Below are 57,671 nucleotides of genomic sequence, written 5' to 3' on the forward strand. Positions count from 1 at the left end.
TCAGCCGCTACTGCAATAGCACAGGCTGAACATGAATTAAGTAAGCCTTGGTTAATTATCTCAGAGGTAAGACTCTTGCGTAAATCTACCATAGGGAGAATATCTTCAGCCATTTGCTCTTTTAATTTAATTGGGCAAGTTATATGGCTGTACTGGGGCGATTTGTCACCGTGATGCAGACAAAATTGGTGATCACGATGATCATGGATATCAGGTTGTATGGTTCTTTTATGCAAGGCTTCCATGTCTTTTTTAACTTTATAAACAATAACAATGACTAAAGATACAATATTTGTTTTGTTAGGTCGATAAAAGTGTACAAACTTTGTCCTTTATACAAAAGATATTAAAGGAAGCGAAAAATAATTTTAGTTGTTAATATATCGTTTAATTAAATTTAATAAGACTTGTCTCTTTCATGCTTTCAACTATCTACTTGATCAATATGCCGTATTCTTCAATTACTCGGCCTTCTCTAGCACTGGGGCTTATTGAAAATTATATTAATAAATATGGTCACCAAGTAGAAACAATATATGGCAATGTTGAATTCTCGACAAAAATTGGCCTTGAACTTTATGATCAAATAGACAACTCTTTTTTTGAACATCTCATTGGCGAATGGACATTTTCTCGTGGTGCTTTTCCGGACAAAAAACGTGATGACGACGGTTTCTTTGGGCTATTCACTGATTTGACCGACATCATAAAACAGCAACTTTTATCCACTAGAAATAAAGCGGAACAATATATTGCTGAATTAGCTGATCGCATCCTAGCAGACTCACCGAAAGTCGTAGCCTGTACTTCTACCTTCCAACAAAATTGTGCCTCTTTGGCGTTACTACGCATGATCAAAGAAAAAAATAGCAATGTAGTAACAATGCTGGGAGGGGCAAATTGTGAAAGTATTATGGGGCAAACCATCAGTGAGTCTTTTCCGTGGGTTGATTACGTTTTTTCAGGTGAGTGTGACGACGTTATCGGTAAGTTCATTGATAAGCTGATGCGTAATGAATTTATTGGCACGCATAACTTACCGCATGGTTTTATTTGCCAAAAAAATAATGACTTATTGCTCTCACAAAACAAGGTGTCAACCAAGCCACCACGTGGTTATATTGAAGATATGGCTCAGGTAGGTATCCCCATTTACGACAGCTATTTTAGTACGTTAAATCATTTAGATTTAACGGCAAGTATTCATCCGGGGTTGTTAGCTGAAACCTCGAGAGGATGCTGGTGGGGAGCCAAAAAGCATTGCACCTTTTGTGGCTTAAACGGTGTTAGCATGACGCATCGCTCAAAGTCTTCGTCAGCAGTATTAGCTGAATTTGAGGAGCTTCATCAAAAATACAACATTAATAAATTAGAAATTGTTGATAATATTTTACCGATGGAATACATGAAAACAGTGCTACCTGCATTAAGTAAGGAACAAAAATATAATATTTTTTATGAAACAAAGTCTAACCTGAAAAAAGAGCATGTCGCTCAACTAGCTGATGCTGGGGTAAAATGGATACAACCTGGCTTTGAAAGTTTACACGACGATTTTTTAAAGCTCGTTGCTAAAGGTGCTACAGGTATTCAAAATGTTTCTGCACTTAAATGGAGCTTAAATTTTGGTGTGAGGGTCTCATGGAATTTGTTATGTGGAGCGCCAAATGAAAAAGACCATTGGTATGATGAAATGGCAAAAATACTGCCGCTTATTATGCACTTACAACCACCTTATCATGAACTGATTAAAATACGCTATCCGCGCTTTAGCCCTTATTTTAAAGACCCTAAAAAGTACGGCCTAACGCTTGAACCATTACAAAGTTATCAGTATATTTATCCTTTAACAGAGAATGAACTTGCTAATATCGCCTATTTTTTTGATGAGAAATCAACAAAAAATCAAGCTGTTTTTAGTTTAACTGTTGGTAATGTTCACAATGTAGCGGGTCATAAGTTACTACAAGAGCAAGTTACGCTATGGTCACAGCAGTGGAGTGGTAGCTCAGTACCCTTACTTTATATGAGCGACCAAGGCGAAAATATTGTTGTTATTGACACCCGTAAAGTGGCTACTAACGTTACCCATCAATTATCAGGTTTAACAGCATGTATTTACAGATTATGTGAAGAGCCAGTGTCAAAAAGTCGTTTGATCAGTAAGTTAGCCGAGTTAGCACTCCCTAATGATGACATCAACGTGAATAAAGCATTAGCAATACTGATAAAAAATAAATTGTTGCTATCATTAAGTCACTGTTATTTAGCACTTGCATTAAAAGGGAAAACGCCAAAATTACCCGATGTAAAAGATTATCCTTCAGGATATTTGAATTTAGATAAAGCAGCAAAGGCGGTTGCCATCGTGTGAGTGGATATAAAAAACAGTTACCAAATTATGTGAAAAATAATCAGATAAATACTTTTCTTACCACAAAGAATAATAACGAACCTTGATATTAAGTACTCGTTTTTTGTTGAACGGGTGCTACCCGACAAACATCTTCCATCACTAAAGCGACATAGCGATAAGTCTGAAAAGCACTTAGTTCCATCAATTTATATTGCTCTTGCGTTAATGGTAAAGCGTTTATCGTATCGATAATATCTTGCTTATGATGTGAATCAACTTTGGCATGATGCATTAAACTGTTAAAGCCTGCTGCCGGTAGACCTGAAGTTTCAATTAATGTTTCAACATATTCTACGGTAGGGTGGTTCACCTCTAAACAGGCCAAGTATCCCATAAAGGCAATCGGGTCAGCATGGCGGATCCAGTAATATTGTGAACCAATTAAGGCGGCTAAATTGGTTGAAGGTATTTTATTGATAACAGACTCTCTGGGCACCCCAAGTACTTCTAAGTCTTCTAAGCACCACTCGTCGTGATTAAGCTCTTCAGGAATATGTTGTTCCATGTAAGCAATAAGGGGTTTTGATATAGGGTCTTCAGGTCGTAATTTAGCGCAACGAATAACTTCTTTCATCAACTCTGTAGATGTCGTTGATATTTTATAATTTACGATGGCTTGTTCTATACAAACATCAGGGTAACAAGCAAGTTGAGTAAAAGTACTATTTACAGCCCCTGCTCGCATTTTCATTAACAAAAGGTTTGTATTTAAACGTTGATAATGCGTTAACGTATTCTTTTTTTCCATTAAACAATAACGCCAACAGGCTTATCATTGCCTTTGTTCGCACTTTTATGAATAGACTCTAATTGTGCAACTTCTTCTTTTGATAAACTATCGATGGCTTTTAGATGTTCATCACTTAGCTCTGCTTTGTTCACTACTCCAGCGTCATGTAGATGATCTGCGTTACTTTTATTATTAGACATATTTTTATCCTTAGATTAGAGGTATTATTTACCTTACTTTATACCAGTACATTGAAATAAAGCTGCAATAGCATAGTAATTAATTGAATTTCTTGTCAAGTGATAATTTTAATTATAACTTGTTGATGTCAAACTTTATATTTAAGCTACATACCAGCTTACTTGAATCATTATTTATAAAAAGAAGAAACAAATGCGCTGCTTAATTCAATTACTTTCCCTCATCCTATTATGTGCTACGTCGCTACACAGCTATGCAGAAAACTCGAAGTATAGTTTTGATCACTTCTCTCGCGACCAAGGGTTATCACAAGCATCAGTGCAAGCTCTTTATCACGATAAACAAGGCTTTATTTGGGCTGGTACTACTGATGGTCTTAATCGCTTTGATGGTTATCAATTTAAAGTGTACCGCAGCAATAGCGATAAACTTGATAGTTTATCTAATAATAATGTTTTATCGATTACCCAAGACAGCAATGAAAATTTATGGTTTGGAACAGTAAACGGTTTAAATAGGTTTAATAAAAGTACCGAGTTATTTACTACGTTTCTACATGACAACAAACAAAATAATAGTTTGAGTAACAATATTGTTCAAACATTAACTGCCGATAAGTTTGGTAGCGTATGGGTAGGCACCAAAAATGGATTAAATAAATTTAATGGCGAAAGTTTTGTTCTATTCTCCCACCAGAGTGAAGAAAATAATGCCTTACGTAACAATATTCAAGCTATTCTCGAAGATAGCAACAATGATTTATGGCTGGGTACTCAAGGTGGACTTAGTTTTTTTGATGTGAAAGCTAAGACGCTGAACGCTGTGAAAGTAGAGTTGAAAGAGCAAAGTATCACCAGCCTTTTCGAATATGACGATAATACATTATGGTTGGGCACTGAAAATGGTTTGTATTTATACCACAAGAAAAGTGGTTTGCTTAGTGATCACAACACATTAATTAATGAACTTGCTAGTAGCCATATTACCTCATTTTTATTACCGAATAATAAAGACTTATGGATAACGACTAGGAATAAGGGGCTTTATCGCTATAACCTCATCAGCAAAAGTATTGAGCACCTGCAATCAGACAAGAAAAACCCTGATAGCTTAATCGACAATGATATCAGAGCCATTATTAATGATAATGCAAATAACCTATGGATAGGTACATATATCAATGGTATTGATAAATATGACGTATCTAGAGAACAATTTAACCATACAGTACAAGATGTTACAAAAAATAATAACTTACAAGGTGGTGCTTTTTTTCACTTTTTGGAACACTCTACCGATAAATTATTAATTTCAACCTATCAATCAGGGTTAAATGAATATGACAAAACGACAGGCGAATATCATCAATATTTACATGATCCGACCAATAATAATAGCATAGGATCGAATACGGTTACTTGGTTAATCAATGATGAAAAACAAGGTGTTTGGGTGGGTACCGTTGGTGGTGGTTTAAATCTTTTTGATGTTAAAACAAAAGTTTTTACGCGCTTTATGCATAATCCTGATGATCCAAACAGTATTAGCCATAATAAAATACTACCTATTTTTCAAGAGAATGAGCATACTTTATGGATAGGTACTTGGGGGGGCGGTCTCAATAAATTTGATACGCGCACTAAAAAGTTTACTCGCTTTATGCACGATCCTAACAATATAAATTCTTTGTCAGGAAATAATATATGGGCGATACATAAAGACGATAAAGGCTTTCTTTGGCTCGGCACCATGTTTAGTGGCTTGAATAAGTTTGATCCTAAAACGAATACTTTTACGCACTTTAAGCACGACCCCAAAAATGACAATAGCCTTAGTAATCAATTTGTTGATGCAATTCATCAAACGAGTGACGGTATTTTATGGTTGGGGACTTCAAATGGTTTAAATAAATTTGACCCATTAACAGAAAAGTTCACCCATTATAAAGAAAAACATGGTCTTGCCAGTTCTACTATTTATGGCATCTTAGAAGATGAACAAGGTCACTTATGGTTGAGTACGACTAATGGCTTGTCACACTTTAATCCAGAAACAGAAAATTTTAAAAACTATGATGTTACCGATGGACTTCAATCAAAGGAGTTTGCCACACTTTCATATTATAAAAGCAAATCGGGTGAGTTTTTTTTTGGTGGTGTTAATGGTTATAACCATTTTTATCCACAAGATATTAAAGACGACACCAGATTACCCAACATTGTCCTAACCAATTTTTTGGTACATAACGAAACGGTTAAAGTGGGCTCATATGAAGAAAGTGGCAATAAAACTGAACAGCCATTTATGCTTGATGCCGTCATCAATGAATTAACACAACTAACGTTAACTCACCTTGAAAAACTGATCACTTTTGAATTTTCAGCTCTCCACTTTTCTGAGCCAATGAGTAATAAATATGCTTACACACTTGAAGGCTTTGATGAAAAATGGGTTTATACCGATGCAAAAAATCGCCGAGCCACTTACACCAATTTACCCGCAGGCGATTATGTCTTTCGGGTAAAAGCCAGTAATGGTGACGGCTACTGGAACGAACAAGGGAAGTCATTAAACGTTACGGTATTACCAGCGCCATGGCTTTCTTGGTGGGCGTTTACTTTTTATTTTATGGTCGGTATTGGCGCGCTAATCTCTTATATATATCGTTTGAATTACCAACGTTTAAAAGAGCAAGCCATTAATTTACGTTTAACCCGTGTTGATAAATTAAAAGATGAATTTTTAGCTAATACTTCCCATGAATTACGTACTCCTTTAAACGGTATTATTGGTTTAGCCGAGTCATTAATTGACGGTGTTGCTGGGCAGTTGCCGGAAAAAGCGAATCATGACCTATCCATGGTGGTGGCGAGTGGTCGACGGTTATCAAACTTAGTGAATGATATCTTAGATTTTTCAAAATTAAAAAATCATGGTTTACAAATACAGACCTCTGCAATTGATATTAACAGTATGGTTGATGTGGTCTTTACTTTATCTCGAGCCACATTAAAAACAAAAGACATTGAACTAATTAATAATATTGCTAAAGATTTCCCTGCGGTCAAAGCTGATGAGGACCGTTTGCAGCAAATTCTTTTTAATTTAGTTGGCAATGCCATTAAGTTTACCCCATCAGGTACAGTGACTATTTCTGCGCAATTAGTGGGCAATAGCCGTACTGATGAACAGCAATTTGTTTGTATTGATATCAGTGATACTGGGATTGGGATTGCAACAGAAAATTTGGCGACTATTTTTAAATCATTTGAACAAGTTACGGGTAACGAGACGCGTGCCGCAAGTGGCACAGGTTTAGGCTTAGCGGTTTCTAAACAGCTTGTTGAGTTACATGGCGGTACTATAACGGTAAGCTCGACACAGAATAAAGGCAGCATATTTAGCTTCACGCTTCCGATTTACGATATAAGTGATAGTGAATTAAGTGAACTTATCGCCGTGGGGGATGTAAACCATGAGCAAACTAAGCAACAGTTATCACGATTACAGGCCCTAGATGACACTATTGACTACTTTCCTGTTGATATTTTATCACCGAAAAATAGTACGACCAATAAGGAGAATAATGATTTTCGAGTATTAATCGTTGATGACGATCCGATTAACCGTCAAGTCTTAAATAACTATTTATTGCCACTGGATTATCAGCTTTTTCAAGCCCAAGGTGGTGAGCAAGCTTTAGCGCTTATTGAACAAGCGAGTGAAGGCTTGTTGGCGGGGGAACGCCCATTTGATTTAATTTTACTTGATATCATGATGCCAAAAATTTCAGGTTATGAAGTCTGTCGAAAACTTCGAGAAAAATATTCAGTTAATGAGTTACCGGTGATCTTTTTAACGGCTAAAAATCAAGTCGTTGACTTAGTTGAAAGTTTTTCTGCTGGCGGTAATGATTATTTAACTAAACCTATCTCAAAATACGAACTATTATCGCGTGTTGAAACGCATTTAACCTTGCTAGATATTAACCGCAGTTTAGAGACGAAAGTCGCTGAGCGTACCGTTGAACTCGAATATGCGATGCAAGCAAAAGGTGAGTTTTTAGCTAAAATGAGTCATGAAATTCGCACACCGATGAATGCTATTATCGGTTTAGGTTATTTAACGCTGAAAACGGATTTAAATCCCCATCAAAAAGACTTAATTAGCAAAACCCAAGACGCTTCTCAAGCGCTTTTAGGGCTAATTAACGATATTCTAGATTTCTCCAAAATTGAAGCCGGTAAAATGTCAGTAGAGTCGGTAACAATGAATATGGGTGGCTTAATTAAGAAAACCAATAATATTTGTGCGTTGCGTGCTCATGCTAAAGATTTAGAGCTTATTGTTAAAGTACATAGTGATGTGCCAAAACATATCAAGTCTGATCCGGTTCGCCTGCAGCAAATTTTAGTTAACTTAGTGAGTAATGCTATTAAGTTTACCGAACAAGGACATATCCTTATTGAGGTCGGTCTGGCTAAACAGTCATTAATGGCTGATGATAGTAATCAGCTTACGCTTGAATTTAGTGTGAGTGATACGGGTATAGGTCTCGAACAATCAACAATGAATAACCTCTTTCAGTCGTTCACCCAAGCAGACAGTTCAATTACACGAAAATTTGGTGGCACAGGTTTAGGCTTATCCATTTGTAAAGAGTTAAGTGGTTTGATGGGTGGTGAGATTTGGGTTGAGAGTACGTTAGGAAAAGGCAGTAAATTTAGCTTTAATATTGTCTGTGAAAAAAGCGATTTACCGGGCAATGAGCTGATAAATATTGACGCTATTAAAGGACTTAATATTTTAGTGGTGGATGATAATGAGCTTTGCTTGAATGTTATTACTGAGTTGTTACAAGAGTTTCATTGTGAAATTACCGCCGTAGCCAGCGCAGAAACAGCATTAGCATTGTTAGCAACGGCAAAAAGTAATCATAAATCTTATGACTTGGTTATTACTGATTGGCGTATGCCCAAAATGGACGGTATTGCTTTTGCTAAAGCGATACAAGATGATAAAAATCAATATAACGTTCGAGCAGTGTTAATGGTGACGGCATTTGATAAAAGTGATGCCATGCCGTTAGCACATTCATCGGGTATTGATGGCTTCTTAGAGAAACCTGTTAATGCCAGCTTGCTATTAGAGGCGATGATGGACGTATTGAAAATCTCCCCTGATGAAGACTTTTACAGCATAAAAAATGCAAGTTTAATGGACTTTTCAACAACTGACATATTATTAGTTGAAGATAATGAGTTAAACCAACAGGTTGTTTTAGGGTTTTTAGAAGATACCCAAGCGAATGTTGATGTTGCAGAAAATGGCCTTGTCGCCTTAGAGAAATTAGCCAATAAAAGTTATGACTTAGTTTTGATGGACATTCAAATGCCTGAAATGGATGGGGTAACGGCCACACAAGAAATTAGAAAACAAGCCCAATTTAAAAAGCTGCCTATTATTGCTATGACAGCTCACGCGATGCCAGATGAGCTCAATAAATGTTTGGCAGCCGGTATGAATGAATATTTCACTAAACCGATTGACCCTAACGCGTTATTTAGTTTAATGGCAAAATACTTAAGTGATAAAATTAATGCCGTGGTAAACAAATCTGTCGATATTAAAGAGCAAAATATTGATATTACTGAGTTGATTTCGGATAACCCCGAAAAAACATTAATGGATCGCATTGCACAACTGAGTTGCTTAAACAGTGCGAAAGCCTTGCAGGCGATGGGTGGCAGACAGCATATTTATCAAAAACTCGTTATCGACTTTCATAAAAGTACCCTAAAAATTCCTCAAAAAATAGAGCAAGCTTACCAAGATAAAGACGTTGAAAGTTTATATCGCATGGTTCATTCTTTGAAATCTAATGCCGCTTACATTGGTGCCTTCTGTTTAGCTGAGTTATCAGCAGAGCTAGAAGGAAAAATAAAAGAGCAACCTGAGAACTGTTTATCACTCATGAGACAACTGATAACAGAACACCAGAAGATATTATCAGCCTTAGCGACCTTGACTAATAGCAATACAGATTTATTAAGTGATGAGCCTAAAAAGGCCATTAACAAAGAGTTACTACTCGTACTGTTAAATTCTATTGTCGACTTACTTAAAAAAGAAGATGCAGAAGTCGAAGACTTATTACCACAGTTACTCGAATATACCCGAGGAAGTGATCTCGTTGAACTTGTTGATAATATTGTCGAATTAGTTGAAGATATCGAATACGCTAGCGCATTAAACCGTATCGAAGCATTAAGGAATAAACTTGTCTATTAGTCGACTCAAGGGCAAGTGAGTATTAGTGGGTCAAGTTTGGCTTGATTATTATCTGTTTTAAAAGAAAAAGTTGATAGCGGAAAATGAAAACTTTAGAGCAAATCATTTTAATTGTTGATGACGATAAAGCAAACCGTAAAATGCTAAAAGAGTTGTTGCAGGAACAAGCAAAAATTATTTTTGCGAAAAATGGTAAACAAGCCAGAGAACTTGCTAGAAAACATCTTCCTGATCTTATCTTATTAGATGTGATTATGCCTGATATTTCTGGTTTTGAGGTCATCGATTCTTTGAAAAATGATCCTAAGACAATCAATATATCGGTCATTTTTATCACAGGTTTAGCTAATGATGATGATGAAGAGCGTGGTTTTAATTTAGGCGGCTGTGATTATATTTATAAGCCCTTTAAACCCAACATTGTTATTGCTCGCGTGATGATGCATTTAGAATTAATTCGTCAACGTAAAATGTTAGATGAAATTGCTCATATTGACGCCTTAACAGGGGTTAATAACCGGCGTAAGATGGATCTTGTTTTAAAAGATGAAGTTGCAGCAAATAAATATGAGCATACCAATTTACTCGTGGCAATTCTCGATATAGATTACTTTAAACAATATAATGATGGCTACGGTCATGGCGCTGGCGATGTTGCTTTAAGGCAAGTTGGACAGGCGCTTCGTGAAATCTGTGTAAGACCACGAGACTTTATCGCACGCTATGGTGGTGAAGAATTTGTGCTCATCTTACCTGATTGTGATAAAGCGGGCGCTGAAATTATGCTCAGTAATATTGCTCAAGCGATCAAAGATAAAAAAATCAAACATCAATATTCTAGTGTGTCGCCACAATTAACAGTCAGTGTTGGTGCTGTGGTGGTTAAGTCGTCTCAGTCTGTTGTTGTCGCTAATGTTATGAAAAAAGCGGACAGTTTACTCTATCAGGCGAAAAACAATGGCCGTAATCAATACTGTCTTGCTGAGCTGAACGAACTAGGCAAATTGTTTATCAACAGCGCCGGATGTTAGTTAATTTTTAGCCAAGTGATAAAACACCCATGGCGTTATAATTTAATCACTGTCTTGCTGAGCTGAGCTGAACGAGCTAGGCAAATTATTTATCAACAGCGCCAAATTTTTGTTAACTTTTGGCGCAAGAGATAAAAAACATTTGGCATTATCATTTAATCACTGGCTAATCTTTTGCCTTTTCAGAAATAGTGACAGATACTTCTATTAACTGTTTCTTTCGTATTAATTTAAAAGGTAATACGGTGCCAGGTTGAGTTTCAGCCACAATATCTTGTGCTTGTATAAATGAACTAATGGCGACATTATTAATCTGGTAAACGATATCACCCGGTTGTAAGCCAGCTCTAAAGGCAGGGCTGTTCTTTTCAACGCCAGCAATAGTAAAACCTTTAAAGTTGTTTGGTAGCGAGTTGATACTTACGCCTAAGTAGCCACGTATGACCCGACCATTAGCAATTATTTTTCTCATCACTTTATGGGCGAGTGAATAAGGAACGGCGAAAAATATTCCCTGAATATTCCTTTCTGTATCAATGAACTTTCTTGAATTAATACCTACCAGCTCGCCATTAGTATTGATAAGCGCGCCGCCGGAATTACCATCATTAATGGCCGCGTCCATCTGTAATAATTCTAAATAATTAATGACACTTAAACCGCTACGACCTGTGGCACTTATCACGCCTTGAGTCACTGTTTGTCCTAAATTTAGTGGATTACCTATCGCTAAAACCACATCACCAGCAAGTGATTGTAAATCAGCTCTTTGTGGAATAACCGGTAGGTTCGCTGTGTCTACTTTAAGGACGGCTAAATCAGTATAAGTATCATAACCAATAAGTTCTGCAGGAAAACGTTGGCCATTTTGCAGATCAACATTAATTAAATCAGCATTTTGTACGACGTGAAAATTAGTTAATATATATCCGTTAGAATCCATAATAACCCCTGAACCTAAGCGGGTAGATCTTCTCGCTTTTGCACCATAGACAGGGCTAGTGCTTATATCTTCTGAATAGATGTTAACAACAGCAGGACTGGCGGTACTTACTGCTTTTGCATAAGATAATGGTTGTTGTTGTGGTTGATTGTTTTGTAGTACTTGCAAAGTGTTGTTGCGTAACTCTGGCACTAATAGAAGTAAAGTGACAGCTAACATCACGCCATAACTGGCTGGACGAACAATGTATTTTATTAGGTTTATTATGTTCAAAATTAATTTTTATGATGAGTGTTTAATATCGCTAGCATAGCATAGGTCTGCTTTAATCTTATAGTTTGAAAAATAAAAAAGGCTCATAAAGAGCCTTTAGATAAGTCCATTATCACCCTTGCGGTGTTAGCGGATCATTAAAAATAATGTGCTATTACCCCTGACAATATTGAGCGCAAAAACCCCTTTGTTATCATTTAAGTAACTGCGTAATTCACCTATAGACTTTATACGCGTGCGGTTTATTCCGCTGATCACGTCACCTCTTTGTAAACCAATAGCGGCGGCGGGACTTTCTTCTTCGACTGACTTAATATCAATACCTTGATCATTCGTACTATTTTCAAGTTCAGCGCCATCTAACATTCTGTGAATGCTTGCGGCCTCTACTTTTGCTGTTTCTTGTTTTTTAAGCGTAACGTCATAAGTCTTTTCTGAGCCGTCTTTTTTGATGACCGTTAATTCAACAGACTTGCCTGCGCCAATCGAGCCAATCTTTCCTCGAATGGCGGCAAACGTTTTCACCACTTTTCCGTTCACTTTGGTAATAACATCACCGGACTCAATACCGGCATCGGCAGCAGCAGAATCAGCAACGACTTGCTCGATAAAGCCACCTTGGCTCGACTCGAGTTCTAGTGCCTTGGCGATTTCACCATTGACACTTCGGCCTAACACGCCAAGTACACCGCGGCGAACTTCGCCAAACTCAATCAATTGTCTAACAATGTTATCGACCATATTACTGGGTATGGCAAAGCCAATACCCACATTGCCACCATTAGGGCCTAATATCGCCGTATTAATGCCAACAAGTTTACCGTGTAAGTTAATGAGTGCGCCACCTGAATTACCGCTGTTAATAGCAGCATCAGTTTGAATAAAGTCTTCGTAATTCTGCGCGTTTAATCCGCTACGTCCTAAAGCACTTATAATACCTGAAGTGACGGTTTGACCTAAACCAAAAGGGCTACCAATGGCAACAGCAAAGTCTCCAACTCGTATATCATCTGAGTCAGCTAATTTTACTTCAATTAAATCTTCAGCGTCTATTTGTAGTAAAGCGATATCACTACTGGCATCGGAGCCAATTCTCTTGGCGGTGATTTGACGACCGTCTTTTAACGTTATTTGAATTTCATCAGCTTCATTGATGACATGATTATTAGTAACTATGTAGCCTTGTGCAGCATCAATAATGACCCCTGAGCCTAAACCTCGAAATTCACGTTTTCTTGCTTGGTTTTGTTGAGGATTACCAAAGAAAAACTTTAAAGCATCTGGTACTTTAGATTTATCTTCGTGGGTACCGGTAACCGAAATTAGCACGACACCCGGAGTAACCTTCTCTAGCATCGGCGCTAAACTTGGCAACTGTTGACCACTAACGGAAAAAGGTAAATTGGCTTGGACGGGCAAACTTGCCACGGCAATAGAGCCGGAAAGAAGAATACTTGTTGCTAAAACAGACAGTTTTTTCATAAAAGAGACAACCTTCTTATAAACATAAATGATTAATGTAATTTTATACTTAACTAAAGACCTATGCTGTGTGCGTTAGTTCCAAAGAACATTAGCCTACATTTGTAACACTTTGTTTCTTGTCGGCAAAAAGTCCACTCGCTTGACCTGAGTAGTCAAGTGGTGGTTCTGTGCTTGTTTCTTCACTCTTACGTTCGGCTCGGCTGTGACGTAATGATACGGTTTGTGCAAGTTGTTCTTGTGTTTCTTTTGAGAAAAAAGGCATGCCATCAACGTCTGAAGGTGTTGCTTGTTTTAATAACTGCGTACTTTTTTCCATTTGCAACATGGCTGTTTGGCAAGTGCTATTCATTTTGTCCAAAAGTATTGTTGAATCATCTAAATGTTCTGCAACATCGAGTTTATATTGCGCTAAAGCGGCTTCACTATTACTAACGCGTTCACTAAGTTTCTGGTTGTCTTGGACTGATGCAGATAAAAAACGACTAGCAACAAAACCTATTGCCGCACCAACTAATAAAAGAAAAATTGCTAAAACTATATCCATAGTGTCAAACCCTCGTTATATTCAATAAAATTAGTAAAAATATAGGAACTTATTTTGTATAATAGCGCTTCTGTTCGCGCTTACCTAATGAATATGATTGCGAATTTGTTAATTTCAAGAAAATATTTCATTAGTCCTGTAAAGACTTTGTGAAACAAAATATAAGTGGCCAATAAATGATCAAGCTTTCACCTCTAGATAAGTATAATGAAGATTTAACTCGTGATGATTTTTTACATGACGATGCGCAGGAAAATGCGGTAAAAAACTTACAGCGTCTCTATGAAGATCTTCAAAATAAACCCTTACCCGTTGAAGGATTTAAGAAGGTGCTTAATCGCTGGAAGCGCATTGTTGCCTCATCTGAAACCAAAACCATACAAGGACTTTATTTTTGGGGTGGCGTTGGTCGAGGGAAAACTTATTTAGTTGATACATTTTATGATTGTTTGCCTTTTGAAAATAAAATGCGTGTTCACTTTCATCGCTTTATGCACCGTGTTCATCAAGAATTAAAAACATTAACCGGGCAAGCTGACCCATTGAAAATAATTGCCAAACGTTTTGCTGATGAAACCTGTATTATTTGTTTTGATGAATTTTTTGTTTCCGACATTACCGATGCAATGATCCTTGGCGCTTTGTTTGAAGAATTATTTGCACATAATGTTACTTTAGTGGCAACGTCAAATATTATACCTGACGGTCTGTACCGAAATGGTTTGCAACGCGAACGTTTTTTACCAGCTATTAAACTCATCAATAAACATTGTGATGTGGTAAATGTCGATAGCGGTATTGATTACCGTTTGCGAACCCTAGAGCAAGCCGAGATTTACCATGCTCCACTTGATGCAGAGGCAAGTGAAAACCTGGCGCAATATTTTATTCAATTGTCGGTCAAACCAGGTAAGAAAGATGTTGACGTTAAAATAAATAATCGCTCATTATCGGCGATTGAAGAGTCAGACGGTATTGTGCACTTTGACTTTTCGGTGTTGTGTGAATCCGCACGTAGTCAAACTGACTATATGGAGATAAGTCGTTTGTATCACACGGTATTATTAGCAAATGTTAAACAAATGAGTGTCGATCGTGAAGATGCGGCCCGTCGATTTATTGCCTTGGTTGATGAATTTTATGAACGTAATGTAAAATTAATTATTTCTGCTGAAGTCGAAATGGAAAATTTATACAGCCACGGCGGTTTGGAATTTGAGTTCAAACGTTGTTTAAGTCGTTTACAAGAAATGCAGTCACATGATTATTTAGCAAGTAAGCACTTACCTTAGTGAGATAGTAAAACTTACTTAAAGATAATTATAAAAATGCCGATTTAACGATCGGCATTTTTTTATGCCAACTTTAGCGTTATTACGCTAACTAGCTATATGTTGTGTTGTTTATTGATCTTGATCGCAATATGTAGTGCTTTGGCTTTTGTCATTTATTTTTATAGGTAATATACACCAAAAATAAAATGATAAAGGAATGCTGATGACAAACGCTTTTTCACCAGGCTTAGCGACAAGTATTAAATTACAAGCCGCTTCAGTTGATATTTGGGATAAAAAATACCGCTTAAAAGACAAACATGGCCACCCGCAAGAGAATACTATTTCAGAAACATTTCATCGAGTTGCCTTAGCGCTCGCGGATATAGAAAATAAAGATAAGAAAAAGTGGTACGAGAAATTTGTTTGGGCGATGGAATGTGGCGCCTATCCTGCGGGACGAATAATATCAAATGCAGGTGCCAAAAAATTTAAGCCCGCCACATCAACAATAAACTGCACGGTTTCAGGCACTATCGACGATTCAATGACGGGTATATTAACTGCGGTGCACCAAGCAGGCCTAACGTTAAAGGCGGGGTGTGGTATTGGTTATGAATTCTCAACTTTAAGACCTAGTGGTGCCTTTGTTGCTGGCGCCGGTGCCACAACTTCAGGTCCACTGTCGTTCATGGATATCTTCGATAAAATGTGTTTTACCATTAGTTCTGCCGGCGGGCGGCGTGGTGCGCAAATGGGGGTTTTTGATATCTCTCACCCTGATGTTAAACGTTTTATTTTAGCGAAGCGCGAGGATGGTCGGTTACGGCAATTTAATTTATCACTACTGATCAGTGATGAATTTATTGCTGCTGTAAAAAATCAACAAGACTGGTTACTCAATTTTCCTATTTCTCACCAAGAGTTACTTGCCGATGATATCGCTATCACCGATCGGGATAAAATACTCTTCAAAGAGAATTATTTTGATAACGCTTATATTAAAAAACATAATTATGTATTGAATCATGAAGGTAAAATCGCCTGTAAAATTTATAGCACGATACCAGCTGTTAGGCTGTGGGATATGATAATGAGCAATACATTTGACTATGCTGAACCAGGTTTTTTACTCATTGACCATGCTAACGAAATGAATAACAACTGGTTTTGTGAAAAACTACGTGCAAGTAATCCCTGCGGCGAACAAATATTACCGCCCAACGGTGCTTGTCTGCTGGGTTCAGTAAATTTAGTTAAATTTGTTGAGCAACCTTTCACTTCTAGTGCGAAATTTAATTGGGATAAATACCGCGAAGTTATTAAAGTTTTTACCCGCATGCTCGACAACGTAGTAGAAATTAATGGCTTACCACTGCCTGAACAACAGCAAGAAATTCAAAGTAAGCGCCGTCATGGTATGGGGTACTTAGGATTAGGCTCAGCTCTGACATTATTAAAAATACCTTATAATAGTCCTGAAGCCCTGGCTTTTACTGACAAAGTATCAAAATTTTTAGCGATAACGGGGTGGCAAGAAGCGTTAAATTTAGCAAAAGAAAAAGGTCCTGCGCCGATACTTGCACAAACGTTCGTGGTAACTCAGCAAATGCTAGTAAAACGCCCCGAAATGATAAAAGACGGCATAAAAGTGGCGGATAAAATAAAAGGTTCAGTTCTGCACGCAAAATACAGTCGTTATATGCAGCGTATCGCTGAAGAAAATCCTGAACTTGTCGAAGCGTTAGCTGAGGTTGGCGCCCGTTTTACACATCATTCTTCAATAGCACCCACAGGCACTTTAGCGCTCAGTCTAGGTAATAATGTATCTAATGGTATTGAACCGAGCTTTGCACATGAATATCACCGCAATATTATTCGTCAAGGTAAGAAATCAAAAGAATCCGTCGCTGTTTCAAGTTATGAACTGCTGGCATATCGTCATTTTATCAATAAAGATGCTTTGGCATATAGCGAAGATGACAATAAAAAGCTGCCTAACTATTTTGTATCTGCCGATGCCATCGCTCCTAAAGAACATGTTGATATTCAGTCTGCGGCACAATACTGGATAGACTCGTCTATTTCAAAAACAATTAATGTTCCAACTGATATCGATTATGAAAACTTCAAAGATATCTATTTGTATGCATACGACCAGGGCTTGAAAGGCTGTACGACTTTTCGTTTTAACCCAGAAGTCCATCAAGGCGTATTAGTAAAAGACGAAGAACTCGCTAATGTAACGTATCAGTTTACCTTAGCCGATGGCACTGAGATTTTAGCGAAAGGTAATGAAGAGGTGGTTTACGACGGCGAAACGCATACGGCTGCAAATCTTCATGACGCTTTAAAAGAAGGTTACTACGGTAAGCTCTAAAAGCCCTGGCAAAAAATAACGAGGAAACTAATAATGAGAGAAATTAATCAAGCGATCACTGCGGTTAAGGTGTTAGTTGCTGATCAGCTGCCTGTTAAAGAAAAAATAAAAGGCATCGCGGATAAACTCACCGAAAGTACAAAACGTCCTGAAATGTTAATTGGTTCTACTTATAAAATAAAACCGCCAGTATCAGACCATGCTCTTTATATTACTATTAATGATATTTTGCTCAATCAAGAAAGTGACCAAGAAACTCGCCGTCCTTTCGAAATTTTTGTCAATTCAAAAAATATGGAGTTTTATTCTTGGGTAGTGGCGCTAACACGGGTTATTTCAGCGGTATTTCGCAAGGGAGGTGACTGCACCTTTTTAGTCGAAGAGCTAAAAGCAGTATTTGACCCCAAAGGTGGCTATTACCAAAGAGGCACAGGTATATTTATGCCATCGGTGGTCGCTGATATTGGCCATGTTATTGAAACACATTTAAAGGCATTAGATATGTTGCCAAAAAGTGAAAGAGATAACCACCAACAAGCCTACATTGAGGAAAAGCGCCAAACAATAAAAGCTAAAGAGGGAAGTGAGCTATTAGCTTTTCCAACCACAGCAAGCCAATGTGTAAAATGTTATCAAAAGTCGGTAATCTCATTAGACAATTGCGCTACTTGCTTAAATTGCGGCGATTCAAAATGTGGTTAGTTACTAGCTAGCGATTGTATTCGTGATAAAAGTTTAAAAAAAGTGCAATTGATTGTGATTTATAGGTGATCTTAGTAGATAACTTCTGTATAATCCGCGCTCCCTGCGTTACAAATGCCTACTGTTTTTGACTTTTGTGAAAAGTAGTGGCGATGGACTCGATACTCGAAGGGGTAGAGCGTGGTCTTTTTAACCGGTGATGCTAATTCTTAGCATTCATCATTTAAAGTAACATAATAAATATTGGGTTTTTTAATGAAAACTTTTGTAGCAAAACCAGAAAGCGTACAACGCGAATGGTTCTTAGTGGACGCCGAAGATAAGACTTTAGGACGTATCGCTACTGAAATTGCAACCCGTTTACGCGGCAAGCATAAAGCAGAATATACTCCTCACGTAGATACTGGCGATTACATCGTTGTTATTAACGCTGAGAAAGTGAAAGTAACTGGTAATAAAGCGAAAGGTAAAATTTACTACTCGCATACAGAATTCCCAGGCGGTCTTAAGCAAATTAGTTTTGAAAAACTAATTGAAAAAGCTCCAGAGCGTGTTTTAGAATTCGCAGTTAAAGGTATGTTACCTAAAGGTCCTTTAGGTCGTGAAATGTTCCGTAAGCTTAAAGTTTACGCGGGCACTGAACATAAGCATACTGCACAACAACCACAACTTTTGGAGCTTTAAGCAATGGCTGATAATCAATATTACGGTACTGGTCGTCGCAAGAGCTCAACTGCTCGTGTGTTCATGAAAGCTGGTAACGGTGCAATTACAATTAACAAGCGTGACATTTCTGTATACTTTGGTCGTGAAACGGCTCGTATGGTTGTTCGTCAACCATTAGAATTAGTTGAAATGTTAGAAAAGTTTGACTTTAACATCACTGTTGTTGGTGGTGGTATTTCTGGTCAAGCTGGCGCAATTCGTCACGGTATTACTCGTGCATTAATGGAGTTCGATGAAACTTTACGTGGTTCTCTACGTGTAGCTGGTTTCGTAACTCGTGATGCTCGTAAAGTTGAACGTAAGAAAGTTGGTTTACACAAGGCTCGTAAAAAGCCACAATTTTCAAAACGTTAATATTTACCTTATACGTTTTCAAAAAACCGACTTTATGTCGGTTTTTTTATATCTGTCATTTAGAAAAATGAGCATCCGCAGTAAGGTAACTTCGTGGGCTGTTTATTATAAAAGCGACCTTAGGCGATAATAAATAATACAGTGCGAGTTCCAATAAAATGGTAAACTTTAAAGTATCAGTAATAAAAATAATATGCGGGAAAATAGTCGTATTATTGAGCTGTTTACTGAGCACTTTTTCGATGGTTAGCAATTACACTCAACTATATAAGCATTAAAATAATTTATCGGATAGCGAAAGAGAAACTATTCTTTTCTGCGCTTTTTTTGAATAATAATCTTTCGTATTTAGCTGTGTGTTTAAAGTGACAAAGTCAGTGAAATTAAGATATATAACTGATGTTTCGCTTATTTTTACTTGTAAAAAAGTGCTTATTTCTTTATTATCAGAAAAATTTTTTGTCGCAAGTTTGGGCAAACAATTGGAAAGTATTTCCTCTCGCAACTCACTGTAGCTGTGAGAATAATAATTCGAATTTGTTTGAAACAATGTTATTTGGAGATTTTGAATGAGCAATGCGCCCGTGAATAACGGCCGTCGACGCTTTTTAACTGCTGCTACTTCGGTAGTAGGTGGTGTTGGTGTTGTCGGTTTGGCTGTGCCTTTCATTGGTTCTTGGAACCCTAGTGCTAGAGCGAAAGCTGCAGGTGCTCCGGTTGAAGTCAATGTTAGTAAAATAGAACCAGGTCAATTAATCCGCGCTGAATGGCGAGGAAAACCTGTGTATGTGGTCCGTAGAACTGAAGAAATATTATCAACTTTAGCGGCGCATGACGATCAATTGAAAGACCCAGGTTCAGAAGAGCCTCAACAACCTACTTATGCAGCCAATGCATATCGTTCAATAAAGCCTGAGTTTATGGTTGCTTTAGGCGTGTGTACTCACTTAGGTTGTGCTCCTACTCACCACCAAGGCGATTTTGAAGAGTTTGTTGAAGGTGTAAAAGACGGTTTCTTTTGTCCTTGTCACGGTTCTAAATTCGATATGGCTGGTCGTGTTTTTCAAAGCGTTCCTGCACCAACAAACTTGGTGGTTCCTGAGCATTCATTCCCAACAGCAGACACCTTATTAATTGGTGTTAGCGCAGGAGAAGCATAATGTTAGCTAATTTAATGGCGTGGATTGACAAACGTTTACCGTTAACCGACGCGGTAAACAAGCATGCTGGTCAATACCCTGCACCTAAAAACTTTAATTTTTGGTATGTCTTTGGTGTTTTAGCGAGTGTCGTACTCGTCAATCAATTGTTAACGGGTGTTTGGTTAACAATGAGTTATGAGCCATCAGGTGAAGGTGCATTCGCTTCTGTAGAATACATCATGCGTGATGTTGATTACGGCTGGTTACTTCGCTATATGCATTCTACAGGCGCGTCAGCGTTCTTTGTTGTTGTTTATATGCATATGTTCCGTGGCATGATGTACGGTTCATACCAAAAGCCTCGTGAGTTACTTTGGATCTTCGGTATGTTGATCTTTTTAGTGCTTATGGCTGAAGCTTTCATGGGTTACTTATTACCTTGGGGTAATATGTCTTATTGGGGCGCGCAGGTTATTATTTCTCTGTTTGGTGCTATTCCAATTATAGGTGATGACTTAACACTCTGGATACGTGGTGACTACGTTATATCAGGTGCTACCTTAAACCGTTTCTTTGCTTTACACGTTATTGCAATGCCACTGGTTTTAGTTGTATTAGTTTTCTTACATATTCTTGCACTTCATGAAGTGGGTTCGAACAACCCTGAAGGCACAGATATTAAAAAACCTAAAGGTAGTGTGCCATTAGAAGAGCACAGTAAATTTACTTTCCATGAGCAATATACTAAAAAATACGATATCGTCGATGCGATCCCGTTCCACCCTTATTACACGGTTAAAGATTTAGTGGCGATCGTTATCTTCTTAATCATTTTCTCTTGGGTAATGTTTTTCAACCCTGAAGGCGGTGGCTACTTTATGGAAGCGCCGAATTTTGAACCTGCAAATGGTTTGAAAACACCAGAGCATATTGCACCGGTTTGGTATTTTGGTCCTTTCTATACCATCTTACGTGTTATCCCTGATAAGTTATTAGGGGCAGTTGGTATGTTTTCTGCGATCATTGTCTTATTCTTATTACCTTGGTTTGACCGTGGTACAGTGAAATCTATTAAATTCCGTTGTACTGCTCATACGGTTAACTTAGCGCAATTTGTTATTTGTTTTATTGCTTTGGGTATTTTAGGTACATTGCCATCAACACCGGTCTATAACTTAATTGGTACTATCGCTACGTTTGGTTATTTTGGTTTCTTTCTTGCCTTATGGGTATACAGTAAGAACGAAAAAACTAAGCCAGTTCCAGAGAGGGTTTCAGGATAATGAATAAATTTATTAGAGCTTTTACTTTTGGAATTTTTGCGCTTGTGCCTATGCTTACACTTGCTGCTAGCAGTGGTGTTCATTTAGACAAAGCCGGTAATGATTTAAGTGACAAAGAGTCACTTAAACGTGGTTTTCAATCTTACATTAATTATTGTTTAGGTTGTCACCAGTTACAGTACCAAAGATACAACCGTACTTTTGAGGATTTAGGTATTAGTGAAGCCGATGGTATTGCTAATTATATGTATACGGGTGAAAAAGTCGGTGATCATATTACTAATACTATGCCAGCAAAAGATGCGGCTAAATGGTTTGGTAATACACCACCTGATTTAACGCTAATGGCGCGTTTAAAACCAGGGCCTGATTATATTTATACCTATTTGCGTTCTTTCTACGTTGATCCTGAGCGTCCCTTTGGCGTTAATAACACGGTATTAAAAAATGCGGGTATGCCGCATGTTTTACAGGGTTTACAAGGTGTTCGTACGATGGACGAAAATGGTAAACTCAGTGAAGCAACGGGTGGTTCTATGACCGTTGAAGAGTACGATGCCTTTGCTCGTGATTTAGCCAATTTCTTAGAGTACACCGGTGAGCCAAGCAAGCTTAAGCGTGAAGCTATGGGATATTGGGTAATAGGTTTCTTATTTATTTTCCTTATTTTTGCTTACTTACTTAAAGTTGAATATTGGAAGGATGTACACTAACAATTATTGTTAATGTACAGCGTTTTATTTATGGGGGGCTTTGGCCCCCTTTGTTAGTTTTTTATTACAGATTTTTGGAGGCATTATGGCCGTAGCAGCAAACAAGCGTTCAGTGATGAATTTATATTCTCATGCTGATGATATGTATAGTCATCAAACACGCATCGTACTCGCTGAAAAAGGTGTTGGCGTTGATATTCACTTAGTTGATTTGGCTAACTTACCAGAAGATTTACTCGACTTAAATCCCTATGGCACAGTACCGACGTTAATTGATCGTGAATTAGCACTATACGAAGCATCAATTATTATTGAATACTTAGATGAGCGTTTTCCTCATCCACCATTAATGCCAGTTTATCCGGTATCACGTGGTCGTAGCCGTTTGATGATGCATCGCGTAGAACAAGATTGGTACAGTCTAGCAAAAATAATTATGAGTGGCCCAGCAGACGCTGCAAGCAAAGCTCGTCAAGAACTTAAAGAAAGTTTGTTAAGTGTAGCGCCAATTTTAAATGAAGCGCCTTACTTTATGAGTGAAGAATTTAGTTTAGTTGACTGTTACTTAGCACCACTATTATGGCGTTTACCTGCTTTAGGTATTGAACTTGATGGTGAAGGCTCTAAAGAATTTAAAGGTTACATGCTGAAGTTATTTGAACGTGAGTCATTTCAAGCATCGTTAACTGAAGAAGAACGTGAAATACGTTTAGGTATGTTTTAACCTTGATATCTCCAGAGATGACCTCTAACAAGCCTTATATAGTGAGAGCTTTTTATCAGTGGATTTCTGATAACGACCTTACACCATATATTGCTGTAGATACGAGTGTCTATGGTGTGTTAGTTCCAACAGCTTATGTGACTGATGGGCAAATTGTGCTCAACGTTTCAATGTCAGCTGTTGGCTCTATTTCTCTTGCTGATCATGCCATTGAAGTTAGCGCACGTTTTGGTGGTAAGCTTGAACAGCTGGTCGTGCCTTACGGTGCTATAAGTGCTATTTATGCAAAAGAGAATGGTGCAGGGACATCGCTTGCGATTGAACACCCTGAACCAGAACTTGATAAAGAAATAAGTCCAGTAAAGCCAGTAGGTTTATCTAGTGTCTCTTCAGATAAGAGCAGCACTGTAAAAACCAAGTCTGAAACGGGTTCAGCGAAAGGTAAGCCTAGCTTAAAAGTGATCAAGTAATTACTAAAGACACCATAATTTTTGTTGGTATATTAGCGGTTATGCTGAAACTGTTTTAAATTTATTTCAGTCGTTATTATGGCAAGCAGCAAATAATAAAAAAGCTTCACAAGTATTAACTTGTGAAGCTTTTTTTATGAGCGCGATGGTAAGTAACTTATCGTTAAATGTATTCAAATATTTTGAATACACGATTGACGCCGCTAACATTACGGGCTATCTCTACGGCTTCATTAGCTTGTGCTTGTGTTATTAAGCCCATTAAAAATACTTCGCCATTTTCAGTAACCACTTTAATATTAGTCGCATCGATGTTGTCACTGCCAAAAAGAGCCGCTTTAACCTTAGATGTTAACCAAACATCATTACTTCTGGTCGTAATAGAAGTGGTATTACTGATACGAATTTGATTATGTAGCTGAACAATTTGTTTAACTTCATTAATCGATTTTATCGCCAGATCGCGTAAATAGGTATTGGGCACTTGCCCGATAACTAAGACACTACCGTTAACACTGATCACTTGTAGATTAGTGTTGTCTTCGAGGGCTTGATGTTTGCCAAGCTTAGCATTGGCCTCAAATTCAATTTTTTGGTCGTCCAACTGTGTACCAATACTACGCTCATCGGTAGCAGCAGATGCTCCACCGACAATAGTAACAACAGCAGCAGCAACACACCCTTGCAAAAGTACAATACTTGCTAGGGTTATTAATAATTTTTTTCGCATCATATTAATTGGCATCTTGAGGAAATAAAGTCGTGTCAATAATATCGCATAAGCAATGTATTACCACTAAATGTACTTCTTGAATTCTAGCCGTACGTGAAGAAGGTACACGTATTTCTACATCGTTTTCGCCCAGTAAACCTGCAATATCACCACCATCACCGCCGGTTAATGCGATAATAGGAATGTCGCGAGATACTGCTGCTTCAATCGCTTTTATGACATTGCGAGAATTACCACTGGTTGAAATAGCGAGTAAAACGTCACCATTATTACCTAATGCTCGCACTTGTTTAGAAAATATTTCATCAAAGGAATAATCATTCCCGATAGAAGTAATCGTCGACGTGTCGGTTGTTAAGGCTATTGCCGGCAAAGGTGGTCGTTCAGTTTCATAGCGGTTTAATAACTCGGCTGAAAAGTGCTGTGCATCACCGGCTGAACCGCCGTTACCACAGGCAAGTATTTTATTACCAGCCAATAAGCTTTGCACCATTATCATACCAGCATGCTCAATAGGGCCTGCTAGTAATTCACTGGCGGCAATTTTGGTTTGGATACTTTCGGTAAAGTTGCTTTTGATCCGTTCTAACATAAATGAAATTAGCTCCGTTTATTGACTCTAAAAGGCGTTTTTTAGCCAGGTAATATCGAGATTGTTTATATTACCTTGTAAAGCAATAACATCAAATCGACAAGAAGTATTATATTCGTTTAAACCACATTGTTGCAGATAAATTGCAGCTGTTTTCCTAATTTTTTGCTGTTTTTTCGTTGATATTGCTGAAATAGCACCACCAAACGACATCGAAGCACGATATTTTACTTCGACAAAGACATAAGTGTCAGCATCTTTGACGATTATATCAATTTCACCTAACCGGCAGGTGTAGTTTTTTTCTTCAATAATTAAGCCTTGTGCCACCAAAAAATCTCCCGCGTACCTTTCGGTAATATCGCCAGTTTTTTTAGTCGTAACTGGCTTAGTCCATGGCAATTTCAGCGACCTCGCCATCTTGATATATGCCCCACAATAAGCTTCGCGTTAGGGTGTTATTACTGTTTAATTTTAATATACCGGTTTGACCATAATGACGAACATAGGGTTTTTGTTTCATTAGCGGCAGTTTATCGACTAAATATAGGCTGTCATAACCCATGGCAAAGATGCGTTGTAAAGAGTCAGTGCGACTTGGCCAAAGCGTTTTACTCAAATCAGCTAATTGAGCATTTTGTTGTTGGCTACTTAATAGCCAAGGCATTTCGGTAAATATAAGGTTACGAAGATCATTATGCTTACTTGAATCTTGTTTACTGCTATGACTGCGAGAGCTAGCATAAACCGGGATAATAGTAGCAAAAGGACTGGTATTAACATCAATGTACGGTTTTAGTAATTTTGTTTGTGCCGGTGAACCCACTAAGTAAAACATATCGATGTCACGGCGATTTCTTGGCTCTGAATCGATACTCTGTTTTACTCTTATTTTCAAATCCTTGATACGGGCTTGGCTACTATCAACCTCTAAGCTAGCTTTGAGTTGCTCTTGCATCATTTTGCCTTTTTCGAAATAAACAACTTCAGGAGCATAGCCGTTAATCAGTTGCCATTGTTTGCTAAAGGCTCGGGCAATTCTTTTACTGGCGGTATCTCGGTGGCTGAGTATGACTGGTGAGCGATAATTTTTTCGACTCAATGTTGTTGCTGCTTGGTAAGCTTCGTCTTCTGGACGCATCGACAGAATGAATTGCTCTGCGCTCCGTTGCTGAACTTTTGGGGTGTTAAGCAATAAGCTAGGTAGCAAAATTTCACCTTGGGCAAGGAACTTATCAACATTATTTTTAAGCAAAGGACCAATAATAAAATGACTATCTAAGGCGATTAGCTGTTCATTTAATAAGGTCCAGTCAAGTGTATCAGCATCGATAAAGGTTAAGTTTTTATTGGGAATATTACTATAAGCGGCTAGGATCCCTTGCTGGGCAGCTTTCCCTGCAGACGCTTGTTTACCGGAAAGGGGTAAAATAATAGCAATATTTTCAATAAGTGCTTGTGGGCTTTGTTCTGTTCTTCTTAATGTTTCAATAATCGCTTGTGCGGGGTGCGCAGAAAAATCACCTTGCCACTGACTTAAGTAAGCATCAAAGCGGTTAATATCACCGCCAAATTTATGCGCGTAAGTTAATAGTTGTTGCCAACCTTTAATATAAGGCGGGTCAAGCTCTGCTAATTGGCTGACTTGCCAAGTAGACAGTAAACTTAATGCTTGCCATAGCCCATAAATATCATCAACGTCTGTATTTGAACTGCTGGAAAACCAATGCAATTTAGCGTTGACCGCACTAATTTCTAATGCTCTACGCTGCTGTATATCAGCCAGTAAGAAGTAGTAGTTTTCGCGATGAATAGCGTTATTATCGGTTGAAATTTTATTAGCAACTTCAAGCTGCTTAAAGGCTAATTCAACCTCATTTAGCTTAAGTAAACTTTCTGCACTTACCAATGCTAGACGGTAATTGTCTTGTGAATTGTCAGTCAATGTTGTGAGTTGCTCAGATAACCATAGTGCTTGATTATAACTCTCCTCACCAATCAGTAATTCACTAGCATCAATAAGTGTGGCGATTGCTGTTTTTACTTCTTGTGTTTGTGCAGCCGACAGCAACTGTTGTGAGGTTATTTTATTATTGGCACTCGCTAATGGTTGATTTCGAGAGTCGATTGCGCCTTTATTGGCGGCAATATTTTTGGAAGTACCGCAACTTGTCAATAATGTCGTTGTTAATAGAACGACAGAAAAGAGTGTAGTAATTCGATAAAAAGTGCTTTTTTTAGAAAACAAAAAATTAGTTTGGCTCACCAGCGATAAATCCGTACTTTATTAGTTAGCTTTATAATAAACTTCATCTTCATCAGTCTCAACTTAAGTATTCATTATGTCGTCAGTATTTGTAGAATCAGGCACGCTTTACATCGTCGCCACACCCATCGGAAATTTAACCGACATCAGTCAACGCGCACTTGATGTGTTAACTCATGTGGATATTATTGCCTGTGAAGATACTCGCCATACTCAAAGATTATTATCTGCTTATTCTATCAAAAACAAAACATTATCATTACATGACCATAATGAACGCCAACGTCAAGACTATGTAGCAACACTTTTACAAGAAGGCAAAAGCATTGCACTGGTTTCAGATGCCGGAACTCCCTTAATCAGTGATCCTGGTTTTCATTTGGTTCGCCATTGCCGACAACTTAATTTACCTGTTTCTCCTATTCCGGGTGCTTGTGCAGCAATTGCTGCTCTATCTGTCGCGGGTTTACCCACAGATCGCTTTTCATTTGAAGGTTTTCTTCCTTCAAAATCAGGTGCTAGACAATCAACGTTAGCAAACTTATTAGAAGAACCGCGCACTATGGTGTTCTATGATGCGCCACGTAGAGCAATTGATACCGTTGAAGATATTGTCAAAGTATTGGGTGGAGACCGTCAGGTGGTTATTTCTCGTGAGTTAACAAAAACGTTCGAGACCGTCCACTCAGATACTGCTGAAAACTTACTAGCTTGGTTAAAAGAAGATCCAAATCAGTTAAAAGGTGAAATGGTTTTAATCATAGAAGGCAAAAAAATTGACGCCAATGTGATACCCGCAAAAGCGATTGACACATTGAAGTTATTATTGGAAGAAATGAAACCTAAAAAAGCTTGTGCAATTACTGCTGAAATTTATGGTGTGAAGAAAAACGCTTTATATGAGATTGCCCTTTCAATGAAGGAAGACCAAGTTTAGGTCGTTTACTCCCACTAATACGCTTATTTTAAATAGTACGAGTAAATGATAATTAAATAAATATAAAAAGCCAGCTAATAATATAAGCTGGCTTTTTGCTAATCGCTCAAACGTACCGTCAAACTAGAACTGATAACTCACGTTAAAATCAATTGTACGACCTATGATATAACGGCCATTATCCAACAGACCAGAAGTTCCGCGCGGATCTGCTTCTGTTAAACCTTCTTCATCAGTAAGGTTGTTCACCGCTAATTGCATTTTAACTTCGTCAGTAAGGTTTAGAATGACACCAAAATCAATTTTCGTATAACCTTCTAATATTAGCGCATCAGTATTCTCTGGATCACTGAAACGGTCGTCTGCCGAAGAAACTGTACCGTATACTGTGCCGTACATGCCATTGTCAAACTCAAGATCGTAGCTTGGCGTGATACGTACCTGCCAGTTTGGTAATCTTTGTGCTTGATTACCGACATTATCAGGGTTGCTAGACTCTGTAAGCTCAGTTTTTTGAAGCGTCGCACCTACGGCAACAGAGAAGCCATTATCGGTGAAGAAATTAAAATCAATCTCTACTCCATAAGCTTCATTGGTCGTTACTTGTGCTGGTTGGCCTGGAATAGCAACGAAAGAATCACCAGTCACTTCGTTGAAAAAACCTGTAGCATAAAGGCTAAAGTTATCCGCTGAGTGTTTATAACCTAATTCATATTGAGCAACTTCTTGAACTTCAGTTTGACCTTCTCTTAAATTATCAAAGAAAGGCATTTTGCTACCGTCACTAATACGAGCAAAAATTCCTTGTTTCTCTGTAAACATCCAGTTTGCACCAACAGTCCATGAAGTACTTGACTCATCAAAAGAGGCTACCTGATCAATACTACCGTCTAAGCCCGTATCAAGCGTATATTCAATTTCATGATTCTCACGACGTACACCACTATCGATAGTTAAAACATCTGAAATTTCATAAGATGCAGCAGCATAAAATGCGGTAGTTTTGCCATCACCAATGCTATTGATGTCGTAACTCCAACTACAGTGGTCGGCATTGTCATTACAGTCAATACCTGTCAGGTTTTCGCCACCTTGTTCTACCACATGATAAGACTGATTACCTAATGACCACCAATCGGTAGATGAAAATGTAGAATTATAAAAACCACCCGTTACACTGCCTTTATCAAATGTTTTAGTTAAAGCAAAGTCATTAGTAAATGCTTCAATTTCTTTGAGAACGACCCAACCACCAATCATTTGAACGTCGGTATTACCATTATATTGAGTACCAGTAACCACACCAATGGCCGATTCGCCATTATCAGCAACCGTTGATAACTTAACCGCTCCACCTTGTGGTACTAAGCCATAGGTATCAGCATCACCTTTGGTGTAAGAGAAACGATCAACAAGACCCCAACCATTATCAAGGGTTAAATCAATGCTACCGCCAGATACTGCGCCATTCCAGCCTCGGCCTTTACCAAAATCAAAAACTTTAGATTCTCCATCACCAAACTCAATTTTTTGCAGACGATTATTAGTGCCAATTTGCGTATAGTTATTGTCTACGCCATCAACAGTGATAGGTGCGGGTACATACCAAGTACCATGATCATCAGTTTGACGGGTATAAATATTAATTTTACCGTTGTCTAACTTTTTAGTAATGTTAATAGTAAATTGATTACCTTCTTCAGCATTAAAACCTGCGTCACGAGCGCCAGGTGAGCTTTTAATATAGCCACCAACCATGAAGTATAAATCATCAGCTAAGCGACCACTTATTACGCTATCTACACGTTGTAAGCCGTAATCGGATGTTGAATATTTAATTGAACCTTCAGTATATTCAGAGCCTTCTTTTAATAAAAAGTTAGTGGTTAAGCCTGGCTGACCATTTGATATTACTGGGTTTGTGCCGCCACGAAGTGCTTCCATAAATTCAATAGTATCGTCTAAGCGAAATATGCTTGAATTTTCTAGGAAACTAAGTGTTGGTGGTGGGAAAATAGGAGCGCCTTGCAGCTGAATTGTAAGGTATGGTGCGTCACTTGCACCTGGAAAGCCGCGAACAAATACATTGGCACCGGCAACGCCACCCGAGCTTTCAGCCCAAACACCAGGAATTGCTTTAAAAAGATCAGCGGTACTTTTAGGTGCTATTTTTATCATGTCGTCTTCAGAAAAAGAACTAACAGCAAAGCTTGCTTCTTCCTTAGCAACGCTTTTACCGCTGAAAGTACCCGTAACAACAATTTTTTCGATATTAGCATTTTTATTTTTTGTTGATGTTTTCTCTGCCGCAAAGCTTGAACTCACTTGGCAGCTTAATGCGACAACTATCGCAATGGTAGATAGTTTGAAGTTAGTAGTCATGTATTTTTCCCTCTTATACCAATATTAGCAGTGCCATATCAGTTATTAGTTATATTTATTGATATTTCCTTCCCCATAATTAATATAAAGATGAATGCAAACGTTTGCAAGTTGTTTTTGCAAACGTTTGCATTGTTGTGCTTTCAATTGCAATACTAGCTAGATATGTAATACTTCCTCGGCATTTATATTTTATTAATTTTGGAAATAAACGGAATTGGCTAACGCAAACAAACTTACTTTGGCAGGGCTGGCTAAACTAGCAGGTGTATCAACGTCAACGGTATCAAGGGCTTTGAATGATAACCCTTTGATAAAAAAAGAAACACGTGAAAAATTACAAGCATTAGCGAGTGAACATAATTTTAGCTTAAATAGAGCTGCTAGCCGTTTACGCACGCAAAAAACCAATGTTGTCGCGGTAATTTTAAACTTAACTGACAATACCGATCAAAGTATTAGTGACCCTTTTTTACTCAAAGTGGTGGGCGATTTAAACCAAGCACTTAATCAAAGTGGCTATGAATTACTGTTGTCGAATTCTTTTATGGCAACACAAGATTGGGCTAATTACTTCATAGGAAGTAGTCGCGCTGATGGCATTATTGTTATTGGGCAAGGTAAAAGCACGGAAAAAATTGAAAAGGTGGCTGAATCTAATGCACCACTTGTTGTGTGGGGCGATCCAAAAGGGCACGCGAACTATGCCGTTGTCGGCAGTAATAATGAGCTAGGTGGATATTTAGCGACGGAACATTTAATAAATACCGGTTGCAAACGTATTTTGTTTCTTGGAGATCCTGAACATGCAGAAATGAGTGAACGCTATAAGGGCTATGGGCGTGCACTAAAAGAGTATGATATTAATATTAGTGATGAATTAACATTAGCGTGTGATATAACCAGTAAAGTGGCTTACGAAAGAATCGGCGATCTTGTTCTTGAAAAGGGGCTGTTTTTTGATGGCATTGTTGCATCAAGCGATATGGTGGCACTTGGAGCGTTGAAAGCGTTGAAAGAGCGTTATGTCAGTATTCCAAATGATGTTGGTATTGTAGGATTTGATGATATAGCGATGGCTGAGCTTTTTCACCCGTCACTTACCACGATTAAACAAAATACTAAATCGGCGGCTAAAATTATGGTGGAACAGTTATTAGTTCAGTTTAGTGGCGGAAAAGCAAAATCGGTTGTTATGGATATTGAGTTAATTGCACGAAACTCTACCCGCTCTATCTAATAATCGTTAAATCCTCTTATTATTAGCGCACGAATGCAAACGTTTGCATTCGTGCGCTTTTGATTATAGACTAAACTTAATTATCAAATAATGAGTTTATTTATGTCGCGTTTTATTACCATAAGTGCAATTGCTGCAAGCTATTTCGTTTTTGCTATTCTGCTTAATAGCGTAGGTACTGTCATTCTTCAGTCAATAAATAGCTTTGATATAAGCAAACCGCAAGCGAGTACATTAGAAGGTTTTAAAGATTTATCTATCGCGTTTGTTTCTTTTTTTGTGGCATCAGTTATTCCACGAATTGGATATAAAATTGCGCTGGCTGTAGGTTTAGCCATAGTTACCATCGCTTGTTTCTTAACGCCAGTTATTGGTAACTTTCTAGTGATCAAACTCCTATTCGCCTGTATAGGTGTTTCGTTTGCCTTAGTCAAAATATCAGTTTATTCCATTATTGGTCAGTTAACACATTCAGTAAAATCTCACTCTTCACTGCTTAACACCATAGAAGGTATTTTTATGCTCGGCAGTTTATCGGGCTATTGGTTATTCAGTTTTTATATTGATGGCAATTCGGCAGAGTCTACGCAATGGATGAATGTTTATTATGTGCTAGCCGTTATGTCTTTATTAACCTTAGTGTTAGTGAGCTTTTCTTCGATTAGCAAAGCTGAGCAGTCTTTAACATCAACAAGTATATTTAGTGACTTTGTTGAAATGATAAAAATGAGTTATCAGCCTTTGGTGCTTATCTTTGTCATCTCTATATTTCTTTATGTATTAATTGAACAAGGGATCGGCACTTGGCTACCTACGTTCAATAGTGAAGTCTTAGGTTTACCCACCAATATTAGTGTACAGATGACGAGTATCTTTGCCGCTGCATTAGCATTAGGTCGATTATTAGCTGGGCAAATTCTACGTTACCTAAATTGGTATACCTTTTTGAATATTTGTTTAGCAGGGATGGCATTAATTATTCTATTACTACTGCCATTAACACAAGACCCGACGACGGGTTTAGTCACCAGTGTTTTTGATGCTCCAGCCGTCGCTTATCTTCTCCCGTTAATTGGTTTAATGATGGCGCCTATTTATCCTGTACTCAATTCAGTGATGCTAAGTAGTTTAGCGCGTGCAAAGCACTCATCAATGACTGGACTCATTGTGGTGTTTTCTGCACTCGGTGGTACTACAGGTTCTATTATTACCGGTTATTCTTTTGAAGCACTCGGTGGTCAACAAGCCTTTTATCTCTCATTAATACCTATGGGACTTCTCGTCGCTAGTTTGTATTTTTTTAAAGTCGCAACTGCGAAGCATTCTGTTTAAAGAAATAACAACAAGGTTATCCCATGATGAATACCGAATTATTAAATCAACAAACTAAAGAAAGTTTACATTTTTTTGAAAGTGAATTATTCAAAGATGTGCAAATGAGTGGTTTGTTTGCCGACAGCAAAACTTTTACTGATGCTATTCCTAAAACTGCTTTTATGGAAATTTTACAGAAGTATAAAACTGAAAAAAAACATAAGTCTTCATTCAATTTAGAAGCTTTTATCACAGAGTGTTTTGATATTGTTGAGCATGAAGAAATACGTTCAGAAAACGTAAAAACGAGTATCGCCGAACACATTGATTCACTATGGACCGTTTTAAAAAAGGAAGCTGATCCCAATGCTGTAGGCTCTTTGTTACCTCTGAAAAATCCTTACATAGTGCCAGGAGGTAGATTTAGGGAGATATATTACTGGGACAGCTACTTTACTGCATTAGGTTTGGTTGAGTCAGGAAATATTGCTTTAGCTGAATCTATGTTGAGTAACTTCTTAGAATTACAATCAAACTATGGTTGTATTCCTAATGGTAATAGAAGTTATTATCTATCTCGTTCGCAGCCTCCTATTTTAGGCTTGTTAGTTGAGTTACTTTTGCCTTTTCAACAAAATAAACAGCAATTTATAACAACTCATATTAAAGCCATTGAAACAGAATATAAGTTCTGGATGCAAGGTAAGGCATTGGAGACAGATGAACAATTTGAGTCTAGACGAATCATTAAAATGCCCGACGGAAGTTTCTTGAATCGATATTGGGATGATAATGCTGCTCCTCGTGCCGAATCATATCGTGAAGACATTGAATTATGTCAGGAATTAATGCCTGAAGATCCTGAATCTTTCTATCGTAATATTCGTGCAGCATGCGAATCAGGATGGGATTTTAGCTCACGCTGGTTAGGTGATGAAAATTCATTAGCGTCTATTAGAACCACACGGATTCTACCAGTTGACTTGAATTGCTTATTGTACAAGCAGGAAGAATTACTCGCTAAGTTCTATGAAATACTGGGGAATGAAGCGTCCAGCCTTGTTTATAAAGATTATGCGGCAACAAGAAAAGCAGCAATACAGCGTTATATGTGGTCAGAAAATGATGGTTTTTACATGGACTATGATCTAGATAAAAAATCTTATAGCTCAGTAAAATCATTAGCCGGAGTATTACCTTTGTTTGTTGAGTTAGCTGATGCGAAACAAGTTGACCAAGTTAGTAAGGTGATTGAAAATGAATTTTTACAGCGAGGCGGTTTAATCACGACTGCTATTGAAACAGGCCAGCAATGGGATTCACCAAATGGTTGGGCGCCATTACATTGGTTTGCTGTTCAAGGCCTAATTAAATATGAAAAACAATGCTTAGCACTAACCATTAAGAACCGTTGGCTTAATACGGTAGAGTCGTATTTTCAGCAAACAGGAAAAATAATGGAAAAATATAATGTATGTCAGCAAAGCCATAAAGCCGAAGGCGGAGAGTATGATGTACAAGAAGGTTTCGGTTGGACAAATGGTGTGCATGTCGCCTTTAGCGCGTTATGTATTAAAGAAAGAGATTAAGCTGGATCCTTTTACAATAGCAAGTTTTGTTTGATCAGTTTTGATAATAACTTTTATAAAGAGCAAACCGAGCAGTTATTTGTTTATGCTCGGTTTAATAAATATAGGCTCAGTTTTCTCATTACTTAGTTAATAAAGATCGATTAGTTATGCTTACTACGCTTTGATAACGATAATAAACCAAATGCTATTATCATTAATAAATAACTGCTTGGTTCAGGTACTGAAACTGATTGTTTAGTTTGAATTGAAAGACTGTTGAAATAGGCATTATCGTTTCCAGCATCTCTGTTGTATAAAGAAACACTGTCTATATTTCCACTTCCCATTAATGAACCATTTCGACTTTGGACAAACGAATTATCAAATGCATTGAATATATCGAGTTGGTATAAATCAGCGCTTAATAGGCTGAATGTTATATTAAGTCCTGCATCGGTATAATCGATACCTGTATCAATAACACCTTGCCCATCAAAAATACTGTAATGTTGACCACCACCAATAAAGCCAAATTCAAAGCGGCTTTGCTGGTTATAATCGCCAATAGTATTATGGATATTCTGATTTCTTAACACAAAACCAACAGAGCCACCTTGAGTAATTCCGCCATGCTCAAAGGATACGTTAAAGGTATCACCGGATTGTGTTAGTGAGTTCCCTGCAAAACCTCGGTAAGCTTCAAACTGATTAAAACCATCACCATTTGCATAACTACCCCACGCATTATCACTTGGATTTGAAGCAATGTGATTAAGGTCACTATGCGTGCTTTTATTTGCAAGAAATCCACCAGCACTGCCACTTGCGCTGTCTGTAATGAAATTCCATTCATCAAAGCCTTTACCGCCATTTCCACTCCATTGATTGCCATAGTTATTTGCATTATCTTCTGCAACCGTTATTAAGGATGCTTGGCTGTTAAAAGCTAAAGCCAATATTGAGGCAGCGAGTATATGTTTAATGTTCATGTATATTTTTCCTATTAATTCCGTTTATTATGTTTGTTATTTTGCGATTAATACTAGTATTGCCCTACCACCAAGCCCATAAGAAGTGTATTCACCCCCAATGAATTCTTCAGCACCAGCCGCTTTTACAGAACTAGCGCCGTCATTCCAATTTGAAGTGTCCGTTACTCGATACCAATTTTTACCTGCCCCTGGCCATGGTAATGTGAAGTTCACGTTGTCAGACCAACCGTTATAAGCCACGTATATCGCAGCTGTTGGTTCACTAAATTCAGAGCTATCTATACGATAAGAAATAGCATGGTTATTTGCATCATTAAAGTAATCACCACTAGCAAGATTACCGTCTGGTTTAAACCAGCGTAATTGCTCCATAAAATTGCCATTGGTGTCAGTTGATTGATAAAAATTAGCAGGGCGTAATGATGGATGATTTTTGCGAAACTCAATCATACCTTTAACAAAACTATTGAAGTTGTTTTGGTCTGCATTCCAGTCAAAGCTTAACCAGTTAGCAATTGAGTCTAGGTTGTAGGGATTGTTGTTACATTGTATAGAACGTAAATATTCGTCTCCGCCCGTTAACATTGGGGTACCAGCGCTAAGCATTAATAATGCAAAACCGTTTCTAGCCGCTTTGCGTTGCTCTTGTGCTTGATTATACCAACCTTGATCCCAGCTATGATTACTGCTTTCGCCACCATCTGAAGCGCCAAATGGCCAAGGTTGATTGTTATTTTTACTGTTACACGAATATAAATCTTTTAAGGTAAAACCATCGTGTGAAACCATAAAGTTAACGGAATTCCACGGCGCTCTGCCATCGTCTTGGAATAATGACGCTGAGCCTGTAAGCGCATTAGCCAGTTGGCCTAATGTTACATCTTCGCTACCCATTTGATTTTGATCTTTACGAATAGTGTCGCGATATTGGCCATTCCATTCAGACCAACCCGATGGAAAGCCACCTACTTGGTATGAGTTCCCGCCAATTGCCCATGGTTCGGCAATAAAATCAGTCCCTTTTCCGCCCCATGTTGGACGTTCGGTAAACTCATTAATAATACGATTTAGTGCAGTATAGGGGGCCATTTTGTCATAATTAAAGCAGCCATGTTCGCAGGTGTTACCTAATACCGAAGCTAAGTCAAAGCGGAAACCATCCACGCCAAGTTCTGTTTGCCAATAATCTAAAGAATCAATAATCAGGTTTTGTGCAATAGGATTAACGGTATTGTAATTTCCGCCAACACCCGTATTGTCCCACGAATGTTGCTTGTCATTAGTCAAAGAATAATAGGTAGGATTGTCTAAGCCACGCCATGAATAAAGGTTATAAGTTGATGAATCACCATTTACCCATGCACCACCTTCACCAGTGTGATTGTAAACAACATCAATAAAAACTTTGATGCCTTTGTCATGAAAGGCTTTAACCATAGCCTTGAACTCTTTCGTCGGGCCACCAGCCGATTTATCACTGGAGTATCGACGTTCGGGTGCAAAGTAATTTAAGGTCATGTAACCCCAATAATTATCACCATCGGTTGATGTGGCGACATCATTGGTATCGTTTTGTGTTTCCTGTACAGGTAAAAATTCAACAGCTGTAATGCCTAAATCGGCTAAGTAGTCAGCTTTAAGTGCTGCACCTTGATAAGTGCCACGAAACTGTTCAGGAATTGTATTGTCATTTTTGGTTAGGCCACGCACATTAACTTCATAGATAACATCATCTTTTAACGCACGGGTTGGTTTTATACCGATAGATTGAGTAGAGCTTTTAAGTAATATACCTTTTGGTGCTTGTAAGCCACTGTCGATATTACGGTAGTTCTGACCAGACGCGTAAATGGTACCGTCATTCCACTGAGGTGTTAAATTGTCATGACTTAGTTCTTTAGCGTAAGGGTCACTCAGTAGTTTATTCGGATTAAAGCGATTACCTTGAGCATCAACATCACTGATAAAACCAGCGTTATTACCTTTTTGCCATGCAGTCTCGTATGCCCAGTTTGCTCCCCATGCACGATAGCCATAAAAGATAGTGTCGTTAAGCCGAACGTCTAAATTGTTGGCTGCTATTGATACAGACCAAATATTATTGCTGTCTTTACTTAAAGAATATTGAGCGACTTCTTCAGCACCTATCGCTTGGTCATAAAGGTAAAGATCTATTTTTGTTGCTGTGGCAGAATAAATTCTAAAATTGAGTTGTTGATTATCAATGCTGTACTTTGCACCGAGGTTACTGTGGTTAATATCTGCATGACTATAAAAAGCGAGCAAAAGCGTACTTAAAGCCAGTAGATATTTGGCACTCTGTTTAATTATTATATTTATTGTCATTGTTGAACCTTATTAATATTATATTTTTGGTTGTTATTTGACCTGACTAGATGTTAACTAATTGTGAAAATAGATAGCAATTGTCTACATACGTATTCATACGGGTTTGTTTTTTTAGTCAGATTAATAACCATTGGCGTTTTTTTGTAATTCAGGTAAAATGCGCGGCGAGTTGACCAGACAATCGCTGCTTTATTCTTGTATCAGATGTGTAAACTGAAGATATAGGTATGAGGGGGAGGAAAGTCCGGGCTCCAATGAGCAGGGTGCCAGGTAACGCCTGGGCGGCGTGAGCCGACGACAAGTGCAGCAGAGAGAAGACCGCCGATGGTTGTTTCTAGGAACTTCACAGGTAAGGCTGAAAGGGTGCGGTAAGAGCGCACCGGATTGCTGGTAACAGTAATTGCAGGGTAAACTCCACCCGGAGCAAGACCAAATAGGGTTTCATATGGCGTGGCTCGCGTTGAAACCGGGTAGGTTGCTTGAGCCTTAGAGCGATTTAAGGCCTAGACGAATGATTGTCACTCTTTTTCGAAAGAGATACAAAACCCGGCTTATGTGGTCAACTCAACTATTCTAGTGACCGCTTGATTATTTTAATAATAATCAAGCGGTTTTCTAAAATCCTTTCATATCAATCTATACAATCCCAAATAATGTTATAGCGTTAGCTATAGGAGACTGAACGGCTTTCTATGCTGTTTAATTGACGCATTATCTTAGTCTTCGAAATACATAAATACCTAAAAATAAGCTAGTAATTGAACGTGTTGAAGTAACCTGTCTTTTTTGATTGTAATGTCATTGGTTGCCGGCTTAATTTTTGTTAATCTTATTCTTGCCTCTCACCGCTTGCTATAAATAGTATGGAGGCTAGAGTAAACAACATTAAGGTAATAGTTAACATGCCCAACCAAGCCATTTTGCGATGACCGACAAACGTAAAGAGCGGAAAGTACCTTCCGGAAGAATTGCTCGTCTCGCTAAGTTGGGCGGTTTGGCCTCAGCGGTTGCCGGTAATATTGTTAAAGGTGCGACAAAACAAATGCTCAGTGGACAACGTCCATCATTAACTGAGTCCTTACGTAATATTGACAACGCTATATCTATCACCAAGCGTTTAGCACATATGCGCGGCGCGGCGATGAAACTTGGTCAACTACTCTCCATGGATGCCGGTGAATTACTGCCTATCGAATGGGAACCTATTCTTTCAAGATTGCGCCAAGAAGCTGACCCTATGCCTAAGGCGCAACTACTGAAAACCTTGGCTGCGTCTTGGTCAAAAGACTGGCATCAACAATTTAGTTATTTTTCATTTACCCCCATCGCATCGGCAAGTATTGGTCAGGTTCATCGGGCAACACTAAAGGATGGTCGTCAGTTGGCGATTAAGGTCCAGTACCCGGGTGTTAGAGAAAGCATTGACAGTGATATTGATAACGTCATGAATTTATTAAAACTCAGTGGCGTTTTACCTAAACATATTGATTTGACTAGCGTGCTCGCTGAAGCAAAAGCACAGCTTAAAGCTGAAGCTAATTATTTGCAGGAGGCGGAATTTCTTAACACTTATCGTGAAAATCTGGGTAACGATCCTCGCTTTATTGTGCCCTTTGTTGTTGACGAGCTAACGGACAAAAATATACTGACGATGGAATATATCGAAGGTTCTCCCATCACTGATATTAGTAACATGAGTGCTGGTATTGTTGATTTAGTCTGTAGCCAATTAATGGATTTAACTTACCAAGAGCTATTTACGCATAAACTTATGCAAAGTGATCCCAACTTTGCTAATTTCTTGTATCAGAGCGATACACAAAAAATAGTGTTACTTGATTTTGGCGCTTGCCGGCAGCTCTCTCAACATACCTCAGTACATTATCTTGCTATGGCTGATGCAATGCAGCGTCAAGATAATAATGACATGCGTTCAGCCTTGTATTCGCTTGGTTTAGTTGACAATAACATGAGTGATACCGCGATAGATATTGTGCTAAAGACGTGTTTTGAAGCTAGTTATTGTTTACAAAGTAATACGGGCTACAACTTAAAAAAACAACAACTGATTAAGCGAATTAGAGAGGTTAGTATGCCATTAATTACCGATAAAACAGCGATAGCATCTCCGATATTTGAAGTTGCATTAGTCAATCGTAAAATTACCGGTATGATACTGCTAGCCAATAAGTTGGGGGCAACACTCGATTTTAAAAGCACACTTGCTCCTTATTTACTGGAAAGCGCAAAGCAATTAAACGATGAAACCTAACACAATCGATTTTCAAAACAGCAACTGCTGTTTTAGTCTTTTAAAAGTAAACTTTAGTAACCGCCTGAGCTATTTTTAAATCACTCAGCGGCTTTCTAAAGTTCTCTATTATTCAATGTTATTGATGATTTTATGGTTTACGACATACCTGCTGTTTGATTTGCCTTTTTGGTTAATAACTCGATCACTTTATTTCGTTCAGATAAAACGATTAACAGTGCTAAATCATTAGCTGACAGTTGATTAACAATCTGTTGCGCACCTTGATAAGGACCCTCTGAAAAATAGATGTTATCGGCAGACATACCACTTTCAATCGCTACTTTAGCTATTAAATTTGATATTTCGCCAAGCTCTCTTCCTCTTAAGTACTCGACAGTTTCGGCCGCAACCAATATATCAGGTTTCATTTTTAAGGCTGATTTTGTCATTTTAATAATATCGTCATTGCTGCGATCACCTGCATGACTAAGCATCAAAAACTTTCGTGATGCTGGTATATTGGCCATGGTCAGTGCCATGGCATTCATACCATGAACATTGTGGGCAAAATCCATAATAACCGAAGCGCCATTGAGTTTAAATTGGTTACCGCGGCCCGGATTATCGTCAACATTACTTGAAAAATTTTGCAAGGCAAGACCAATCACTGCGCTATCTATGTGTAAGCTCTTAGCTAAAGCGGTCGCCCCTAAGGCATTTTGAACATTATGTCGGGCAGCGCCGTTTAATGTCATAGGTATATCGTTAACGGCAACGATCATCGATTCAAGGCGCTCGCCAGTGCTGGTATTTTGCGTACAATAAAAAATTGCGCCGTCACGGATGAAACAAATAGCACCACCAATGGCTTTATGCTGTTGAAGTACTGGATTATTTTCATTTAATGAAAACCAACATTTATTAACGGTTAATGTTGGTGCAAGTGCTGTTAAATACGGATCATCAGCGTTGAGCACTAATACACCGCTAGTTAGCGCTTTTGCTACAACCGCTTTGGTTTGTGCAAGCCCTGCTACGGTATTGATACCATATTGCCCTAAATGGTCTTCAGCTATGTTGGTAATTAATGCGGCATCAACGTGATCTATGGGTAGGCCACGGCGCAATATTCCGCCGCGCGCGACTTCTAGAATGGCTGTTTCGGTTTCTGGATGTCGAAGTAACATTCGTGCACCACCGGGTCCTGAATAATCACCATAATCTATTATTTTTTCGCCAACACGAATAAAGTCAGTCGAGGTGACACCGCAACATTTATTAGACTGCTTAATAATTTCAGACATGATACGCACGGTGGTTGATTTTCCGTTAGTGCCAGTGACCAATGCAATAGGAATTGATTGGTAGTGTTGCCAATTGAGCTGCGTTGGATCTGGTAATGATGTCACTGGCCAGCGTTGACAGCTTTTACCGTAACCTAACGAAAACTCATCATCATCAACTAAATAATCGACATGATTATTTATGGCTAAATCTATTAAGTTAAGTAGAGCAGGGTTAGCCTCTTCGGCAATCATTTGTTTAAGACGAGTGACGGTTTTATCCATTTCTTGTTGATGAGTGTCACTTATACTGCCGGTTAAAATTTTGCTACACGCAAAATCCCATGCGGCTTCGTTGACATCGCAAGATGCATACAAGGCATCCATTGGCGCACTTATCGCAAGGCTTATGCCGTCTTCAAAAATACGATAACACGTAGATTCATCTTGCCAATCGACTGCTGCCAATAACTGATTAACGTAAATTAACCACTGATCAACGACTGTTTGCTTATCGATGCCTGAGACAAAAGCATCAATAATCGCGCCGGGTTTATTCCATAATAAGCTTTTGCCAGTAAGCCGTCGCTGGTCATCTAATGTTAAGGTTATAAGGTTATTCATGGCATACCAATTTGATTAAATTTATTCCCAACGCAGCGCAGTTAGGAAAGTGAGAAGAAGGTAAAGCTGTATCAATATAATTGTTCACTTTGAGACAGTTTTGTTAGGTCATTATTTGTATGACAAGTTCGATGATGATTTGAAAAGTTAATACGCAGCTTTATTGGTTTAACAATAGGCTGCGTTAGTTTATGCCGCTAGGTTATGTTGGTAACACATCACCTAGCGAGGTTAAGCTTATTCATCTTCAGTTAATGGCAAATAACTGCATTAACTTGGTTTTAATCACTTTCTTCTTCTATGGTTGAAACAATGCGAACGCCTCGATCATCCTTAACTAACTTCATGCCTGACTCTAGTATAAAGGGATCAGGTTCATCGGTGTTTAACATCGAAACAACGGTATGCACGGGTTTTGTTAATGTTTCTGCTGGATTATCTTCACTACCGTTAAAATTAATGATTTGCTTCCAACAACGGGTAATCGCATCACCAAAGACAATCACTAAATCATCTTTATTTGCCATCGACAAGGCTTTTTCAGTAGCTGTGACCTCGTCAGGTATCATCAAGATATTGTCTTCGCTGATACCTTGTGCTTTTAACGTTGCAGCTAACATTTGCGGCACTTCATCACTACCACGTCCACGAAGATTGTCATCGGCGCGACAGATATATAAATCAAAATGTCCAGCGGCTGCTTTGGCGATGTTTTCAATATCTTCATCACGGCGATCTCCCGGTGCGGCTAATACCGCAATACGCTTACCATTAACGTCTAATTTAGTCGCTAATTCGCTCATATGGCGAACACCATCGGCGTTGTGAGCATAATCTAAAATAACTCTAAAAGGATGTTCATCAAAGACGTTCATTCGCCCCGGTGCTTGATAAAAGGTGGTGTTGAACGTTCTTAATCCTTGTTGAATTGCATCAAGTGGTTTATCTAGAGAATAGGCGAGGGCAGCGGCAAACATCGCATTTTGTACGTTATGAGTGGCTTTACCTTCCAGTGTAGCAGGAATTAAATGTGTCCAAAGTAATGGGATATGCGCACCGTTATCAAAGATGGTGATCATTTCACCATTGATGCCCTTTTCAAGCACCACGGCACGTCCACCCGCGCGAATATGCTCTCTAACTAAACCATGTCCTGAATTCATAGTCACATAACATAAATGTTTTGCTTGAGTATGGTCGGCCATTTTTAAACAAAGTGGGTCGTCGGCATTAAGTATGACCGCGTCTTTGGCTACTTCAACGACAATACGTTTAATTTCAGCAAGTTGTTCTAGGGTATCAACACCTTTTAAGCCTAAATGATCGGGTTGAACATTAATGCAGGCGGCAACATTACTTTCTCTATAACCTAAACCTGAGCGAACGATGCCACCACGGGCAGTTTCAAGAACAGCAATATCAACCGAAGGATCTCTTAAGACAATTTGTGATGCAACGGGTCCGGTCATATCGCCTTTTACTGATAACAGACCATCAACGTACACACCATCAGTTGATGTCATACCTACAACATGTCCTGCTGTTTTTAAAATGTGCGAAAGCATTCGTGAAGTTGTTGTTTTACCGTTGGTACCTGTAATGCCGGCAATAGGGATACAAGTGGGTGTATTAGGTGGAAAGAGCATATCAATAACTTTGCCAGCAACATCACGAGGTTTGCCATGGCTTGGTGCAACATGCATACGAAAACCTGGCGCAGCATTGACTTCAACGATACCGCCGCCGATATCTTTATATGATTGAGTAATGTCAGAGGTCAGAAAATCAACACCGCCAACGTCAAGACCAACGGCTTTTATCGCTCGTTCAGCCATCACTTTATTGTCAGGGTGAACTACATCAGTCATGTCTATCGCGGTGCCGCCCGTTGATAAATTAGCGGTTGAACGTAAATAGAAAATTTCGCCTTCAGGTAATATGGTATCAACGCTATAGCCAGCTTCTTCAACTAAACGGGTTGCTTGTGAGTCCATTTCGAGTTGAGTGAGCACTTTTTCATGGCCAACACCCCGACGCGGGTCTTCATTTACAATATCGATTAATTGCGTAATGGTGTGTTTATTGTCACCAACAACATGACCCGGTACGCGTTTTGCGACAGCAACAAGTTCGCCATTAACAACAAGCATTCGATGATCTAAACCGGTTAAAAATGACTCAACTAAAACAGCTCTACTGGTGCCTTGTTCGCGGGCAAAATCAAATGCTGTATTAATTTGCTCGTCAGTGGTTAAATCGATAGAGACGCCACGGCCATGGTTAGCATTTAATGGTTTAAGTACAACCGGTAAGCCAATACGTTTTGCTGCTTTTATGGCATCTTTGGCAGAATAAACCATTTGTTGTCTAGGCACAGGTAAACCGAGATCATTTAATAAATTGTGGGTGTCTTCTTTATCACAAGATATTTCAACAGCAATATGATTCGTTTGGCTAGTAATGGTGGCTTGAATGCGCTGTTGGTATTTACCATGGCCAAATTGTACTAAGCTGTACTGATTTAAGCGTAGCCATGGGATATGACGTTCTTCAGCTGCCGTTATTAAAGATTGAGTACTGGGACCAAATTCTTTGCGCTGTGCATAACGAATAAAGTTTGATAGCTCCTCAGCAAAATCGAAATCGGCTTCTAATTTTGTTTGTAGTTGTGCTTGAATATTTACTGGCATCACTGAGATAAGCAGGTTTCTGGCAAGTTCAGCAGCAGCTAATCCAACATCTCGTTGTTTGTACTGAAAGACCATGTCATATTGACCAACTTCGCCATTGCCTCTGGTTTTGCCAAAAGTAACTTCAGTACCGGCCATGCATTGCAGTTCTAAGGTTGCATGTTCCCATATGTGAGCTATCCAGGTACCTTCATCTTCTTGCAAGCGCCTAATAAAACCGCCAGATTCGCCGTATGAACAGCCATGCTCTTTTAAACCGGGTAAGGCTTCAATTAAGCCATCAATGAATTCTTTACCTAATTTTACCGAAGGGTATTGCTCTAATATGCCAACATCAACAGCGTGTCGAATAACAGGAAAATGGGCGTAAACATTAGGGCCAACATAAACATTACTTGTTAATATTTTCATTATATGTCCAAAAATCAGGTGATTAGAATTATTATTATGTGTACCTACAAGTTGAACCTTTTGTCGAAAACAGGGTGCAACAAAATATAATATGACAATTATTGGGAGGAATAAATCACGGTGATACTGAACTGACTATGTGCACAGGTTCTATTGATGTGCATATGTTGAGTTACAAACCGAGAAGTTTCAACGCATTACACTTAAGATCTTTATAAGATCGAATAGAAGTAAAAAATTGCCATAAAAAAATAATGGTATAACAAAAAGATACCATGGTTTTACTAATAGACAAGACAATTTTTTTCTAAACTTGCTAATGATAAAATGCGCAAGGAAAGTCAGCCAAAAAGTTATGGTGAATAGCGTCGTAGAAAGGTGTTTTTTTATTCGGGTTCAATGAAAAAGAAGCGGCGTTTGTGAGCCTTTTAAAGAGATTTGCCCATAAATAATGCGTTTATTTATGGGCAAATTTTAGCTTAGCTTATTGGTATCTAAAGAGACTAAACGGCTTTAGGTGATGCGACTCGAGTATTTAAACAATAAGTATCACCGTGACTAAGCATATGAAGTTTTAACCCTATCAAGGTAATGGAATCTCCTGTACGAGCTTCAGCCATTGAACTGTGCTGCAAATCAGAAGGGTCAACTACCGTAATACTTCCGTGTCCAACTACTTCTAGTAACCCGTCTGGCGCAATAAAGGCCGCGGTATTTTCACAAATTCCTAGTCCTGAAGCAAAAGGATTATATGAAACAGCAGAAAGTAGACGTCCTAAACGATTACGTTGACTAAAGTGTTGATCTAAAAGTACTTTACTTATTAAACCTAAGCCAGGAGCAAAAGTTACACCTTGCTCATTAGGTAATGCACCGGTAGAGCCACCTGCAATCATATGCTCAGGCATAATAGCGGCACCTGCAGATGTTCCTGCAACATGCACACCTTCAGAGTTTAATTTTCTTATACTCTGTGCAACCGAAGTACCGCCTAATATAGTCGACAAGCGTAATTGATTACCACCGGTAATAAAAATACCTGTTGCGTTTTCAAGTGCGGCTAAATAATCTTCGCGCTCAGCATCTTCTCTGCTATTTATCGGTAAAGATATCGCATTTTTGACATTAAGATTACGAAAAATAACTTCATAATTTGGCCCAGTCTCAGCAAGCTGTGACGCGGTTGGAATAATCACTATATTGGCATTTTCATCGCCACATAATTCTACAAAACGTTGTAGAATTATTGGGTCATCAACACGCTCTTCTGCCCCCCCGATTGGAATTATAAATCCCCTTTGCTGACCTTCAGCAATTTTTGCTGGACACATACCTACCTCTACTCAAAAGTTCCACTTACTACTGTTGTGTTGTCACGTTTATGCCAACGACCTTTTATCATCACGTCAGTAATTTCAAATTTGTTGTTAAGTACGAGCATATCGGCATCGTTATTACGTACTATTTTTCCTTTACTGTGTAAACGTAACAACGTAGCCACGTTGCTAGTAAACATCGGTAAAATACTTTCAAGCGCAATATTCTTTCTTAATGTTGCTTGTAATGTTTCCAGTAATGTACTGGCTCGGCCAAAGTCCATGTGTTGTAATTCGCCTTGTTGATCAAAACAAGGTAAACAACCACCACCGTCTGAACTGACGGTTATTTTGTCCAAGGGTAAACCTCTTTGTACGGCAATTTCTATCGCATCGCATGCCTCTAAACCAGGCTCTGCTGTGCCTTCAGGAAAAGCGGTAATATCGATATAACAGCCGTGCGCTAATAATTTGCAACTGTCTTCAAATAATGGCTTATTTCGATTAACGTGCGTCGGATTAAAGACACGGGCAGGAATTTCTGTTTCACTAATCGCTCGCTCAATTAATTCAAGACGCCGTTCACCATCACCGAGATGAAAATGAATAATACCGGCTTTGCCTGTCAATAACCCCGCAACATGTGCTTCACTAGCTAGTTTTATTACTTCTTCAAAAGTTGGTTGGCTTGAACGATGATCGCTAATAGCAAACTCACCAATACCAATAACCGGCTCTAAAAAAGTAATATCTGCTTTTGCGCTACCAATTAACGTTGTTAACGGATAATGATAACCACCGGTCCAACAATATGCCGACATGCCTTCTTCACGGAGTCCGTAAACTTTGCTTATTAGGTTGGCAATACTCCGAGTGGTGTCATCTGTACCTAAAAGTCCAACTACAGTTGTCACACCCACTTGGGTAAATTCTGAAAGAGAAACTGGGGGAACTTGTGTTGAAAAACCTGCTTCACCACCACCACCGGTAATATGAGCATGACTGTCGATAAAACCTGGCACTAGGTATGCGCCATTAAAATCGATAACTTCAACCGGCCAGTTATCAGGGATATTATGGTGGGCATGATCAGATACATCAAAAATATCAGCGATTTTTCCACCAGCAATCAGCACATCTTTAATACCCATAGGAGCAGGGTTATAAAGGTTCACGTTTTTTAATAATGAAATCATAGGTTTACGGTAAGGCTTTATAAATGACGGGCAAGTATAGACTATTCTATACCTAGTCCTAAGGGTTGCAACTATAACATAGCTATAATTTCTCAGCCAACTACATTTGTAAACGAAAGGTTTAAATACTGTTTTACTAAGTAGTTAAATCTATAGTGCATTGATAAGGTTCACGAAAGTGATAGTAATCCCTCGCCTAAACTAACGGTAGCTTTAACGTTTTAATCGTTTGATAAATGTATGGGGGATTTACGTGAAAAAGGTCTGAACTTAATATAAATAGCTAGCCCCTAACACGCGGTTAGAGGCACTATTATTGCTAACAAAAAAGTGTTAACTAGGTATAGCTTTAGCTAAAAGTTTGGTACTTTTATGCGTGGTAGTGTTTAACGCAAAAGCGTTTAAGGACGAGTTTGCCCTTGACCGGCAACACGGTATTTAAAAATGGTTAGCTGCTCTAAACCAACGGGTCCACGTGCATGTACTTTACCGGTCGCAATACCAATTTCAGCGCCCATACCAAACTCACCACCATCAGCAAACTGAGTTGAGGCGTTATGCATCACCACGGCAGAATCGACCGAGCGCATAAACGTTTCCGCGATTTCCGCATTTTCAGTGATAATAGCATCGGTATGTTTAGAGGAATGCTCTTCAATAAAATCAAGCGCTTCATCTAATCCAGATACTACTTTAACCGATAAAATCGCATCAAGGTATTCAGTATCCCAATCGGCATCAGTTGCAACATTAATACGGGGATCGCAGGCTTGAGCCGCAACATCGCCACGAATTTCACAACCCGCTAAGGTGTCTACGAGTTGTGGTAAAAATTCTTTTGCTATTGCTTGGTCTAACACTAAACTTTCAGTTGCACCACAAACACCAGTTCTGCGTAATTTGGCATTTTTAATGATACTGAGTGCTTTGGTCAAGTCTGCGTCTTTATCAACATAAATATGGTTATTGCCATCTAAGTGAAGCAAGGTTGGTACTTGAGCTTCGTTTCTGACTAGCTCAACTAAACCTCGGCCACCACGAGGAATAACTAAATCAACATAATCGGCACAGCGCAGTAAAGCGGCAACGGCAGATCGGTCATCGGTGTCAACCAGTTGTATACAGTTAGCCGGTAAGCCAGCCGCACGTAAACCCGTTGCCATACACTCAACAATAATACGTGTGGAATTTAAGCTTTCAGAGCCGCCACGTAAAATTACCGTATTACCTGACTTAAGACATAACGCGCCAGCATCTGCGCCAACATTAGGACGTGATTCATAAATCATCCCAATAACACCAATAGGTGTTGCTACACGGGTTATTTTAAGACCATTGGGACGGTCAAATTCAGCTAATACTCGACCGACAGGATCGGCTAGCTTGGCAATGTCTTCTAGCGCGACAGCCATACCTTCAACTCTTTCAGGGTTAAGCTCTAATCGGTCTACAAACGAATCGGCTTTACCGGCTTTTTTAACGCTTAAAACATCGAGTGCGTTTGCTTTTAGCAGTGCGTCCATATTTTCACGAAGCGCATTTGCGGCAATAGTTAATGCTTTGTTTTTTTGTTCTGTCGTTGCACAGGCAAGTACTTTGGCCGCGGCTTTTGCTTGCTTACCAAGCGTAGTGATCATTGTTTCTATATCAGTATTCTTAGAGGTATTTGACATTAATTTTTATCCTTTTACTTGTTCATTTAACGCTAAACTGTTTGATCAACTTTTTTACTTGAATGATATTAACTTTTATTTTTATCGCTGATATTAATATCAAAAGCAATAATAAAAGTTCAGTTTAAAGAATTTAGGGTTTTCATTAAAAATGTTTGAGTGCGTCATTGCTGACTGGACTAAAGTTAGCGCAAGGCTACCGCACGTTGATAAGCCGATAAAACAGTTGAGTCAAATAGAGACGCTAACTGTTCATCTTGCATAAGCGCACTTAATCCTGCCGCTGTTGTACCATTTTTACTGGTTACTGAGTTTCGCAAAGTCTCGGCATCTTCTTTACTCGTTAAGGCCAACTCCATCGAACCACTGAGTGTATTCAATACCAACTCTCTTGCAGTTTGCGGTGAAAAGCCGAGTTTAATTGCCGACTCTATCCAACAACGTGCTATTTCAAAGGCATAACCAGGACCACTTCCAGCGACTGCCGTTACTCGGTCTAGCTCGTCTTCGCTGGTTGTTATGTGTGTATAACCAACGGCATTGGTTAATGCTACAGCGTTTTCAATTTGAGCCGCACTACAACGAGAGTTTGCGAAAAGTCCGCTAACGCCTCTACCAATTTTTGCGGGTAGATTTGGCATAACGCGAACAATAGCTTGTTCGCCAATCAGTAGTTCTATTGAAGAAACCGAGTAGCCAGCAGCGATAGATATAATGCAACCCGAATCAGCAAGATGACGACGATAGCTTGGTAATATTTTTTCAATAAGCTGTGGTTTAATCGCAATAACAATGATGTCGAAACGTTGATCAGCTAGCTCTTCAATGGCTTGTCTGACGATAACATTCTGCGGTGCTTTAACTAATGAGGGATTAATAATAGTGATGGTGTGATTTGTAGAAGTTGCCCAACGAGTCAATAAAGAACCGCCCATTTTACCACAACCAATCATAAGTAATGACATGAAACTCCTGTTGTTTTTTAGCTTACATTGAATGAAATACAGATCGTTTTGCAGGTGTTCAGTACGAACTTTTAAAATCCGATAATATATTTTTCAAAACGTTGAGTTTGAGTTCAATTGAAAAATTATCTTTTTTAGTATATGATATCTGCACTCATTTGTCGATTGCCGTCAAATTCTAACGTTTTTACCAACGTTTCAGCAATTTTTTATCTATTACTTTTAACGCGGTCAACCGCTACTTTTAACGCGGTCAACCGCAGATAAATTTATGTTATCAGTAATAAGCAATAATTCTAATACGACAATAAAATATCACGAAAATAGCTGCAATTTGTTGAATCAATTTTGTGAATGATTCAACGCTACTATTTATTTTAATTAACCAGAGCACGGAGTAATTTTGCCCTCATTTGAACAACAAAAAACTGATAAATCTTCTCGAAACAAGCCACGTATCGTTATTAAAGTGGGTTCGAGTCTCTTAGCAAATGTTAAAAATTTAACACCTAGTTTTGCTTTTATGCATGGTCTCCTAAGTGACATATCTTTGTTACGCGAGCAAGGCTACGAAGTTGTATTGACCTCTTCTGGTTCAGTAGCATTAGGTCTAAATACGGTTGGTTGCACTATTGAAAATGCTAGTGTGCAAGATAAGCAAGCGGCTGCCGCTTGTGGACAACCCATCTTAATGCATGCCTACAAGCAAATTGCACTTGAGTATGGTTTTGATATAGCACAGGTTTTAGTTACCTTAGATGATTTAGAAAATAGACGTCGCTTTCTCAATATTAAAAATACCGTTCATCGCCTGATAAAACAAGGCGTAATGCCTATCGTCAACGAAAATGATACGGTGACTACAGAAGAAATTCGTGTCGGAGATAATGACAGACTTGCTGCTAAAGTCGCACAAATGATTGGCGCAGAGTATTTGTTTATTCTTACCTGTATCGATGGCGTGTATGACCGAGATCCTTCAGAAGAAGGCGCAATTTTTGTCGATTCTATCGAAGATGTTAGTAGTTATATGGAAGCGGCAAGCGGCACCAGCTCTTTAGGTACCGGTGGCATGCTAACTAAACTACAAGCGGCCAATATGGCGCAAAATGCTGGTTGTACAACCATTATTTCGAGAGGGACGATGGAAGCGCCTGTTACCGGAATATTGCACGGTGATCGCAGACACACTAAGTGTATTGCTCACTCATCACCTTCATCAGCATGGAACATCTGGCTAACTGACCGTTTGCAAATGGCCGGTAGTTTAGTGATAAAACAAGAAGTTGCTGATGCACTATTTGGCGGTGACGAAGGATTTACCTGCCACGATGTTGTTTCAATACATGGCAACTTCGAGCGCGCAGATGTGCTTCACGTCTACGACGAAAAAGGTGAAGAAATAGCACGTGGTTTGTGTAACTTCTCATCGGATGAAACAGCCATTATTGCTAGTCGTCCAGACGAAACGGTGCAAAATATCCTTGGGTATAGCGCTTCACAACGATTGATCAATAGTGAAAACTTGGTCGTCTTAAGTGAACATCATCTTTCTTGGGATGAACCTGTTCAAGATGATTAATTGATTAATTGAATAATTGAATAATTGATTAAATGACCTCTGCAGCAATGCAGAGGTTTTTTTTTATCACTTAAATACACTCGTTATTCTTACCTATTAAGTATTAGCCTCAGCTAACCGACTCAACTATGATTTTCTGTAACCCCTGCTTTTATCAATTAGTGGGCGATTAACTGCCTGACTACATCGAGTTACACCCGCATATAATAACTTAACGATGTTGATCTAATCGCTAAGTTAATTCGTATATAATTTTTTTGAATTTTCGAATTATATCTATGAAACGTTCCTTATACTGGGTGACTAAAGATCTTCGTCTCAATGACAACATTGCACTTAACTTAGCCAGCCAAAGCGAACAATTACTTTGTGTTTATGTTGTTGATAAAAAGTGGTTCGAGCCAAAGAACTATCAATCTAAACCTTTGGGTGATAAACGCTGGCACTTTTTACAGGGGTGTTTGAGTGATTTTAATCAAAGTTTATTAGCATTAGATCAACAACTTTACATTGTTTACGGGGACACATTATCGAGTTTAACCGCGCTCTGTGAAAAATATGACATTACCGATGTTATTACCACACGTCTTCCTGGCACATATGAAAACAGTTTGATTGATGAGCTTGGTCGGCGTTTGCCCGAAGCGGATATTCATCAGGTCGATCAATTTACGTTATTCCCACATCACGTTTTACCCTTTGAACTTGAGCAACTCCCAATAAGTTATTCTAAGTTTAGAAAGGTGATGGCTGATATTAGCATCGCTGATGTTACACCCAGCACTCAATCTTTGCCCAGTATGTTTGCTAATATGCCTTCACCAACAATTTTTAGGCCATCGTGGTTACCTAACACACCTTATCAAAGAGCAAAGTGTGGTTATAATTTTGAGGGCGGTGAAACTGCCGGTTTAAAGCAACTTAGTCGTTATTTTTCATCGGCTTTACCGGCTAATTATAAACAGGTTAGAAATAATTTAGACGGCTGGAATAATAGCAGTAAGTTCTCGGCTTGGTTAAATTATGGTTGTATCTCTGCGCGGCAAGTAAACCGCTCCATTACTGATTTTGAAGAGCAGCAAGGGGAAAATAGTTCAACACAATGTCTATATTTAGAATTATTATGGCGCGAATACTTCCAGTGGTTACATTTTAAAGTCGGTGCAAAAACCTACCAATTTAAAGGTTTGGCTGAACATCCACCCTTAACTTCATTTTATCCTGAGCGTTTTAATAAATGGTGCTTAGGTCAGACTCCTTATCCGCTTGTTAATGCCTGTATGAATGAATTAATGACCACAGGTTATATAAGTAATCGAGCCCGTCAAATTGTAGCCAGTTGTTTGGTTAATGAACTCAGTGTTGATTGGCGATTTGGCGCGGCTTGGTTTGAAGAGCAGCTAATAGATTATGATGCTGGAGTTAATTGGGGTAATTGGCAGTATATTGCGGGTGTCGGCGTTGACCCTAGAGGTGGCAGACATTTCAATATTGAAAAGCAAACAGCACTTTATGACTCTGATGGGGTTTATCAGGCTAAGTGGCTTACCCGAGATGATTACTCGAGTAAGCCACTGGATTCTGTCGACGCTTCTGATTGGCCGGTGCAACCGCTAAATGACTAAGACACTTATTGAAGAAAAACCGATGAATACAGCGGTAAATGTTGTTTGGCTGAAACGTGATTTACGGCTCAGTGATCATCAACCTTTAGTGCAAGCGATTAAATCGGGTCAAACCTTGCTTTACTACGTCTTTGAACCGCTACTTATAAACGACCCTCATTATGATGAGCGGCATTGGCGTTTTGTTTGGCAATCTATTGCTGATATGAATAGTCAGCTAGCCGCTTTTAATTCACGTGTATATTTGTATTTTGGTGATGCAATAGCGGGCTTAATTGAAATCAATAACGTCTTTAAAATAAGCGGGTTGTTTAGCCACGAAGAAGTGGGTTTATTATCGACCTTTGAGAGAGATAAATCGGTACAACAGTGGTGCCAAGCACAAGATATAGTTTGGAATGAGAGTCAATTTGGTGCAGTAAGTCGTGGCAAAAAAAATAGAATTGATTGGGACAAACACTGGCGCCAAGTGATGAAAGCCCCGCTGGAACAAGCCAAATTATCGGATGATGTTCTAGCGAGTTGCACATTAATAGATAAGCTATTTGTCTGCAGTTTTCCAATATCATGGTCAATAACGGATGACTTTATGCTTAAAGGTGGTGAGCTTTGGGCGCAAAGAACCCTGCAATCCTTCTTAAAGGGTCGTGGTAAGGGGTATCATTTTGATATCTCTAAACCGCAAGCAAGTCGTAAAAGTTGCTCTCGGTTGTCACCTTATCTAGCCTGGGGCAATATAAGTTTAAGAGAGTTCTATCAAACTATTTTGATAACAAGATCAGAGCGGGGTTGGAAACGACCAATAGACGCGCTGGCTTCTCGGCTACATTGGCATTGTCACTTTATTCAAAAATTTGAAAGTGAACATCAAATGCAATGGCGACCCGTGAATAAAGCCTATAATGACTTAATGTATCCAGATATTCATTGTGGACTGAGTGTTGAAGAACGACTAGATAAATGGAAAACTGCGCAAACAGGTTATCCATTAGTTGACGCTTGTATGCGGTGTTTAGAGCAAACTGGCTATATAAATTTTCGTATGCGGGCGATGCTAGTGAGTTTTTTATGCCATCACTTACTGGTGGATTGGCGATTAGGCGTTACCCATTTAGCACAATTATTTCTTGATTTTGAACCTGGCATTCATTACCCACAATTTCAAATGCAGTCTGGTGTTACTGGTACTAATATCATAAGGGTTTATAACCCGGTTAAGCAATCATTAGAGAAAGATAGTCATGGTGAATTCCTTAGAAAATGGTTACCTGAATTAGTTGAGTTACCCAATGAAGTTATTCATACACCCTGGTTATTGTCACCCATGGAACAACAGCTTTATCAATGCCAATTAGGTGATGATTATCCATCTCCTATGGTTGATATTAACGAAACAGGCAAGATTGCTCGCGATTTACTGTGGGGCTTTCGTCAACGATTTACCACTAAAAAAGAAGGGCAACGTATTGTAGCTAAACATGTTAGAGGTAATAAAAAAATATCCAAAGCTAAAAAACCTCAACAGTTAAAAATTGCAGAAAGTGATTAAGTTATCATGCATAAAAAATTAACGTTACCCGAGAAAAATTGCCAGACTTGTAAAAAGAATTTCTTTTGGCGTAAAAAGTGGCAAGCGTGTTGGGAAGATGTCCGCTATTGCTCTGAGCGTTGCCGACGTAGTAAAAATGACAGCATCAGCTAAAATAATTATGTATAGATCAATTCAAAGTTAAATGTAAAGTAAGGTAAATTAATGAAGGCGAAACATCTTAGGCTAATATTAGGCGATCAACTTAATGTTATGCACAGCTGGTTTGAACGGGTCGATAGCGATGTTGTTTATGTTATCGCAGAGCTTTATCAAGAAGCTAATTATACTAAGCACCACAGTCAGAAGATAACAGCGTTTTTTGCTGCTATGGATAATTTTGCTCAAACTCTGGAGAGTAAAGGGCATCAGGTTTGCTATTTAACCTTAGATGAAACAGCAAAATATCAAGATTTACCTGCTTTGATCGCCACATTAGTGACCACTTATGCCAGTGAAGATTTTAGTTTTATGCGTCCTGATGAATATCGATTGCGCGCGCAATTAAGCGAGATGTCAGCTCAATTATCGGTACCTGTCTATGAAGTCGACAGTGAACACTTTTTATTACCCTTTGATGAACTCGCTGATCATTTTAAAGCCGCTACCCACGTAAGAATGGAAAATTTTTATCGTTTTATGCGCAAGCGCTTTGCTATTTTAATGAATGGCGCCAAGCCTGAAGGTGATGCTTGGAATTTTGATGCGAATAATCGTCAATCCTTTAAAAAAACCGATCTTAAATTTATTCCTAAACCACTGGTCTTTGACAACCCAGCAAGTGATTATCTACAACGGATAAAACATCATAAGATTGACACGATAGGGCGTGAATCTGAGCATGTTGCTTATCCTATTAATCGCCAACAATCGCTAGAATTATTAACGTTCTTTTGCGAACATCAGTTAGAAAACTTTGGTAATTTTCAAGATGCGATGACTGTAGCCTCACCTTATGCTTGGAGTTTGTACCACTCGCGGCTGAGTTTTTCATTGAACTGTAAAATGCTTAATCCGCTTGAGGTCATTGAAACCGCTCTGGCTGCCTATCAAGCATCAGCAGGTAAGATAACCTTAGCGCAAATCGAAGGTTTTGTTAGGCAAATATTAGGCTGGCGAGAATATGTTAGAGGTATGTATTGGGCTAATATGCCTAATTATGCCGAGCAGAATTTTTTAGAGGCAAAGCGTGATTTACCCGCTTTTTTCTGGAATGCTAATACTAAAATGCAGTGCTTAAGAAGTGCTATCTCGCAATCACTCAAACATGCCTATGCTCATCATATTCAACGATTGATGATCACCGGAAACTTTGCTTTACTGGCTGGCATAACGCCTAGCCAAGTCGATGATTGGTATTTAGGTATCTACATTGACGCGATTGAATGGGTAGAATTACCGAATACCCGCAGCATGGCACTTTTTGCTGACGGTGGTTGGATAGCGACAAAACCTTATGCGGCTAGTGGTAATTATGTCAATAAAATGAGCGATTATTGCAAAGGTTGCCATTACAACGTTAAAGAAAAAGTGGGCGCTAATGCCTGCCCATTAAACAGTTTGTATTGGAATTTTATTGATCAAAATTATGATAAGTTTGCTGGCAATCATAGAATGAGTTTCCCTATTCGTAACTGGGATAAAATGGAGCCTGCGAAAAAAATTGAAATTAGAGAGCACGCAACACAGTTATTGAATAATCTAGATGATTTATAGGCTCATGAGTTAGCGCTGGCTAGATAGGCAGACCTTCAGTTAATGGATAAAAGTTAGGCGCTAATGGTCTTTATTTATCAGTGGCGCGTATAACGATTATGTTTATTTACTACCTTTAGGATCCTTTTATGCAATTTTCTATGGATGAAGAGTCAAGAATTATAGAAATGGCTTGGGAAGATAGAACACCATTTGAAGCAATAGAACATCAGTTTAGTTTGCAAGAGCCTGATGTTATTAAGTTTATGCGTAGTCACTTAAAACCTAGAAGCTTTAGATTATGGCGGGAAAGAGTAAGTGGACGCTCAACCAAGCATGTAAAATTAAGAAGTCCTGACGTATCGAGAGGATACTGCCCAACGCAATATAAACAACGTTGATCACAGCTATATAAAAAAATATCAATAAAAAGGGCATCTTATGATGCCCTTTTTCGTTTGATTTGTAAGTAATGACCCATAACGGGTCATACTTTTTAGGCAATCAGTTGTTAATCTTCTTCAACTAAGGTCATCAGCGATGTATTACCACCCGATGCCGTCGTATCAATACTAATCGTTTTCTCGGTTAATAGACGCTGGATCAAATTATCGAAATATTCTGAACTGATCACTGGCAATATCGCCCCTTGACGTTCAGCTAATTTTTCACTGATAAAGTGCTTACGATCACAATGACTGTCGACCACAA

Annotated in this window: 44 protein-coding genes and 1 other RNA gene (2 of these 45 cut by a window edge); 25 read left to right on the top strand and 20 right to left on the bottom strand. The window is 38.7% G+C overall.

Features of this window, described 5'->3' with window-relative positions; translation table 11 throughout:
- A protein-coding gene (locus H4J75_RS07360) for a C1 family peptidase (RefSeq protein WP_182221759.1) crosses the window boundary here: on the bottom strand, positions 1 to 245 show its start. It extends 733 nt beyond the left edge of the window; the window shows 245 of its 978 coding nt (coding positions 1–245); the start codon lies at positions 243 to 245; the stop codon falls past the left edge of the window.
- A gap of 173 nt (positions 246 to 418) precedes the next feature.
- On the opposite strand from H4J75_RS07360, the gene H4J75_RS07365 reads away from it, so the two are divergent.
- On the top strand, positions 419 to 2,374 hold the full coding sequence (locus tag H4J75_RS07365) for a RiPP maturation radical SAM C-methyltransferase (protein ID WP_182221760.1): 1,956 nt from the start codon (positions 419 to 421) through the stop codon (positions 2,372 to 2,374).
- 88 nt (positions 2,375 to 2,462) lie between these two features.
- Here the strand turns inward: H4J75_RS07365 and H4J75_RS07370 are convergent, their stop codons facing one another.
- Positions 2,463 to 3,164, bottom strand: a complete 702-nt coding sequence (locus tag H4J75_RS07370) for an iron-containing redox enzyme family protein (RefSeq protein ID WP_182221761.1) — start codon at positions 3,162 to 3,164, stop codon at positions 2,463 to 2,465.
- Complete coding sequence (locus H4J75_RS07375; protein ID WP_182213698.1) at positions 3,164 to 3,346, bottom strand: hypothetical protein; 183 nt, start codon at positions 3,344 to 3,346, stop codon at positions 3,164 to 3,166. Before H4J75_RS07375 ends, H4J75_RS07370 begins: the two co-directional genes overlap by 1 nt.
- A 193-nt stretch (positions 3,347 to 3,539) precedes the next feature.
- On the opposite strand from H4J75_RS07375, the gene H4J75_RS07380 reads away from it, so the two are divergent.
- Both H4J75_RS07380 and H4J75_RS07385 read left to right on the top strand, forming a co-directional pair.
- Positions 3,540 to 9,638, top strand: coding sequence for a response regulator (locus tag H4J75_RS07380; protein ID WP_182221762.1), 6,099 nt, complete (start codon positions 3,540 to 3,542; stop codon positions 9,636 to 9,638).
- Positions 9,639 to 9,721: 83 nt separating this feature from the next.
- Positions 9,722 to 10,669, top strand: a complete 948-nt coding sequence (locus H4J75_RS07385) for a diguanylate cyclase domain-containing protein (protein WP_182221763.1) — start codon at positions 9,722 to 9,724, stop codon at positions 10,667 to 10,669.
- Positions 10,670 to 10,835: 166 nt separating this feature from the next.
- Here the strand turns inward: H4J75_RS07385 and H4J75_RS07390 are convergent, their stop codons facing one another.
- From H4J75_RS07390 to H4J75_RS07400, 3 genes are all read right to left on the bottom strand, one after another.
- Positions 10,836 to 11,885 (bottom strand): trypsin-like peptidase domain-containing protein, encoded by a 1,050-nt coding sequence (locus tag H4J75_RS07390; protein WP_220465261.1) that lies wholly within the window; start codon positions 11,883 to 11,885, stop codon positions 10,836 to 10,838.
- 126 nt (positions 11,886 to 12,011) lie between these two features.
- The gene (locus H4J75_RS07395) at positions 12,012 to 13,367 is read right to left on the bottom strand and encodes a Do family serine endopeptidase (RefSeq protein ID WP_182221764.1); all 1,356 of its coding nucleotides are present in this window, start codon (positions 13,365 to 13,367) and stop codon (positions 12,012 to 12,014) included.
- 91 nt (positions 13,368 to 13,458) lie between these two features.
- Positions 13,459 to 13,914: a YhcB family protein gene (locus H4J75_RS07400; RefSeq protein ID WP_182213692.1), complete on the bottom strand. Its 456-nt coding sequence runs from the start codon at positions 13,912 to 13,914 to the stop codon at positions 13,459 to 13,461.
- Between the two features lie 176 nt (positions 13,915 to 14,090).
- Here H4J75_RS07400 and zapE point away from each other — a divergent pair, with 176 nt between their 5' ends.
- From zapE to H4J75_RS07450, 10 genes are all read left to right on the top strand, one after another.
- Complete coding sequence (gene zapE / locus H4J75_RS07405; RefSeq protein ID WP_182213690.1) at positions 14,091 to 15,206, top strand: cell division protein ZapE; 1,116 nt, start codon at positions 14,091 to 14,093, stop codon at positions 15,204 to 15,206.
- Positions 15,207 to 15,411: 205 nt separating this feature from the next.
- Complete coding sequence (locus tag H4J75_RS07410) at positions 15,412 to 17,568, top strand: adenosylcobalamin-dependent ribonucleoside-diphosphate reductase (RefSeq protein ID WP_259366349.1); 2,157 nt, start codon at positions 15,412 to 15,414, stop codon at positions 17,566 to 17,568.
- 33 nt (positions 17,569 to 17,601) lie between these two features.
- Positions 17,602 to 18,270: an NrdJb gene (locus H4J75_RS07415; protein WP_182213687.1), complete on the top strand. Its 669-nt coding sequence runs from the start codon at positions 17,602 to 17,604 to the stop codon at positions 18,268 to 18,270.
- A gap of 255 nt (positions 18,271 to 18,525) precedes the next feature.
- Complete coding sequence (gene rplM / locus H4J75_RS07420) at positions 18,526 to 18,954, top strand: 50S ribosomal protein L13 (RefSeq protein WP_070375783.1); 429 nt, start codon at positions 18,526 to 18,528, stop codon at positions 18,952 to 18,954.
- Between the two features lie 3 nt (positions 18,955 to 18,957).
- Entirely contained in the window at positions 18,958 to 19,350 is a 393-nt protein-coding gene (gene rpsI / locus H4J75_RS07425; RefSeq protein ID WP_182169313.1) for a 30S ribosomal protein S9, read from the top strand.
- A gap of 569 nt (positions 19,351 to 19,919) precedes the next feature.
- Positions 19,920 to 20,510 (top strand): ubiquinol-cytochrome c reductase iron-sulfur subunit, encoded by a 591-nt coding sequence (petA, locus tag H4J75_RS07430; RefSeq protein WP_070375785.1) that lies wholly within the window; start codon positions 19,920 to 19,922, stop codon positions 20,508 to 20,510.
- On the top strand, positions 20,510 to 21,775 hold the full coding sequence (locus H4J75_RS07435) for a cytochrome bc complex cytochrome b subunit (protein ID WP_146799547.1): 1,266 nt from the start codon (positions 20,510 to 20,512) through the stop codon (positions 21,773 to 21,775). The genes petA and H4J75_RS07435 overlap by 1 nt, the downstream gene beginning before the upstream one ends.
- On the top strand, positions 21,775 to 22,488 hold the full coding sequence (locus tag H4J75_RS07440; protein WP_182213685.1) for a cytochrome c1: 714 nt from the start codon (positions 21,775 to 21,777) through the stop codon (positions 22,486 to 22,488). Before H4J75_RS07435 ends, H4J75_RS07440 begins: the two co-directional genes overlap by 1 nt.
- Before the next feature lie 85 nt (positions 22,489 to 22,573).
- Positions 22,574 to 23,212 (top strand): stringent starvation protein SspA, encoded by a 639-nt coding sequence (gene sspA, locus H4J75_RS07445; protein ID WP_070375788.1) that lies wholly within the window; start codon positions 22,574 to 22,576, stop codon positions 23,210 to 23,212.
- A 2-nt stretch (positions 23,213 to 23,214) separates the two neighbouring features.
- Complete coding sequence (locus H4J75_RS07450) at positions 23,215 to 23,682, top strand: ClpXP protease specificity-enhancing factor (RefSeq protein WP_404842492.1); 468 nt, start codon at positions 23,215 to 23,217, stop codon at positions 23,680 to 23,682.
- A gap of 163 nt (positions 23,683 to 23,845) precedes the next feature.
- Here H4J75_RS07450 and dolP read toward each other — a convergent pair whose 3' ends face one another.
- The 4 genes from dolP to H4J75_RS07470 are packed head-to-tail and all read right to left on the bottom strand — an operon-like array spanning position 23,846 to position 27,273.
- Positions 23,846 to 24,412, bottom strand: a complete 567-nt coding sequence (gene dolP / locus H4J75_RS07455) for a division/outer membrane stress-associated lipid-binding lipoprotein (protein ID WP_182213870.1) — start codon at positions 24,410 to 24,412, stop codon at positions 23,846 to 23,848.
- 4 nt (positions 24,413 to 24,416) lie between these two features.
- Positions 24,417 to 25,007, bottom strand: a complete 591-nt coding sequence (locus H4J75_RS07460) for a phosphoheptose isomerase (RefSeq protein ID WP_070375790.1) — start codon at positions 25,005 to 25,007, stop codon at positions 24,417 to 24,419.
- Positions 25,008 to 25,034: 27 nt separating this feature from the next.
- Positions 25,035 to 25,409, bottom strand: coding sequence for a YraN family protein (locus H4J75_RS07465; RefSeq protein ID WP_259366350.1), 375 nt, complete (start codon positions 25,407 to 25,409; stop codon positions 25,035 to 25,037).
- On the bottom strand, positions 25,396 to 27,273 hold the full coding sequence (locus H4J75_RS07470) for a penicillin-binding protein activator (protein ID WP_182221767.1): 1,878 nt from the start codon (positions 27,271 to 27,273) through the stop codon (positions 25,396 to 25,398). Before H4J75_RS07470 ends, H4J75_RS07465 begins: the two co-directional genes overlap by 14 nt.
- 76 nt (positions 27,274 to 27,349) lie before the next feature.
- Between H4J75_RS07470 and rsmI the strand changes: the two genes are divergently transcribed.
- Positions 27,350 to 28,210 carry a 16S rRNA (cytidine(1402)-2'-O)-methyltransferase gene (rsmI, locus tag H4J75_RS07475; RefSeq protein WP_182213680.1) on the top strand — a complete coding sequence of 287 codons (861 nt, stop codon included), beginning with the start codon at positions 27,350 to 27,352 and terminating at the stop codon, positions 28,208 to 28,210.
- A gap of 123 nt (positions 28,211 to 28,333) precedes the next feature.
- On the opposite strand, the gene H4J75_RS07480 is transcribed toward rsmI, so the two are convergent.
- Positions 28,334 to 30,592, bottom strand: a complete 2,259-nt coding sequence (locus H4J75_RS07480; RefSeq protein ID WP_182221768.1) for a TonB-dependent receptor — start codon at positions 30,590 to 30,592, stop codon at positions 28,334 to 28,336.
- A gap of 217 nt (positions 30,593 to 30,809) precedes the next feature.
- Between H4J75_RS07480 and H4J75_RS07485 the strand changes: the two genes are divergently transcribed.
- The 3 genes from H4J75_RS07485 (at position 30,810) to treF (ending at position 34,735) form a co-directional block, all read left to right on the top strand.
- A complete protein-coding gene (locus H4J75_RS07485; RefSeq protein WP_182213678.1) occupies positions 30,810 to 31,832 on the top strand; it encodes a LacI family DNA-binding transcriptional regulator in 1,023 nt (340 codons plus the stop codon).
- A gap of 102 nt (positions 31,833 to 31,934) precedes the next feature.
- Positions 31,935 to 33,164: a sugar MFS transporter gene (locus tag H4J75_RS07490; protein ID WP_182221769.1), complete on the top strand. Its 1,230-nt coding sequence runs from the start codon at positions 31,935 to 31,937 to the stop codon at positions 33,162 to 33,164.
- A 23-nt stretch (positions 33,165 to 33,187) separates the two neighbouring features.
- Positions 33,188 to 34,735 carry an alpha,alpha-trehalase TreF gene (gene treF / locus H4J75_RS07495; protein WP_259366351.1) on the top strand — a complete coding sequence of 516 codons (1,548 nt, stop codon included), beginning with the start codon at positions 33,188 to 33,190 and terminating at the stop codon, positions 34,733 to 34,735.
- Positions 34,736 to 34,878: 143 nt separating this feature from the next.
- Here the strand turns inward: treF and H4J75_RS07500 are convergent, their stop codons facing one another.
- Positions 34,879 to 35,706, bottom strand: coding sequence for a PEP-CTERM sorting domain-containing protein (locus tag H4J75_RS07500; RefSeq protein ID WP_182221770.1), 828 nt, complete (start codon positions 35,704 to 35,706; stop codon positions 34,879 to 34,881).
- A 36-nt stretch (positions 35,707 to 35,742) separates the two neighbouring features.
- Positions 35,743 to 38,055 carry an isoamylase gene (locus H4J75_RS07505; protein WP_182221771.1) on the bottom strand — a complete coding sequence of 771 codons (2,313 nt, stop codon included), beginning with the start codon at positions 38,053 to 38,055 and terminating at the stop codon, positions 35,743 to 35,745.
- Positions 38,056 to 38,223: 168 nt separating this feature from the next.
- Here H4J75_RS07505 and rnpB point away from each other — a divergent pair.
- Together rnpB and H4J75_RS07515 are read left to right on the top strand one after the other, a co-directional pair.
- An RNA gene (rnpB, locus tag H4J75_RS07510) (RNase P RNA component class A) lies at positions 38,224 to 38,629 on the top strand.
- A gap of 354 nt (positions 38,630 to 38,983) precedes the next feature.
- Entirely contained in the window at positions 38,984 to 40,330 is a 1,347-nt protein-coding gene (locus tag H4J75_RS07515) for an AarF/ABC1/UbiB kinase family protein (protein WP_182213676.1), read from the top strand.
- A gap of 137 nt (positions 40,331 to 40,467) precedes the next feature.
- Here H4J75_RS07515 and H4J75_RS07520 read toward each other — a convergent pair whose 3' ends face one another.
- From H4J75_RS07520 to H4J75_RS07545, 6 genes are all read right to left on the bottom strand, one after another.
- Positions 40,468 to 42,219, bottom strand: a complete 1,752-nt coding sequence (locus H4J75_RS07520; protein ID WP_220465262.1) for a Mur ligase family protein — start codon at positions 42,217 to 42,219, stop codon at positions 40,468 to 40,470.
- A 281-nt stretch (positions 42,220 to 42,500) separates the two neighbouring features.
- Entirely contained in the window at positions 42,501 to 45,320 is a 2,820-nt protein-coding gene (gene cphA / locus H4J75_RS07525; protein ID WP_182221772.1) for a cyanophycin synthetase, read from the bottom strand.
- A 503-nt stretch (positions 45,321 to 45,823) separates the two neighbouring features.
- Complete coding sequence (locus H4J75_RS07530; RefSeq protein WP_182221773.1) at positions 45,824 to 46,651, bottom strand: cyanophycinase; 828 nt, start codon at positions 46,649 to 46,651, stop codon at positions 45,824 to 45,826.
- Positions 46,652 to 46,659: 8 nt separating this feature from the next.
- A complete protein-coding gene (iadA, locus tag H4J75_RS07535) occupies positions 46,660 to 47,832 on the bottom strand; it encodes a beta-aspartyl-peptidase (RefSeq protein WP_182221774.1) in 1,173 nt (390 codons plus the stop codon).
- A 401-nt stretch (positions 47,833 to 48,233) separates the two neighbouring features.
- A complete protein-coding gene (locus H4J75_RS07540; protein WP_083278014.1) occupies positions 48,234 to 49,505 on the bottom strand; it encodes a glutamate-5-semialdehyde dehydrogenase in 1,272 nt (423 codons plus the stop codon).
- 185 nt (positions 49,506 to 49,690) lie between these two features.
- Positions 49,691 to 50,470, bottom strand: coding sequence for a pyrroline-5-carboxylate reductase (locus tag H4J75_RS07545; RefSeq protein ID WP_182221775.1), 780 nt, complete (start codon positions 50,468 to 50,470; stop codon positions 49,691 to 49,693).
- A gap of 403 nt (positions 50,471 to 50,873) precedes the next feature.
- Between H4J75_RS07545 and proB the strand changes: the two genes are divergently transcribed.
- The 6 genes from proB to H4J75_RS07575 all read left to right on the top strand — a co-directional run bounded on the left by proB (position 50,874) and on the right by H4J75_RS07575 (position 57,361).
- A complete protein-coding gene (proB, locus tag H4J75_RS07550) occupies positions 50,874 to 52,052 on the top strand; it encodes a glutamate 5-kinase (RefSeq protein ID WP_182221776.1) in 1,179 nt (392 codons plus the stop codon).
- A gap of 278 nt (positions 52,053 to 52,330) precedes the next feature.
- Positions 52,331 to 53,677: a DASH family cryptochrome gene (locus H4J75_RS07555; protein WP_182221777.1), complete on the top strand. Its 1,347-nt coding sequence runs from the start codon at positions 52,331 to 52,333 to the stop codon at positions 53,675 to 53,677.
- Positions 53,670 to 55,226 (top strand): cryptochrome/deoxyribodipyrimidine photo-lyase family protein, encoded by a 1,557-nt coding sequence (locus H4J75_RS07560; RefSeq protein WP_259366352.1) that lies wholly within the window; start codon positions 53,670 to 53,672, stop codon positions 55,224 to 55,226. The genes H4J75_RS07555 and H4J75_RS07560 overlap by 8 nt, the downstream gene beginning before the upstream one ends.
- A gap of 6 nt (positions 55,227 to 55,232) precedes the next feature.
- Entirely contained in the window at positions 55,233 to 55,379 is a 147-nt protein-coding gene (locus tag H4J75_RS07565; RefSeq protein WP_083278015.1) for a DUF2256 domain-containing protein, read from the top strand.
- Between the two features lie 51 nt (positions 55,380 to 55,430).
- Positions 55,431 to 56,981 carry a cryptochrome/photolyase family protein gene (locus H4J75_RS07570; protein ID WP_182213662.1) on the top strand — a complete coding sequence of 517 codons (1,551 nt, stop codon included), beginning with the start codon at positions 55,431 to 55,433 and terminating at the stop codon, positions 56,979 to 56,981.
- A gap of 128 nt (positions 56,982 to 57,109) precedes the next feature.
- The gene (locus tag H4J75_RS07575; RefSeq protein ID WP_070375800.1) at positions 57,110 to 57,361 is read left to right on the top strand and encodes a TIGR03643 family protein; all 252 of its coding nucleotides are present in this window, start codon (positions 57,110 to 57,112) and stop codon (positions 57,359 to 57,361) included.
- Between the two features lie 110 nt (positions 57,362 to 57,471).
- On the opposite strand, the gene putA is transcribed toward H4J75_RS07575, so the two are convergent.
- Positions 57,472 to 57,671: the end of a bifunctional proline dehydrogenase/L-glutamate gamma-semialdehyde dehydrogenase PutA gene (putA, locus tag H4J75_RS07580; RefSeq protein ID WP_182221778.1), read on the bottom strand. It continues 3,625 nt past the right edge of the window; only the last 200 of its 3,825 coding nucleotides appear in the window; its start codon lies off the right edge, out of view — the gene reads right to left on this strand; its stop codon occupies positions 57,472 to 57,474.

The organism is Colwellia sp. BRX10-1, from assembly GCF_014077545.1.
Classification (GTDB): domain Bacteria; phylum Pseudomonadota; class Gammaproteobacteria; order Enterobacterales; family Alteromonadaceae; genus Colwellia_A.

Coding starts and splice junctions, on each gene's coding strand:
- H4J75_RS07365 (WP_182221760.1), top strand. CDS start 419: ATGCTTTCAACTATCTACTTGATCAATATGCCGTATTCTTCAATTACT.
- H4J75_RS07370 (WP_182221761.1), bottom strand. CDS start 3,164: ATGGAAAAAAAGAATACGTTAACGCATTATCAACGTTTAAATACAAAC.
- H4J75_RS07375 (WP_182213698.1), bottom strand. CDS start 3,346: ATGTCTAATAATAAAAGTAACGCAGATCATCTACATGACGCTGGAGTA.
- H4J75_RS07380 (WP_182221762.1), top strand. CDS start 3,540: ATGCGCTGCTTAATTCAATTACTTTCCCTCATCCTATTATGTGCTACG.
- H4J75_RS07385 (WP_182221763.1), top strand. CDS start 9,722: ATGAAAACTTTAGAGCAAATCATTTTAATTGTTGATGACGATAAAGCA.
- H4J75_RS07395 (WP_182221764.1), bottom strand. CDS start 13,367: ATGAAAAAACTGTCTGTTTTAGCAACAAGTATTCTTCTTTCCGGCTCT.
- H4J75_RS07400 (WP_182213692.1), bottom strand. CDS start 13,914: ATGGATATAGTTTTAGCAATTTTTCTTTTATTAGTTGGTGCGGCAATA.
- zapE (WP_182213690.1), top strand. CDS start 14,091: ATGATCAAGCTTTCACCTCTAGATAAGTATAATGAAGATTTAACTCGT.
- H4J75_RS07410 (WP_259366349.1), top strand. CDS start 15,412: ATGACAAACGCTTTTTCACCAGGCTTAGCGACAAGTATTAAATTACAA.
- H4J75_RS07415 (WP_182213687.1), top strand. CDS start 17,602: ATGAGAGAAATTAATCAAGCGATCACTGCGGTTAAGGTGTTAGTTGCT.
- rplM (WP_070375783.1), top strand. CDS start 18,526: ATGAAAACTTTTGTAGCAAAACCAGAAAGCGTACAACGCGAATGGTTC.
- rpsI (WP_182169313.1), top strand. CDS start 18,958: ATGGCTGATAATCAATATTACGGTACTGGTCGTCGCAAGAGCTCAACT.
- petA (WP_070375785.1), top strand. CDS start 19,920: ATGAGCAATGCGCCCGTGAATAACGGCCGTCGACGCTTTTTAACTGCT.
- H4J75_RS07435 (WP_146799547.1), top strand. CDS start 20,510: ATGTTAGCTAATTTAATGGCGTGGATTGACAAACGTTTACCGTTAACC.
- H4J75_RS07440 (WP_182213685.1), top strand. CDS start 21,775: ATGAATAAATTTATTAGAGCTTTTACTTTTGGAATTTTTGCGCTTGTG.
- sspA (WP_070375788.1), top strand. CDS start 22,574: ATGGCCGTAGCAGCAAACAAGCGTTCAGTGATGAATTTATATTCTCAT.
- dolP (WP_182213870.1), bottom strand. CDS start 24,412: ATGCGAAAAAAATTATTAATAACCCTAGCAAGTATTGTACTTTTGCAA.
- H4J75_RS07460 (WP_070375790.1), bottom strand. CDS start 25,007: ATGTTAGAACGGATCAAAAGCAACTTTACCGAAAGTATCCAAACCAAA.
- rsmI (WP_182213680.1), top strand. CDS start 27,350: ATGTCGTCAGTATTTGTAGAATCAGGCACGCTTTACATCGTCGCCACA.
- H4J75_RS07480 (WP_182221768.1), bottom strand. CDS start 30,592: ATGACTACTAACTTCAAACTATCTACCATTGCGATAGTTGTCGCATTA.
- H4J75_RS07490 (WP_182221769.1), top strand. CDS start 31,935: ATGTCGCGTTTTATTACCATAAGTGCAATTGCTGCAAGCTATTTCGTT.
- treF (WP_259366351.1), top strand. CDS start 33,188: ATGATGAATACCGAATTATTAAATCAACAAACTAAAGAAAGTTTACAT.
- H4J75_RS07500 (WP_182221770.1), bottom strand. CDS start 35,706: ATGAACATTAAACATATACTCGCTGCCTCAATATTGGCTTTAGCTTTT.
- H4J75_RS07505 (WP_182221771.1), bottom strand. CDS start 38,055: ATGACAATAAATATAATAATTAAACAGAGTGCCAAATATCTACTGGCT.
- H4J75_RS07515 (WP_182213676.1), top strand. CDS start 38,984: ATGACCGACAAACGTAAAGAGCGGAAAGTACCTTCCGGAAGAATTGCT.
- H4J75_RS07520 (WP_220465262.1), bottom strand. CDS start 42,219: ATGAATAACCTTATAACCTTAACATTAGATGACCAGCGACGGCTTACT.
- cphA (WP_182221772.1), bottom strand. CDS start 45,320: ATGAAAATATTAACAAGTAATGTTTATGTTGGCCCTAATGTTTACGCC.
- H4J75_RS07530 (WP_182221773.1), bottom strand. CDS start 46,651: ATGTGTCCAGCAAAAATTGCTGAAGGTCAGCAAAGGGGATTTATAATT.
- iadA (WP_182221774.1), bottom strand. CDS start 47,832: ATGATTTCATTATTAAAAAACGTGAACCTTTATAACCCTGCTCCTATG.
- H4J75_RS07540 (WP_083278014.1), bottom strand. CDS start 49,505: ATGTCAAATACCTCTAAGAATACTGATATAGAAACAATGATCACTACG.
- H4J75_RS07545 (WP_182221775.1), bottom strand. CDS start 50,470: ATGTCATTACTTATGATTGGTTGTGGTAAAATGGGCGGTTCTTTATTG.
- H4J75_RS07555 (WP_182221777.1), top strand. CDS start 52,331: ATGAAACGTTCCTTATACTGGGTGACTAAAGATCTTCGTCTCAATGAC.
- H4J75_RS07560 (WP_259366352.1), top strand. CDS start 53,670: ATGACTAAGACACTTATTGAAGAAAAACCGATGAATACAGCGGTAAAT.
- H4J75_RS07565 (WP_083278015.1), top strand. CDS start 55,233: ATGCATAAAAAATTAACGTTACCCGAGAAAAATTGCCAGACTTGTAAA.
- H4J75_RS07570 (WP_182213662.1), top strand. CDS start 55,431: ATGAAGGCGAAACATCTTAGGCTAATATTAGGCGATCAACTTAATGTT.
- H4J75_RS07575 (WP_070375800.1), top strand. CDS start 57,110: ATGCAATTTTCTATGGATGAAGAGTCAAGAATTATAGAAATGGCTTGG.